The sequence below is a fragment of the Bradyrhizobium diazoefficiens genome, assembly GCF_016612535.1.
Lineage (GTDB): Bacteria > Pseudomonadota > Alphaproteobacteria > Rhizobiales > Xanthobacteraceae > Bradyrhizobium > Bradyrhizobium diazoefficiens_C.
In genome coordinates this window covers 223248-279461 of the sequence record NZ_JAENXS010000002.1, presented here as the reverse complement: position 1 = coordinate 279461, position 56214 = coordinate 223248, and the positions used below count along the sequence as shown (strand labels likewise).

The 56214-nt window shown below is 63.6% G+C and carries 55 protein-coding genes (2 of these 55 running past the window's edge); 11 read left to right on the top strand and 44 right to left on the bottom strand.

Translation table 11 applies throughout. The features are described 5' to 3' along the window. The 10 genes from JJE66_RS18025 to JJE66_RS17980 form a co-directional block, all read right to left on the bottom strand. Positions 1-553: the 5' portion of a phosphatidate cytidylyltransferase gene (locus JJE66_RS18025; protein ID WP_200515651.1), read on the bottom strand. Its footprint begins 290 nt before the window's first position; the window shows 553 of its 843 coding nt (coding positions 1-553); it begins with the start codon at positions 551-553; its stop codon lies off the left edge, out of view. After that, complete coding sequence (locus JJE66_RS18020; RefSeq protein ID WP_200515650.1) at positions 550-1308, bottom strand: isoprenyl transferase; 759 nt, start codon at positions 1306-1308, stop codon at positions 550-552. The genes JJE66_RS18025 and JJE66_RS18020 overlap by 4 nt, the downstream gene beginning before the upstream one ends. 10 nt (positions 1309-1318) lie before the next feature. After that, positions 1319-1882 carry a ribosome recycling factor gene (gene frr, locus JJE66_RS18015; protein ID WP_200515649.1) on the bottom strand — a complete coding sequence of 188 codons (564 nt, stop codon included), beginning with the start codon at positions 1880-1882 and terminating at the stop codon, positions 1319-1321. 66 nt (positions 1883-1948) lie between these two features. After that, a complete protein-coding gene (pyrH, locus tag JJE66_RS18010; RefSeq protein WP_200515648.1) occupies positions 1949-2665 on the bottom strand; it encodes a UMP kinase in 717 nt (238 codons plus the stop codon). Positions 2666-2726: 61 nt separating this feature from the next. Further along, positions 2727-3650: a translation elongation factor Ts gene (gene tsf, locus JJE66_RS18005; protein WP_200515647.1), complete on the bottom strand. Its 924-nt coding sequence runs from the start codon at positions 3648-3650 to the stop codon at positions 2727-2729. Positions 3651-3786: 136 nt separating this feature from the next. Next, entirely contained in the window at positions 3787-4782 is a 996-nt protein-coding gene (locus JJE66_RS18000; RefSeq protein ID WP_200515646.1) for a 30S ribosomal protein S2, read from the bottom strand. A gap of 209 nt (positions 4783-4991) precedes the next feature. Beyond that, positions 4992-7361, bottom strand: coding sequence for a caspase domain-containing protein (locus JJE66_RS17995; protein ID WP_200515645.1), 2370 nt, complete (start codon positions 7359-7361; stop codon positions 4992-4994). 184 nt (positions 7362-7545) lie between these two features. Beyond that, positions 7546-8286: a carbonic anhydrase gene (locus JJE66_RS17990; RefSeq protein ID WP_200515644.1), complete on the bottom strand. Its 741-nt coding sequence runs from the start codon at positions 8284-8286 to the stop codon at positions 7546-7548. 135 nt (positions 8287-8421) lie between these two features. Further along, the gene (gene dnaE, locus JJE66_RS17985) at positions 8422-11919 is read right to left on the bottom strand and encodes a DNA polymerase III subunit alpha (RefSeq protein ID WP_200515643.1); all 3498 of its coding nucleotides are present in this window, start codon (positions 11917-11919) and stop codon (positions 8422-8424) included. A gap of 466 nt (positions 11920-12385) precedes the next feature. Then, positions 12386-13105, bottom strand: a complete 720-nt coding sequence (locus tag JJE66_RS17980) for an outer membrane protein (RefSeq protein ID WP_200515642.1) — start codon at positions 13103-13105, stop codon at positions 12386-12388. A 319-nt stretch (positions 13106-13424) separates the two neighbouring features. Between JJE66_RS17980 and JJE66_RS17975 the strand changes: the two genes are divergently transcribed. Both JJE66_RS17975 and JJE66_RS17970 read left to right on the top strand, forming a co-directional pair. After that, positions 13425-13682: a DUF3551 domain-containing protein gene (locus JJE66_RS17975; protein ID WP_200518558.1), complete on the top strand. Its 258-nt coding sequence runs from the start codon at positions 13425-13427 to the stop codon at positions 13680-13682. Between the two features lie 129 nt (positions 13683-13811). Further along, the gene (locus JJE66_RS17970) at positions 13812-15065 is read left to right on the top strand and encodes a hypothetical protein (protein WP_200515641.1); all 1254 of its coding nucleotides are present in this window, start codon (positions 13812-13814) and stop codon (positions 15063-15065) included. 166 nt (positions 15066-15231) lie between these two features. On the opposite strand, the gene JJE66_RS17965 is transcribed toward JJE66_RS17970, so the two are convergent. Then, a complete protein-coding gene (locus JJE66_RS17965) occupies positions 15232-16221 on the bottom strand; it encodes an ABC transporter substrate-binding protein (protein WP_200515640.1) in 990 nt (329 codons plus the stop codon). Positions 16222-16379: 158 nt separating this feature from the next. On the opposite strand from JJE66_RS17965, the gene JJE66_RS17960 reads away from it, so the two are divergent. Next, positions 16380-16667 carry a hypothetical protein gene (locus JJE66_RS17960; protein WP_200515639.1) on the top strand — a complete coding sequence of 96 codons (288 nt, stop codon included), beginning with the start codon at positions 16380-16382 and terminating at the stop codon, positions 16665-16667. Between the two features lie 289 nt (positions 16668-16956). After that, positions 16957-17835: a DUF1259 domain-containing protein gene (locus JJE66_RS17955; RefSeq protein WP_409362848.1), complete on the top strand. Its 879-nt coding sequence runs from the start codon at positions 16957-16959 to the stop codon at positions 17833-17835. 101 nt (positions 17836-17936) lie between these two features. Here the strand turns inward: JJE66_RS17955 and JJE66_RS17950 are convergent, their stop codons facing one another. The 4 genes from JJE66_RS17950 to JJE66_RS17935 all read right to left on the bottom strand — a co-directional run bounded on the left by JJE66_RS17950 (position 17937) and on the right by JJE66_RS17935 (position 20583). Next, positions 17937-19034 carry a Cj0069 family protein gene (locus JJE66_RS17950; protein ID WP_200515637.1) on the bottom strand — a complete coding sequence of 366 codons (1098 nt, stop codon included), beginning with the start codon at positions 19032-19034 and terminating at the stop codon, positions 17937-17939. A 32-nt stretch (positions 19035-19066) separates the two neighbouring features. Then, positions 19067-19240: a hypothetical protein gene (locus JJE66_RS17945; RefSeq protein WP_200515636.1), complete on the bottom strand. Its 174-nt coding sequence runs from the start codon at positions 19238-19240 to the stop codon at positions 19067-19069. Positions 19241-19374: 134 nt separating this feature from the next. Then, positions 19375-19626 carry a DUF1127 domain-containing protein gene (locus JJE66_RS17940; protein WP_200515635.1) on the bottom strand — a complete coding sequence of 84 codons (252 nt, stop codon included), beginning with the start codon at positions 19624-19626 and terminating at the stop codon, positions 19375-19377. A gap of 183 nt (positions 19627-19809) precedes the next feature. Continuing rightward, on the bottom strand, positions 19810-20583 hold the full coding sequence (locus JJE66_RS17935) for a helix-turn-helix transcriptional regulator (protein ID WP_200515634.1): 774 nt from the start codon (positions 20581-20583) through the stop codon (positions 19810-19812). 108 nt (positions 20584-20691) lie between these two features. Here JJE66_RS17935 and JJE66_RS17930 point away from each other — a divergent pair, with 108 nt between their 5' ends. Then, complete coding sequence (locus JJE66_RS17930; protein ID WP_200515633.1) at positions 20692-21771, top strand: zinc-binding alcohol dehydrogenase family protein; 1080 nt, start codon at positions 20692-20694, stop codon at positions 21769-21771. A 128-nt stretch (positions 21772-21899) separates the two neighbouring features. On the opposite strand, the gene JJE66_RS17925 is transcribed toward JJE66_RS17930, so the two are convergent. The 8 genes from JJE66_RS17925 to JJE66_RS17890 all read right to left on the bottom strand — a co-directional run bounded on the left by JJE66_RS17925 (position 21900) and on the right by JJE66_RS17890 (position 31019). Next, on the bottom strand, positions 21900-22604 hold the full coding sequence (locus JJE66_RS17925) for an ABC transporter ATP-binding protein (protein WP_200515632.1): 705 nt from the start codon (positions 22602-22604) through the stop codon (positions 21900-21902). 7 nt (positions 22605-22611) lie between these two features. Next, entirely contained in the window at positions 22612-23892 is a 1281-nt protein-coding gene (locus tag JJE66_RS17920) for a lipoprotein-releasing ABC transporter permease subunit (protein WP_200515631.1), read from the bottom strand. A gap of 72 nt (positions 23893-23964) precedes the next feature. Further along, complete coding sequence (proS, locus tag JJE66_RS17915) at positions 23965-25284, bottom strand: proline--tRNA ligase (RefSeq protein ID WP_200515630.1); 1320 nt, start codon at positions 25282-25284, stop codon at positions 23965-23967. 146 nt (positions 25285-25430) lie between these two features. Continuing rightward, positions 25431-26993, bottom strand: coding sequence for a CopD family protein (locus JJE66_RS17910; RefSeq protein ID WP_200515629.1), 1563 nt, complete (start codon positions 26991-26993; stop codon positions 25431-25433). Then, positions 26993-27511, bottom strand: coding sequence for a YcnI family protein (locus JJE66_RS17905; RefSeq protein WP_200515628.1), 519 nt, complete (start codon positions 27509-27511; stop codon positions 26993-26995). Before JJE66_RS17905 ends, JJE66_RS17910 begins: the two co-directional genes overlap by 1 nt. Before the next feature lie 31 nt (positions 27512-27542). Continuing rightward, positions 27543-28067 carry a copper chaperone PCu(A)C gene (locus tag JJE66_RS17900; RefSeq protein ID WP_200515627.1) on the bottom strand — a complete coding sequence of 175 codons (525 nt, stop codon included), beginning with the start codon at positions 28065-28067 and terminating at the stop codon, positions 27543-27545. Positions 28068-28103: 36 nt separating this feature from the next. Further along, entirely contained in the window at positions 28104-30560 is a 2457-nt protein-coding gene (locus JJE66_RS17895; protein WP_246756450.1) for a TonB-dependent receptor, read from the bottom strand. A gap of 84 nt (positions 30561-30644) precedes the next feature. Continuing rightward, the gene (locus tag JJE66_RS17890; protein ID WP_200515625.1) at positions 30645-31019 is read right to left on the bottom strand and encodes a DUF2946 family protein; all 375 of its coding nucleotides are present in this window, start codon (positions 31017-31019) and stop codon (positions 30645-30647) included. Positions 31020-31499: 480 nt separating this feature from the next. Between JJE66_RS17890 and JJE66_RS17885 the strand changes: the two genes are divergently transcribed. The 4 genes from JJE66_RS17885 to JJE66_RS17870 all read left to right on the top strand — a co-directional run bounded on the left by JJE66_RS17885 (position 31500) and on the right by JJE66_RS17870 (position 35602). Continuing rightward, a complete protein-coding gene (locus JJE66_RS17885; RefSeq protein WP_200515624.1) occupies positions 31500-31904 on the top strand; it encodes a globin in 405 nt (134 codons plus the stop codon). A gap of 125 nt (positions 31905-32029) precedes the next feature. Next, positions 32030-33052, top strand: coding sequence for a sugar ABC transporter substrate-binding protein (locus tag JJE66_RS17880; RefSeq protein ID WP_200515623.1), 1023 nt, complete (start codon positions 32030-32032; stop codon positions 33050-33052). 6 nt (positions 33053-33058) lie between these two features. After that, on the top strand, positions 33059-34561 hold the full coding sequence (locus JJE66_RS17875) for a sugar ABC transporter ATP-binding protein (protein WP_200515622.1): 1503 nt from the start codon (positions 33059-33061) through the stop codon (positions 34559-34561). A 12-nt stretch (positions 34562-34573) separates the two neighbouring features. Then, positions 34574-35602 (top strand): ABC transporter permease, encoded by a 1029-nt coding sequence (locus tag JJE66_RS17870; RefSeq protein WP_200515621.1) that lies wholly within the window; start codon positions 34574-34576, stop codon positions 35600-35602. A gap of 132 nt (positions 35603-35734) precedes the next feature. Here the strand turns inward: JJE66_RS17870 and JJE66_RS17865 are convergent, their stop codons facing one another. From JJE66_RS17865 to JJE66_RS17845, 5 genes are all read right to left on the bottom strand, one after another. Continuing rightward, positions 35735-36268 carry a cupin domain-containing protein gene (locus JJE66_RS17865; RefSeq protein ID WP_246756449.1) on the bottom strand — a complete coding sequence of 178 codons (534 nt, stop codon included), beginning with the start codon at positions 36266-36268 and terminating at the stop codon, positions 35735-35737. A gap of 36 nt (positions 36269-36304) precedes the next feature. Beyond that, entirely contained in the window at positions 36305-36790 is a 486-nt protein-coding gene (locus JJE66_RS17860) for an ester cyclase (RefSeq protein ID WP_200515620.1), read from the bottom strand. A gap of 68 nt (positions 36791-36858) precedes the next feature. Further along, entirely contained in the window at positions 36859-37668 is an 810-nt protein-coding gene (locus tag JJE66_RS17855; protein ID WP_200515619.1) for a helix-turn-helix domain-containing protein, read from the bottom strand. Positions 37669-37982: 314 nt separating this feature from the next. Then, positions 37983-38711 carry a hemerythrin domain-containing protein gene (locus tag JJE66_RS17850; RefSeq protein ID WP_200515618.1) on the bottom strand — a complete coding sequence of 243 codons (729 nt, stop codon included), beginning with the start codon at positions 38709-38711 and terminating at the stop codon, positions 37983-37985. A 99-nt stretch (positions 38712-38810) separates the two neighbouring features. Beyond that, on the bottom strand, positions 38811-39020 hold the full coding sequence (locus JJE66_RS17845; protein WP_200515617.1) for a hypothetical protein: 210 nt from the start codon (positions 39018-39020) through the stop codon (positions 38811-38813). A gap of 114 nt (positions 39021-39134) precedes the next feature. On the opposite strand from JJE66_RS17845, the gene JJE66_RS17840 reads away from it, so the two are divergent. Together JJE66_RS17840 and chrA are read left to right on the top strand one after the other, a co-directional pair. Further along, positions 39135-39437, top strand: a complete 303-nt coding sequence (locus tag JJE66_RS17840; protein WP_200515616.1) for a PadR family transcriptional regulator — start codon at positions 39135-39137, stop codon at positions 39435-39437. 70 nt (positions 39438-39507) lie between these two features. Further along, entirely contained in the window at positions 39508-40740 is a 1233-nt protein-coding gene (gene chrA, locus JJE66_RS17835; protein WP_311979930.1) for a chromate efflux transporter, read from the top strand. Between the two features lie 86 nt (positions 40741-40826). Here chrA and mtnK read toward each other — a convergent pair whose 3' ends face one another. The 16 genes from mtnK to nuoF form a co-directional block, all read right to left on the bottom strand. Beyond that, complete coding sequence (gene mtnK, locus JJE66_RS17830) at positions 40827-42116, bottom strand: S-methyl-5-thioribose kinase (protein ID WP_200515615.1); 1290 nt, start codon at positions 42114-42116, stop codon at positions 40827-40829. A 31-nt stretch (positions 42117-42147) separates the two neighbouring features. Next, positions 42148-42495, bottom strand: a complete 348-nt coding sequence (locus JJE66_RS17825; protein ID WP_200515614.1) for a hypothetical protein — start codon at positions 42493-42495, stop codon at positions 42148-42150. Positions 42496-42678: 183 nt separating this feature from the next. Then, entirely contained in the window at positions 42679-42954 is a 276-nt protein-coding gene (locus JJE66_RS17820; protein ID WP_200515613.1) for a DUF1467 family protein, read from the bottom strand. Between the two features lie 8 nt (positions 42955-42962). After that, positions 42963-43367 carry a methylmalonyl-CoA epimerase gene (gene mce / locus JJE66_RS17815; RefSeq protein ID WP_200515612.1) on the bottom strand — a complete coding sequence of 135 codons (405 nt, stop codon included), beginning with the start codon at positions 43365-43367 and terminating at the stop codon, positions 42963-42965. A gap of 11 nt (positions 43368-43378) precedes the next feature. Beyond that, the gene (locus JJE66_RS17810; protein ID WP_200515611.1) at positions 43379-45049 is read right to left on the bottom strand and encodes a ribonuclease J; all 1671 of its coding nucleotides are present in this window, start codon (positions 45047-45049) and stop codon (positions 43379-43381) included. Further along, positions 45049-45855, bottom strand: coding sequence for a biotin--[acetyl-CoA-carboxylase] ligase (locus JJE66_RS17805; protein ID WP_200515610.1), 807 nt, complete (start codon positions 45853-45855; stop codon positions 45049-45051). The genes JJE66_RS17810 and JJE66_RS17805 overlap by 1 nt, the downstream gene beginning before the upstream one ends. A 1-nt stretch (position 45856) precedes the next feature. Further along, positions 45857-47293, bottom strand: a complete 1437-nt coding sequence (gene nuoN / locus JJE66_RS17800) for an NADH-quinone oxidoreductase subunit NuoN (protein ID WP_200515609.1) — start codon at positions 47291-47293, stop codon at positions 45857-45859. 22 nt (positions 47294-47315) lie between these two features. Beyond that, a complete protein-coding gene (locus JJE66_RS17795) occupies positions 47316-48824 on the bottom strand; it encodes an NADH-quinone oxidoreductase subunit M (RefSeq protein WP_200515608.1) in 1509 nt (502 codons plus the stop codon). Next, positions 48825-50933 carry an NADH-quinone oxidoreductase subunit L gene (nuoL, locus tag JJE66_RS17790; RefSeq protein ID WP_200515607.1) on the bottom strand — a complete coding sequence of 703 codons (2109 nt, stop codon included), beginning with the start codon at positions 50931-50933 and terminating at the stop codon, positions 48825-48827. Positions 50934-50994: 61 nt separating this feature from the next. Beyond that, positions 50995-51303, bottom strand: coding sequence for an NADH-quinone oxidoreductase subunit NuoK (gene nuoK / locus JJE66_RS17785; protein WP_008547737.1), 309 nt, complete (start codon positions 51301-51303; stop codon positions 50995-50997). Then, complete coding sequence (locus JJE66_RS17780) at positions 51300-51938, bottom strand: NADH-quinone oxidoreductase subunit J (protein ID WP_200515606.1); 639 nt, start codon at positions 51936-51938, stop codon at positions 51300-51302. Before JJE66_RS17780 ends, nuoK begins: the two co-directional genes overlap by 4 nt. A gap of 9 nt (positions 51939-51947) precedes the next feature. After that, positions 51948-52436: an NADH-quinone oxidoreductase subunit NuoI gene (gene nuoI / locus JJE66_RS17775; RefSeq protein ID WP_200518552.1), complete on the bottom strand. Its 489-nt coding sequence runs from the start codon at positions 52434-52436 to the stop codon at positions 51948-51950. Positions 52437-52450: 14 nt separating this feature from the next. Then, the gene (gene nuoH, locus JJE66_RS17770; RefSeq protein ID WP_200515605.1) at positions 52451-53518 is read right to left on the bottom strand and encodes an NADH-quinone oxidoreductase subunit NuoH; all 1068 of its coding nucleotides are present in this window, start codon (positions 53516-53518) and stop codon (positions 52451-52453) included. Positions 53519-53522: 4 nt separating this feature from the next. Next, the gene (nuoG, locus tag JJE66_RS17765) at positions 53523-55598 is read right to left on the bottom strand and encodes an NADH-quinone oxidoreductase subunit NuoG (protein ID WP_200515604.1); all 2076 of its coding nucleotides are present in this window, start codon (positions 55596-55598) and stop codon (positions 53523-53525) included. A gap of 13 nt (positions 55599-55611) precedes the next feature. Next, positions 55612-55821 carry a hypothetical protein gene (locus tag JJE66_RS17760; protein ID WP_200515603.1) on the bottom strand — a complete coding sequence of 70 codons (210 nt, stop codon included), beginning with the start codon at positions 55819-55821 and terminating at the stop codon, positions 55612-55614. A 4-nt stretch (positions 55822-55825) separates the two neighbouring features. Beyond that, a protein-coding gene (nuoF, locus tag JJE66_RS17755; RefSeq protein ID WP_200515602.1) for an NADH-quinone oxidoreductase subunit NuoF crosses the window boundary here: on the bottom strand, positions 55826-56214 show its 3' end. Its footprint extends 937 nt past the window's final position; the window shows 389 of its 1326 coding nt (coding positions 938-1326); the start codon falls outside the window, past its right edge — the gene reads right to left on this strand; it ends in the stop codon at positions 55826-55828.

The window sequence follows — 56214 nt, the reverse complement described above, 5'->3', positions numbered from 1 at the left end:
CGCTGCCGAGTGCCCCGGCCCAAGTCTTCTTTGGGCTCACGCGCGGCCACAGCTTTGGTCCGCCGATGCTACGGCCGGCGAAATAGCCGCCGATATCGGTCGCCCACACCACGAGCAGCACGAACATCAGTGCGGCGAAGCCGTTGACGAGATCCTGCCGCATCAGGATCGAGGCCAGCAGCGCTGCGGACGCATAGGCGAACCCGGTCGCGGCCCAAACGAACTTGCCTCGCGCGATCAGCGTCACGATCGCGCCGCCGATGATGCCGGTGATAACAGCGGTCTTGAGCGCGCCGAAGGCGACGCAAGCTCCCATCATGGCGATGACGATCGTCCCTGCCCCGGTCAGCGCAGCGGATCCCGCTTCCACCACCATCAGCCATTCCGCAAACAGCCCGATCGATACCAGGGTGACGAGAAGCGCCCACAGCCAGCCACCGGCATAGGCGAGCGCGATCGTAACCGGCGCAAGCACCAGCGCTGCGAGAACCCGCATCACGAGATTGCTGGAGGCAGGCGCCGAGCCGGCCTGTGCGGCGTCAGGTTCGCTCACGAGGCGGTTTTCGCGACTAGGCCGCCGAAACGGCGCTCGCGCCTGGCGAATTCGGCGATCGCGCTTTCGAGCGCCGCCTTGTCGAAATCGGGCCAATGGATCGGCACGAACACCAGCTCGCTATAGGCGGCCTGCCACATCAGGAAATTGGACAGGCGCTGCTCGCCGCTGGTGCGGATGATGAGGTCGGGATCGGGAATGTCGGGTGCATCGAGATGGGCGCCGAGGCTGTCGGCGTCGATCGTGGCGGGATCGCGACTGCCGTCTGCGACTTCGCGTGCGAGCTTCTGCGCCGCTTTCGCGATCTCCTGCCGCGAGCCGTAGTTGAAGGCGACGACGAGCGTGAGGCGCGTGTTGTCGCGCGTCAATTCTTCGGCCTCGTTCAGGAGCGCGCAGATGTCGCCCTCGAGCCCGTCGCGCTCGCCGATAATGCGGACCTTGACGCCGTCGCGGTGCAGGCTTGCGAGATCGTTGCGGATGAAGCGCCGCAACAAACCGAAGAGATCGCCGATCTCGCTCGCCGGACGCGACCAGTTTTCCGAGCTGAAAGAGAAGATGGTGAGATAGCGGATGCCGAGCTCGTGCGAGGCACGCACCACGCGGCGCAACGCCTCGACGCCACGGCGATGTCCCTCCGCTCGCGGCAGACCGCGCGCGGCCGCCCAGCGCCCGTTGCCATCCATGATGATGGCGACGTGCGCAGGCGCGTCGGACCGGTCAGGTCCTTCCGTTGCGGGCGCGGCGGCGTTGGACATGACGGCGGCCTTAAACGGTCAGGATTTCTTTTTCCTTGGTGGCCAGCAGCTGGTCGATCTCGGTGATGGTGCCATCGGTCACCTTCTGCACCTCGTCGGCGTGACGCTTCTGATCGTCCTCCGACATCTCGTGATTCTTCTCGAGCTTCTTCAGGACGTCCAGGCCGTCGCGGCGGACGTGGCGCGCGGCGACCTTGGCGGCTTCGGCGTATTTGTGCGCAACCTTGACGAGCTCCTTGCGACGCTCCTCGTTGAGCTCGGGGATGCGCAGGCGCAGCACCTGGCCTTCGGTCGCGGGCGACAGGCCGAGATTGGAATCGACGATCGCCTTCTCGACCGGCTTGACCATCGACTTGTCCCAGACCTGCACCGAGATCATTCGCGGCTCCGGCACGCTGACGGTGGCGAGCTGGTTCAGCGGCATGTGGCTGCCGTAAGCCTCGACCTGCACCGGATCGAGCATCGAGGCCGACGCGCGGCCCGTACGCAGCCCGCCAAGCTCGTGCTTGAGGGACTGGATGGCGCCCTGCATGCGGCGCTTCACTTCGTTGAGGTCGAAATTACCCGTGGCCATCACGTTTCTCCTTCAAAATCCCGGCGACTTCTCCGCGCCCCTCCCCAGGACGCGAGCGATGAGCCGTCAACCGGCGACGATGGTTCCGTGGCCACCGCCACGCAGAATCGCGCCGATCGAACCCGGCTCCGCGATCGAGAACACGATGATAGGCAGCGACGTCTCGCGGGCAAGCGCGAAGGCGGTCGCATCCATCACCTTGTAGCCGCCCTCGATGGCCTGTGAATGCGTCAGCCGGTCGAACCGCGTAGCGGTCGGATCCTTTTTCGGATCGGCCGAGTAGACACCGTCGACATTGGTCGCCTTCAGGACGGCCTGGGCGCCGATCTCGGCGGCGCGCAGCACGGCGGTCGTATCGGTGGTAAAAAACGGATTGCCGGTTCCGCCACCGAGCAGCACGATCCGGCCCTCGGCGAGGTATTCATGTGCCGCAGTGCGGGTGAACAGCTCGGAAATTTCGGGCATGACGAAGGCCGACAGCGTGCGCGCCGGCGTGCCCTTGCGCTCGATCGTGGCCTCGAGCGCGAGACAGTTCATCATGGTCGCGAGCATGCCCATGGTGTCGCCGGTCGGACGCGACACGCCGCGCGAGGACACCTCGACGCCACGAAAGATGTTGCCGCCGCCGATCACGACCGCAACTTCGGTTCCGAGCTGGCGGGCGGCGATCAGATCGTCCGCAACACGGTCGATGGTCGGCTGATCTATGCCAAACCCCTGCTGTCCCGCGAGATATTCGCCGGACAGCTTGATCACGACGCGACGATAGACCGGGTCAGTCATGAGCACTTTTCCTTGTCCGGGCGCCGCTTCCGGCGGCACGCCGGAAGGAACATTCCGGCGCTTACTTCTTGCCGCTGGCGGCGGCGACTTCGGCCGCAAAGTCGCTTTCCTGCTTCTCGATTCCCTCGCCGAGAGCATAGTTCACAAAGCCCGCGATTTTGATCGGGCCGCCGATCTTACCCTCGGCTTCCTTCACCGCCTGGGCAACTGACTTGCCGCTATCGTGGATGAAGGCTTGATCCAGCAGACAGACTTCCTTGTAGTAGGTCTTCAGGCCCGACTCGACGATCTTCTCGATGACGTTCTCGGGCTTGCCCTGCTGGCGATATTTGTCGGCCAGCACGTCCTTCTCGCGCTTGACGACCGCCGGATCCAGACCGGTCGGATCCAGCGCCAACGGCTTGGCGGCGGCGACATGCATTGCGAGCTGGCGGCCGAGCACAGCTAGTTCGTCGGCCTTGCCGGGCGATTCCAGTGCCACTATCACGCCAATCTTGCCCGCGCCTTCGACCACTGCGTTGTGGACGTAGCTAGACACCACGCCCTGGCTCACTTCGAGCGCAGCGGCCCGGCGCAGCGTCATGTTCTCGCCGATGGTGGCGATCGCGTCATTGATCGCAGTTTCGACCGTGACGTCGCCGATCTTGGCGGCCTTGATCTTCTCGACATCGGCACCGACGTCGAAAGCGACTTGGGCGATCATCTTGACCAGACCCTGGAACTGGCCGTTGCGCGCGACGAAGTCGGTCTCGGAATTGACCTCGACCACGACGCCCTTGGTGCCCTTGGTGAGCGCGCCGATCAGGCCCTCGGCCGCGACGCGGCCCGACTTCTTGGCGGCCTTCGACAGGCCCTTCTTGCGGAGCCAGTCTTGCGCCGCTTCCATGTTGCCGTCGTTTTCGGTCAGCGCGGCCTTGCAGTCCATCATGCCTGCGCCGGTGGACTCGCGCAGATCCTTGACCATCGCAGCAGTGATCGTTGCCATCGTTGAAAATCCTTCTTGCCTGCCGGTTCGCCGCGGCGCGGCTCCAATTGCCCCGCCGCGGTCCATCTCAGGAATTCGCGTCAACTGAATGAAATGGTGGCCGGACCCTGTCCGGCCAATCGATCGCTCTTTTTGACTATTCCGCTTCCGCGGTCAGCGCCTTGGCCTTGGCAACCCAGGCATCCGCGCGGCTCGGCAGACCGACATTTTCGCCGATCGTATGCGCGGTGTCGTGGTCGAGCTCGGCGAGCTGCCAATAATGGAAGATGCCGAGGTCGTTGAACTTCTTCTCGATCGCACCCGACACGCCCGGGAGCTTCTTGAGGTCGTCGGCGGTGCCGCGCGGACCGGCAAGGCCCTGGAAGCCGCTCGACGGGGCGGCCGGCAGCTCTTCGGCGAGCGGACGGGTCGAGGCGCCGACATCGATGCCCGAATCGCCCTGGGCGCGCGAGATGCCGTCGATCGCCGCACGCGCGATCAGGTCGCAATAGAGCGAGATGGCGCGGCCGGCGTCGTCATTGCCCGGCACCACATAGGTGATGCCCTTCGGGTCGGAATTGGTGTCGACGATCGCGGCGACCGGGATGTTGAGCCGCTGGGCTTCCTGGATCGCGATGTCTTCCTTGTTGGTGTCGATCACGAAGATCAGGTCGGGCAGACCGCCCATGTCCTTGATGCCGCCGAGCGAGCGATCGAGCTTGTCGCGCTCGCGCTGAAGCGTCAGGCGCTCCTTCTTGGTGTAGGAGGAGGCTTCGCCACCGGCCAGCACGTCGTCGAGATGACGCAGGCGCTTGATCGAAGCCGAGATCGTCTTCCAATTGGTCAGCGTGCCGCCGAGCCAGCGCGAATTGACGAAATACTGCGCGCAGCGCTTGGCCGCGTCCGCGACGCCGTCCTGCGCCTGGCGCTTGGTGCCGACGAACAGGATGCGACCGCCCTTGGCAACCGTGTCGCTGACAGCCTGCAAGGCCGTGTGCAGCAGCGGCACGGTCTGGGCGAGGTCGACGATGTGAATGTTGTTGCGAGCGCCGAAAATGAACGGAGCCATTTTCGGATTCCAGCGGTGAGACTGGTGACCAAAGTGTACGCCAGCTTCGAGGAGCTGACGCATAGTGAAATCGGGTAGTGCCATCGTTCTAATTCTCCGGTTGGTTCCTCCGGAAGCGTGTGAGCAAAACGGAGCGTTGTCGCCCCGGCTGCCACCGGACGGCCTTGTGAGCCATGCTTCCGTGTGAGATGGCCGGCTGTATAGCGCGATTTCGGCCAGACGCAAGGAAATAAGGGCCTTTCGGGGCTTTTGCCGCCACCGAAAGACCCAATCCGGCAATTCCGCCCTGCCCGCTAGCACTTTGGCTGGTTGGGTGGGCATTTCTTCGGGGCCGCAGGGCGCGGCGGCGGCGCGGCCGGTCGCGGTGGGGCCGCAGCCACCCGGGGCGGCGGTGGCGGCGCTGGACGGGCCGCCGGCGGCGGCGCGGGCCGTGCGGCAGCGACAGGCGGCCGCGGTGGCGGCGCAGCTATCCGCGGCGGAGGCTGAGGCGTCGGCCTTGCGACCGCCTGCGGACGCGGCGGGGCCGGCGCCGGTTTTGCCGCCTGCGCGGGTCGCGGGGCGGCTCGCAGATTCTGTGGCTTGATCGGCTCGCGCGCAGCGACCGGCGGCGGCGTCGTCGGCTTCACTGAGGTCACCGCTGGCTTGCCCGCCGGGGGCGTGGTCGGTGGGGTCACCGCTGGCTCATGCGCCAATGATTTCGCCCGCGGCTCCCGCCCGCCGACTGCCGGCGTTTGCGCTACGGGCGGCTTGGCGGTCGGTGCGGTGGCAGCATTGGCCGGAGCGGTCGCGTTGGCTGGCGCCGTCGCTGCATTGGGATGAGCCTGATTGGGATGAACCTCCGGCAGGCCGTTGGCGGGCGCCCTTGCCGTCGGCGCCAGGCGGTTCGGCGGCAGTCCGGCTGCGGCGGGCGGTGCCGGCGGCGTGTTCTGGCTGCCCGGAACCGGAAGCGCGTGGCCGACCGCCGGCGCCGTCTGTGGCGCGATTGCAGTCGGCGTGGCGTTGACCGGCTTTACGAGCATCGTCGCCGGCTTTGCCGTGGGGTTGCTGACGAATGCGGCCTGGCTCGGCTTGAGCTGCTGCTTCGGGTTGGTCTGGATCGCCAACGCCTGTTGCCTGACAGCGCCGGGCACCGGCGTCAACGCGCCCGCTCGGCCGGCCCCATTCGCTGCCACGGTCGCTGCGGCCGCGATATTCCCGGCCGGCGGCGGTGCCGGCGCATGGTTGATCACGGTGTTGATGACCGTGGTGTTGTGGATGTTCTGGTAGATGATGTTGTTCGGCGGCGGCGCGACATAGACCGGCGGCCTGACGAACACCGGGATCGGCACGAAGACCGGCTGCGGCAGCACGAACAGCCCAACGACGGCGAGCGGCGGCGCCAGCACGACGAAGTCCGGCGGCGGCGGCGGCAGATAATAAACCGGCGGCGGCGGCGGTGGCGCGAAGCCGAAATCGGGATCGCTGAAATACAGCACGGGACGGTCGACATAGACGATCTCCTCGGGCGGCGGCGGAGGCACGTCATAGTCCATCATCGCGAAGGTCGGCGGCGGCTCGATCGGCGCGGTCAGGATCGCAAGCCTGCGCCGTGCATCGCCCGCATGCGGCCCGCGCGGATAGCGGCGCAGATATGACCAATAGGCGTCGGGCGTGTCGGTGCGATAGCTCCGTCGCCAGGTGATCGCCTCGCGGCGCGCCGCGACGATCGCCATCACGCGCTTGGCGAGGGGATCGCCGGGATAGGCGGCGAGAAAGTCCTCATAGGCCGGCAGCGTGTCGCGCTCGAGCGCGGCCGCATAGGCGTCCTGCACGCCGAGATCGCGGATTGGCTTGTTCCGAATCGCGGCGACCTGGTCGGGTGCGGCCTGCGGCGGCGGCGCGTCGGGGGCGCGCTCGAAGAAGGCAAATTGCGCGGCGACCTTCTGGTCGTCCCACGGCACCTGCGCGCCCTTCGAGGCCTCGTTGACGCGCAGGCGAACGCGGTCGAACACCTCCGGCAGCGATAGGCCGCCGGTGCGGATCATCTCGGCGAGCGATTGCGCATAGATGCCGTAGGGCCCCGGCTCCTCCGGCGCCACCGTGCCGGGCGCGGCGTTAAAGGCGATCAGCATGTTCGGATCGGGCTCGACCAGCGCCAGCCCGCTCGCGATCGGCTGCTGGCCGCCCTCGACGAAGGGCTGCGCGCGCGCGGCGTCGAGCACGACGATGTTGGCCTTGAGCGGGATCGAGGCAAGCTGGCGGGCATAGTCGCCGATGCGCAGCGCCTCGGTCGGAATGTCGGTGTCACGCGTGATGCTGGAATCGACCGGGATGAAATAGTTCTCGCCGGCAAGCTGCACGCCATAGCCCGCCAGATAGATCATCGCGACGGTGCCGGGGCCCGAGGCCTGCGCCTTCTGGATGAAATCGCGAAAGCTCTTGCGCAGCGTGTCGCCGTCGAGATCGCGCGCGCCGACCACGTCGAAGCCCGCCGCCTGCAGCGTCTGCGCGATCAGGCCGGCATCGTTGGCGGTGGTTGCCAGCGGCGATTTGGCATAGGCGCCGTTGCCGACCACGAGCGCGATGCGCTTCTCCTGCTGCTGCGCGCGAACTGGTGTGAGCGCGCCCGCAACCAACAGGATCGGCAGAAGGAAGCAGATGAAGACCTTGTGTGTCCCGCGCATAGCTTGCTCGCCCGTTATTGTTGTTAAGGTGCCACCACGCATGAGATGCTCAGCCGGCTGAACGGCACTTGAACGAAAGGCTCGGATTGAGGCGACGGCATGGCACCCCGCCCGCCTCGGCGTCCAGCGTCAGCTCCGCGTAAGCCTCGGCCCTTTGCTCAAGCTTCAGCCTTTTACGTAAGCTTCAGCCCTGCGCGATCAGCTCCACCTTCCCGGTCGTGAGCCGGTAGATGCCACCGACGATCTTCAGTCTGCCCTGCTCCACGGCCGCATTAAGGATCGGCGCGGCGGATTTCAGCTTCGCGACATTGTCGATCACGTTCTGCCGGATCGCCTTGTCGAGGAGGTCCCCGCCCTGCTGCATCGCAGCTTTTGCGGCGGGCGCAATCGCATCGACTAGCGAGGGAATGTGGCCCGGCGGCGGCTTGCCGTCCTTGATCGCCTTCAGCGTCGCATCGACCGCGCCGCAAGCATCGTGACCGAGCACCAGGATCATCGGCGTGTTGAGCACGGCGACCGCATATTCCATGCTGGCGATGGTCTCAGTGCCGGCAAAATTGCCGGCAACGCGGCAGACGAAGAGATCGCCGCGGCCGGTGTCGAAAGCATATTCCGGCGCGATGCGTGAATCGGCGCAGCTCAGGACGGCCGCGAATGGATTTTGGCCGCCGGCCAGCGCCTCGCGCTCGTGCTTGAAATCGTGGCGCCGCGACACGCCGTCGGCGTAGCGGGCATTGCCTTCCATCAACCGCTTCAGCGCTGCGTCGGGCGACAGCACATTCTGGGGTTTAGGTGGCGCCTTGGTTTCCTTGGCGAAGGCTCTACCGGTGAAGGCAACGCCCAGCGCCGACGCAGCGAGCAGCATCGCAGACCGCCGCGACGGGGCGATCAGATCGGACGCGCCTTCAGAACATCGCTCGCACATGATTCTCTCCCTGCATTCTCTGCCGACCCCTTGCCTCCCGCAAGGTGCGCGCAAGCAGCGCAAGGCGCAACCATGAATAGTGTCCGCTTGCGAAGATCACGCACCAACGCGGGGTTCAGCTGGCAGGCGCGAATTCTACAATTGCTGCACGTCCACCACACCCGCGACGGCCTTGATGGCGCCTGCGATCTGCGGCGAGACCTTGAAACGGCCGGGCAGCTTCATCTCGACCTCGGTCTCGAGGTCGAGCATCATCACCAGCGAGACCTCGCCGTCGCCGTTGGAGCGCGGCGCGATGCCGGGACTGCCGAGCTTTGATGTAGCGCCGTTCGCGCCTTCAGGTCCGGCCAGACGCTTGGCGATCGAGTCCAGCGGCTTGGTGTCGCGCACGAAGATGCGCAGGCCCTTCTGCGTCTTGGCGGCGGCGTCATCCAGCGGCTCGGCATGCAGCACGCGAGCGCGGACGTCCTCGCCCTGGAGCTCGGCACCGAGCTGGAGCAGCACCGCGGCGCCCGGCTCCAGCACGTCGCGATATTGCGCGAGGCCCTCGGAAAACAGCACCGCCTCGAAATGACCCGTGGGATCGGAGAGCCCCATGATGCCCATCTTGTTGCCGGTCTTGGTGCGCCGCTCCATCCGCGACACCACGGTGGCCGCGACCTTGCCGGCGGTGGCGCCGGTCTTCACCGCACGCGAGAACTCCGCCCAGCTCTGCACCCGCAGCCGCTTCAGCACCGTGGCATAATCATCGAGCGGATGCCCCGACAGGAAGAAGCCGATCGCGTCGTATTCGCGGCGCAGCCGCTCGGCCGGCAGCCACGGCTCGATCTGCGGCAGCATGATGCTCGGTGCGTCGGCCGACATGCCGAACATGTCGTTCTGGCCGATGGACTCGGCCTGATGCGCACGCTGGCAGGCGGCGAGGATCGAATCCGCACCGGCGAAGACGCGGGCGCGGTTCGGCTCCAGCGTGTCGAAGGCGCCGGCGGCGGCGAGACTTTCAATGATGCGCTTGTTGATCGCGCGCGGATTGACGCGCGCGGCGAAGTCGGCGAGCGAGGTGAACAATCCCCGCTTGGTCCGCTCCTCGATGATCTGGTCGATGGCCTGGATGCCGACGCCCTTCAGCGCGGCGAGCGCGTAGTAGATCGTCTTGTCGCCGACCTCGAAGGTGGCGCCGGACCGGTTGATGTTCGGCGGCTCGACCTTGATGCCGAGCCGCTGCGCCTCGGAGCGGAATTCGGAGAGCTTGTCGGTATTGTTGAGATCGAGCGTCATCGACGCCGCGATGAACTCCACCGGATAATGCGCCTTCATATAGGCGGTGTGATAGGACACCAGCGCATAGGCTGCTGCGTGGCTCTTGTTGAAGCCGTAATCGGCGAATTTCGCCAGCAGCTCGAAGATGGTCTCGGCCTGGGCCTTCGGCACGTTATTCTTGACCGCGCCCGCGACGAAGATGTCGCGCTGCTTGTCCATCTCGGCCCGGATCTTCTTGCCCATGGCGCGGCGCAACAGGTCGGCGTCGCCGAGCGAATAGCCCGACATTACCTGCGCGATCTGCATCACCTGTTCCTGGTAGATGATGACGCCGAAGGTCTCCTTCAGGATCGGCTCGAGCACGGGATGGAGATATTCCGGCTCCTCGTCGCCGTGCTTGCGCGCGCAATAGGTCGGGATGTTCGCCATCGGGCCGGGGCGATACAGTGCGACCAGCGCGATGATGTCCTCGAAACGGTCGGGGCGCATGTCGACCAGCGCGCGTCGCATCCCCTGGCTTTCAACCTGGAACACGCCGACCACTTCGCCGCGCGCCAGCATCTGGTAGCTCTCGGCATCGTCGATCGGCAGTGTCGCGAGATCGACATGGATGTCGCGCGGCTTGAGCAATTTGCACGCGACGTCGAGCACGGTCAGCGTCTTCAGGCCGAGGAAGTCGAACTTGACGAGGCCGGCCGGCTCGACCCATTTCATGTTGAACTGGGTCACCGGCATGTCCGACTTGGGATCGCGGTACATCGGCACGAGTTCGCTCAAGGGGCGATCGCCGATCACGATGCCGGCCGCGTGCGTCGAGGCGTGGCGGGTCAGGCCCTCGAGGCGCTGCGCGATGTCGAAGGCGCGCGCCACCACGGGATCCTCGTCGCGGAACGCCTGAAGTTTCGGCTCGCTCTCGATCGCAGCCGCGAGCGTCACCGGCGCGGCCGGATTCTGCGGCACGAGTTTCGTCAGCTTGTCGACCTGGCCATAGGGCATTTGCAGCACGCGGCCGACGTCGCGCAGCACGCCGCGCGCCTGCAGCGTACCGAAGGTGATGATCTGCGCGACCTGGTCACGGCCGTAGCGCTGCTGGACGTATTGGATCACCTCGCCGCGGCGGTCCTGGCAGAAGTCGATGTCGAAGTCCGGCATCGAGACACGCTCGGGATTGAGGAAGCGCTCGAACAGCAGGCCGAACTTGATCGGGTCGAGGTCGGTGATGGTCAGCGCCCAGGCGACCAGCGAGCCTGCGCCGGAGCCGCGGCCCGGCCCGACAGGAATGCCCTGGCCCTTCGCCCATTTGATGAAGTCGGACACGATCAGGAAGTAGCCCGCGTACTTCATGCGCATGATGACGTCGAGCTCGAACGCCAGGCGGCTGCTGTAGTCCTCGTCCGTCGTGCCCTGCGACAGGCCGTGGACGCTAAGGCGATTGGCGAGCCCCTCCTCGGCCTGCCGCTTCAGCTCGGCCGCCTCGACCGCGGCGGCGTCGGAGCTTGCCGCGGCGCCGACGGTGAAGAACGGTAGGATCGGCTTGCGCGTCATCGGGCGGAACGAGCAGCGCTCGGCGATCTCGACCGTCGAGGCGAGCGCCTCGGGAATGTCGGCGAACAGCACCGCCATCTCGGCGCGGGTCTTGAAGCGGTGATCCGGCGTCAGCTGCTCGCGCTCGGTTTCGGCGATCAGCCGGCCGCCGGCGATGCAGAGCAGTGCGTCATGTGCCTCGTAATCGTCGGTCGACGCGAAATACGGCTCGTTGGTCGCAACCAGCGGCAGGCCTTTGGAATAGGCGATGTCGACCAGGGCGCTCTCGACGCGCCGTTCCTTGTCGAGGTTGTGGCGCTGCAATTCGATGTAGAAGCGATCGCCGAACAGGCCGGCGAGACGTTCGCAGCGCGCCGCCGCTATTTCAGCCTGACCCGAGGCAAGCGCGAGCGAGATCGGCCCATCGGGCCCACCCGTCAGCGCGATCAGGCCTTCGGTCTCGCCGTCGAACCAATCGAACCTGATGAACGGCGCGTGGCTGTCCGGCGATTCGAGGAACGCGCGCGAATTCAACCGCATCAGGCTGCGATAGCCGCGCTCTTGCGCGGCCAGCAGCACCACGCGCGCAGGCGGAAGCGCGTTGCGCGCATTGGGATCCTGGTCGCCGAAATCGATTGCGAGCTCGCAGCCGACGATAGGCTGGATGCCGGAGCCCGCCATCTTGTCGGAGAACTCCAGCGCACCGAACAGATTGTCGGTGTCGGTCAGCGCCAGAGCCGGCTGGTGATCCTTCTTCGCAAGCTCGGCGAGCTTGGCGATCTTGATCGAGCCCTTGAGCAAGGAATAGGCCGAGTGAACGTGAAGGTGGACAAATCCGGCGCTCGGCATGGTCGCGTGACGGCCTCTTGCGATGGGTGGAGCGGTCGCCGGCCCCTCGAGGCATCATGCACGGGCCCGGCCGACTCGCCTCACAATGGTGCGGGCTCGCCGCGCCAGAGTCCACGCCGCAGCCGCCGACCGGCCGCCTCATCCCGGTTTTCCCCAAGGGCCAATAAGGGGCCCGGGTGGCAAAAGCGGCGGGATCAGAGCTGCGGGATGACTTGGGCCCAGATCGCGATCATCCCGACGAACAGCGTGATCGACGTCAGTGCAGCGGCTTCTTCCACGAAAATCCTGAACATGGCTTGCTCCATCACTAGAACGTATGAAGAACATTGTTCTCATTTCGTTCTCAGGAGTCAAGCTATATGGAGTAACTCAAAACAGAATGGTTAACTCGCTGAATGAGCACAACAAAAAGCCCCGGCGCAAGGCCGGGGCTTTCCACGATCGCTTCCTGCGAAGCGACTGTCTCTTAGTACCTGCCGATCATCGGGCCGCCGAACTTGTAGTTCAGGCGGACGAGACCCATGTCGACGTCCTGCTTGGTGTTGACGGCGAAAACACCGAGGCCGCCGGTCAGGGTCTGATCCTTGCCACCCAGGAAGATGTGGTTGTACTCGGCGCCGACCGACCAGTTCGGAGCGAAGCCGAATTCGATGCCAGCACCAATGGTGCCGCCCCAACGGGTGTCGCTGGCCGAAGCCGTCGCGCCGCCGAACGAGGCGTCGTACTTGGTGCCAACCACAGCCGCACCGCCCTTCGCGTAGAGCAGGACGTTGTTCCAGGCGTAGCCGACCTGGCCCGTGATCAGACCGAACGAATCGATCTTGGTGTGGTTGGTGAAACCGGAGATCGCGCCAATGTGGCTGCCGGAGAAGTCGGCCCAGTTGCCCTGGCCTTCCACGCCGAACACGAACTGGCCGGACTGCATGCGATAGCCGACCTGACCACCGACCGTGCCGCCGGTCGCATCGTGCGAACCGTCGCGACCGAATCCGACCAGATCCCAGGTCGCGTGCGATGAACCGCCGCCGCCGTTGATACCGATGTAGAAGCCGCTCCAGTCATAGACGGTCGCGATCATCGCCGGCGCCTTGGTGTAAGGCCGCGCAGCGAGGTCAGCAGCCAGCGCCGGCGCAGTCGCGCTGAGCGCGACAAGGCTCACAGCGGCAAGCAACAAATTCTTGTTCATTTGAATCCCGTTCCAGTTTCGTCGTTAGGCCCCCGGGCCGTAGCGACGTCATACCAGCGCTCGACGGAATTGCTGTAACCTCGACGCAACAGTTCGCGCCAAAGGCCCGCGTGTCATTAATGAGGATTTAGCAGCGCGTTCGGGACACCCTTTGAAACAAGACTATTCAGCAGTTCCAATGCCTTCTGCGCGACGTACACTGCGAACGCGCGTAACATCGTCGCGCGCACAATCCTGTGATTGGAACATCGAAATGCGCGCGCTGTTTGCTCTCCCCATTGTCGCCACATTTTCGCTCGCCTTCGCCACATTCGCGTTGATGTCGGGCGCGAGCGAGCCAGCGCGCGTCGCGATCGGCGCGCTCTTTGCGAGCGGGTCTGTACACGCACAGACCTATGATCCGAACTATCCGGTCTGCATGCAGATCTACGGCCCCGTCGGCTATCTCGACTGCCGCTACGGCTCGCTCGACCAGTGCAAATATCTCGCCGTCGGCCGCTCCGCGAGCTGCGTCGTGAACCCGTATTTTGCGCAGAAGAAGCCGGTGCCCCCTCGCCGGTCGCGGCGGATCGATTGAGGAGCGCGCCCGGCTTGCGGGGGCACCATCAGCTCCCGGCATCCCGAAATGCCACCAAAAGTTGTGATCACATCATTCATCGTATAGCATCGACGCGCTGTTCTTCATCGCGCCTGGTCCCCGCATTTCATGCTCGCTCGTAGTCTGCTCCTCGTGGCCTCGCTGTCGATCCCCGGCGCATTGCGTGCAGAACAGACGCCGGCCGAGAAAGCCGGATTTGCCCCCAGGCTGACGATCTATCTTGCCAAGGGGGCCCCTGACGCATGTGGCTCGGGCTGCGATCGCTGGATCGCCATCGAGGGCCAGGTCGATAATGGTGCTGCGTCCCGCGTTCGCCGCTTCCTCGCCGGCATCAAGGACCCGCAGCTTCCAATCTACCTTCATTCCCCCGGCGGCAATGTCGAGCAGTCCTACGTCATCGGACGGCTGCTGCACACCCGCAGGGCGGTCGCACGGGTCGGCCAGACGATTGCGACGGCGTGTGCCGCAGGCTCGCAGCTGGACGCCGCGTGCCTGAAGATCAAGAACGCAGGCGGCGAGGTCGAAGGCGATCTCACCACCTACCATGCGATGTGCAACTCGGCCTGCGGCTACCTCTTTCTCGGCGCGACATCACGCGAGGTGGCCCCCGACGCGGCGCTGGCAGTCCATAATTCCAAGCTGGTCTTCGCCATTCACGGCCATCCGCCTCCGCAATTGCTCGCGGAGTTCAGGCGGCGTCAAACGGCAAGCAGCGACCGCGACCGCGCCGCGTATATTGCGACGATGGGGATCAGCCGCGAGCTTGATGATCTGATCCGGACCGTGAAGTTCGAAAATCTGCACGTGCTGACGCGCGCCGAGCTCTACAAGTTCGGAATCGACACGCGGCCACTTGCCGAGACGGTGTGGAAGCTCGAGAAGGGAAATTGGCCCTACGTCAGCAAGTTCGCCGTGCTGAAGAGGGAGAACGGATCTTCATTCCGAACGATGGAATGGCGCTTGTTCTGCGAGAACAGGAATCGCGTGCCGCTGATGTTCGCGGCCGAAATCGACGAGAAGACCGCCGGCAAAAGCACGATCATGATGACGGCGGGCAGCGACGCGACCAGGGAGATTGGAGGATCTCCGGTGCAGACCGGCAAATACGAGATGTGGAGCGGTGCCGTCCAACCCGAAATGGTCAAGGCGATGCTGACGTCCCACGCTCTCCAGGTCCGCGAAAGCAGGCCGATGCCGGATGGAAAGACGGACATGGCGAAGTTCGACCTCGACATGACCGGCTTGGCATCGGCATGGACGCAGCTTGGGGCATCGTGCTCACCGGCGACGACGAGTCAGAAGAGCCCTTGGCCGGCCGGTCCGCGGCCGAACGTCAGCGCGGCGCCTTCGGCCGCACCTTGATCCTGCGGGTGACGGTCACAGTGCACTTTACTGACTTGACGCGCCTTTCCCGGTAGCCCCGCTGAGCCGCCGATGCTTCTGGAAATGGTTCATGTAGACTGTTGGCGAACCTGGTTGAGAGTTTTGTGCACTGTAACGCGGCCCAACAGCTGACAAGCAGCTCGGATTATTCAATCACCTCATCCGCGCTGAGAAGCAACGCCTGCGGTACTGTCAAACCTAGTGCCTTCGCTGTTTTGACATTGACGGCCAGCTCAAATTTAGTGGGCTGCTGAACCGGAAGATCCGCTGGACTTGCGCCTTTCAAAATGCGGTCCGCATAGTCCGCAGCGCGCCGAAACAGGTCCACGCGATCAATGCCGTACGCAAGCAATGCACCGTTGGTCGCGCCAATCACAATTGGAAATATGAGAGGAAGGCGAAGCCGCTCAACCAACGAAATCAGGGGCGAACGTTGGCCAAACATGAAACTGTCAGGAAGTACGATGACAGCGCCGCCTGCCCTTGACGCAGTTTCGGTCACCGCCCGTTCGATCTCAGCCAGGCTCCGGACGAGGTGAGGTACGAGCGTGACTTTCATCCGCGGCGCGGCCGCTTGCATTGCGGGCAGAAACATCGGCGCATAAGGAGCCGTGTCCGGGTTGTACAGCAGCGCAATAGTCGCGGTATTAGGGGCCACCTCCTTCAGATAATCGAGCCACTTTCCGCCTATACTGGCTTCCTCAGCGCTGAATCCGGTGATGTTTCCACCCGGGTGGGACAAGTTCGGCACGAAACCCTGGCCGACGGGATCGGCAACCGAGACGAATATCATCGGAATTGTCACCGTCGACTGACGCAACGCGATGAGCGATGGCGTGGCGTTTGCTATCAAGACGTCGGGCCTCAGCTCAATCAATTCGCGTGCAAGAGCCAATGCCCGTTCTGGATCGCCAACGGTCCAACGCGTTTCAATCAAGACCGATTGACCGATCTTCCAATCGAGATCGCGCAGGCCCTGACCGAACGCCGCGATCTGTCTTTGGGCCTCCGGGTCGTCTTCAAGTCGCGCCATCAGGATACCGATGCGACGACGGGGAGAAGCTTGTTTGGCCATAGCCACGGGCAACCAGGCCACCGCGCTACCAATCAGGCCAAGGAATGCTCGCCGGTTCATGCGCCCCTCCCGGTTATGGGGTTAACATTGAAGGGAGCTAATTTAAAGGGACTGGTGTTGGCTCGGATGTCCGAATGGATCACTTTCGGACATCGCACGAGCGATGATCCGCTTCGTGTCCAGACCGGCCTCGCTCTGGCGCCGTGACGATATTCCTGATGAGCGCGTTGTGGATCGGCGCGACAGGAGCCGTCACGCGGGACTCCGTCAAACTGTTTCTGATCGGACTGCCTGCGCCGTTTGCCGGCACCTGGCTTGGCCTCAAACTGTTCGGCCGCATCAACGAAGCCACGTTCCGCAAGGTCGTGCTGTTGCTGCGGTTGGATTCGGGCGCCGTCCGGATCTTCCAGCTAGCGCAGGCGGGTTTGCAGTTCGGTCCCCGAACAACAATTCTTGAACCTGGAAAGCAACTTTCTGCCGGCGTTTTCAGCCCTCACGAATTTTGAAATGCCAGGTTCCGATTGACAAGCGACGTGCGCCTTGGCGTAGTCCTGTTCATGGGGAAAGCGATCTCCCCACGAGGCGACATGCCCAAGAATCGCGTCCGGTCATCCACCGAGGACGCATCATGTCTGCCGTCTACTCTATAACCCCCGATAAACTTGACCGCCCCATCGGCACGCGTGCGTGCCCGATGCTTATTGACGTCCGTATCGACGAGGATTTCGAGGGGGTCCCAATCGACGCGGCCACAAATCCGGCTGGGAGCAAAACAGGAAGGAGTGAGCGATGCGAATGTTCGAGCTACTGATCGTCGCCGGCGTAACGATTTCCGGCGCAGCACGCGGAGAAGACATCCTCTGGTCGAAGGTCGACAAGGCCATGGGTAGGCCGGCAGCGGTCAATCAGGATGTCCACCGATACGGATTTCCGCGGACAGACCTGAACGTGACCCTCGACGGCGTCACCATCAAGCCCTCGCTGGCACTGGGAGGCTGGGTCGCCTTCAAGCCGATGGGCAGCCAGGCCATGGTCATGGGCGATCTCGTTCTGCTCGAAACCGAGATCGAACCCGTCATGGCCAAGCTCATTGAAGGCGGGCTCGACATCACCGCCATCCACAACCATCTTCTGCGCGCCAGTCCGGCGACGTTCTACATGCATGTCGGTGGTCACGGGGACCCGGTGAAGATGGCCGCGGTCATCCACGACGCGCTCGCGGTCAGCAAGACCCCGATGACGGCGCCGGCTGCGCCCGCTACGCCGCCGGCCGTCGACCTCGACAGCGCGCAGATCGAACAGATCATCGGAGTAAAGGGCCAAGCCAACGGCGGCGTGCTTCAATTCAACGTGCCACGTCGCGACGCCGTCACGATGGAAGGCATGCAGATGGTTCCCGTTGGGCCCATGGGCGTCGCCGAGGCCATCAACTTCCAACCGACCGGAAACGGCAAGGCGGCGATCACAGGCGACTTCGTCCTGACCGACATCGAGGTGAACCCGGTCCTGAAGACGCTGCGGTCCAACGGCATCGACGTCACCGCGCTTCACAGCCACATGCTGATGGAGAATCCGCGGCTGTTCTTCATGCACTTCTGGGCGAATGACGATGCCATCAAGCTCGCGAAAGGCCTGCGGGCGGCACTCGACAAGGCAGCCGTGGCAAAGAATTGAAGTCGATGCACAAGCACCCATGCTGATCTGTCACACGGCAGATTAGCATGGGCATTTCGGAAGACATCGGCACGGCGGTGTGGGCTTCCGCCCGCCATGCCTCAGTTGACGGCCGGCGGCAGCGAAGCGGAAGCCACTCGTTGCCGTCGAAGGATGCGATCCCTGACCGTCTGCGCTATCGCCGCCGGCGCGTCGTCAGGTATCGCAAAGCATGAACTGGCGTTGATTTCGCAGAGGACGTACGTATCGGCGCCGGTGGCATCCCGCGGGCCGTAGAGGAAATCCGCGTCCCAGATGACCGGCAGCGATTCTTCGTCGATGCCCAGTGTTTCCATCAACTGCGGCGTCCAAATGTCCTCCATTGACCTTCGCAGCGACTGGAACGGCGGCGCGTCCGGCCCGTGCATGATCCGCGGACCGGGTTGCGCCTCCGGCGAGTCCGGGCCATCCGGCGGTGGCGGGATCAACGCTTTGATCAACTGGTGGCCGAAGCCTGCGACTTTCGATCCGCTCATGTAACAGCGGATCATCCCTTCGGGCAGGCGAGGCTGGAACGACTGATCGATGATGCAGCCGCCCCAGCCGAAATACGCTTCGCAACGGGTGATGAAAGCCTCGAGCGGAAGCTCTTCGGGTTGGCTGCCGCGTTGCGCGTGCAGTACCCGCACCACCGCATCGGTGTTCGGCAGGGCTTCCACCTTCCAGACACCCTGGCCCCCATTCCCGCGGTTCTGTTTGAGCACGCGTGGGCCGCCCGCACGAAGACGCGGTGGGAATTCCGCGCGAAAAGCAGCAGCACTATCGTATCGATGCGTATCGCCGCCCCAGCCGAGGTGGCGCGTCCGGAAGAGCACTTCCTTGACGCCCATCTTTAGAATGACGTCGGGATGCGCACTCACCCACGGGCCTCGCGCAGCGGCTTCGCGCAGCAATGGATCCAGCGCCGCACGCGTCTTGCCCTGATGGATCGGATCGACCCAGACCAGCACGCCATCCGCCGCCAGCAGTTGATCCCGGACTGCATCGGCGAAGGTTTCGTCATAGATGACGGGATAGGCCCCGATGCCAATGGAAGCGAGTGCTTCGAAGACGCGGACGAAACGGCTGTTCTGCGGAGTTGCGTCGCGGCGCGCCGCTGCGTCACCGCGAGACAGGATGGCAATGGTGAGACGACGAGATGTCTGTTGTTCGGTGTCCATGTGCAAGCTCCACGGTGATCTTGGAGGGGCCGTCAATTGCCGGCAGCCGGCAGCGGCGTGATCGAAATCCGGTCGAAACGGGTCACGCTGTCAGCCTTGGTCCACAGACCGACGCCTCCTGCTTCGGTGAACGTCGCATCGACCACCAACTTTCCGTCGTAGGAGATCGCGAAGCGCTCACCGCACGCGCCGACAGCCGTCGACACGATCGATTGTTCCGGATGGAATGCTCTTGGGCCTTTGCCGTGAGCTTGGTGCGATGTCTCGTCCGTGGAGACAAGCAGACACACTGCGCGCCGATGGCTGCTTACTCGGCTGTACCAATGCGGATAATGGACACTCATCGGCTGTCGCGCCAAGCGTCCAGGTACAAGGAAGACCTTCGTACTTCTTCGACCGTCGCCCTCGATACGCCAATGTCGGCGAGCAGCCGGTCGTCTAATTCGAGAAGCTCACCGTATTGGCGACGTCGCTCCAGCCACAGTACTGTTCCGGCCAACCACGCGAGCGGGAATTTCCAGAACCATCCAAGATCTGGAAAAGCTGGATGGGATGTATCAGTTGAGCTGTGGGTGCTGCTGCTGCAAGACATGTTTCACCTCCGTAGGGAGCGAAACAACGCTTGGCTCGAGAGCTTATCGGGCGGTTGTGGATGACCCGAGAGCTATCGGTATCATGCCTGCGTTTGCCGCACAAGCGATAGTGGTTCTGCGTTGATCGGTAGAGCGGCATCGGGCCGGCCCTTACCATTTCGGACCTTACGAGTGCACGTCCCCTACACCGGCGTATAGATCACCAGCTTCAGCGCCGGATCGTCATTGGCCTGAAAACTCGCGTGCTCGAAATGCAGCACGCCCTTGGTGGGATGCGTCATGGTCTTGCGGCCCGACAAGGTGCGGTGAACCTCGTGCGCCCCCCACCATTTGACGAATTCGGGACTGCCTTCACGCAGCCGCGTCAGCAATTCCGCAAAGGCGGGATCGCCGGCCCAGACGTCGTGGCTGGCGCGAAACATCGCGACCATGCGCTTGGCGACGTCCGTCCAGCCAGCGCCGTAGGATTTGCGCGTGCTCTTGTTGGTCATCATCAGCAGCAGCGTGTTGCGATCCTCCTCCGGCAACCGCCCGAACGCGAAGATCTCTTCGGCGGCTTCGTTCCAGGCCAGCACGTCCCAGCGTCGCCCGGTGATGTAGGCCGGGTGCGGCAGGCTCTCGACCAGCCGCAGGATCGCCGGCGGCACCACCTCGCGCGTGAACGCCCCCCTCGTGCCGTCGCGCGCGAGGTCCTTGAGATGCGCATGCTCGGTCTTGCTGAGGCGCAGCGCACGCGCCAGCGCGTCGACGGTCGTGACCGACGGGCTGACGGTGCGGCCCTGCTCGAGGCGGATGTACCAGTCCACGCCAATGCCGGCGAGCTGGGCGACCTCCTCGCGACGCAGCCCCGCAGTGCGGCGCCGCTGCCCTGCGGGAAGGCCGACGGTCTTCGGCGACAGCTTTTCGCGGCGGGAGCGCAGAAAATCACCGAATTCGACGCGGCGTGGATCGGCCATGGCATGCTCCCGCGATGGAGGGCCTTTAGGATACTAGGATAATACCAGGCCTTCCTGCCCATTCAAGGCCGGTCCATATGACGTACACCCGAATATGAGGTGAACATCATGAAAGCCGCCGTACTCAAATCGTTTGGATCGCCGCTCGTCATCGAGGACGTTCCGGAACCTGTCATCGGCACCGGCGAGGTGGTCATCGATGTCGTCGCCACGCGCGTGTTGTCCTATGCCAACGAAGTGTTCAGCGGCGAGCGCAAATATTTACTGGATCTGCCGGTCATCCCCTGCGGCGGCGGCATCGGCCGCGTGCGGGCGATCGGACCGGATGCGACCAAGCTCACGATCGGCGATTGGGTGTTGTGCGATCCAACCGTTCGTTCGCGTGACGATACCGTCTCGCCCGACATCACGTTGCAAGGCATCAGCGCCCGCGGCGAGGGCGGCATGCGGCTGCAAAAATATTTCCGTGACGGCTCGTTTGCCGAGCAGATGCGCCTGCCGACCGAGAACGTGAAGCGTCTCGGCGAAATTACCTCCGCCGAAGCCACGCAATGGTGCGCGCTGGGGACGCTGCTGGTGCCCTATGGCGGCTTTCTCGCGGCCAATCTGCAACCGGGCGAAACTGTGCTGGTCAGCGGCGCCACCGGCAATTTCGGCAGCGCGGCCGTCTCGGTCGCGCTGGCGATGGGCGCGGCCTGCGTCATCGCGCCGGGCCGTAATGAGAAAATCCTGGCCGACCTCGTCCGCCGTTTTGGCCCACGGGTGAGGCCGGTCAAGCTCACCGGCAACGAGGACGACGACCGCGAGGCGATGAAGCGCGCAAGCCCCGGTCCGATCGATTGCGTGTTCGACATCATGCCGCCCTCGGTCAGCACCACGGTGGTGCGCGCGGCGATCATGACGGTGCGTCCGTATGGCCGCGTCGTGCTGATGGGCGGCGTCAACATGCTCGGCGGCGCGGGCCTCGACCTGCCGTACAACTGGATCATGCGTGACTGCATCACCATCCACGGCGTCTGGATGTACCCGCCGGACGCGGCGACCCGCCTGATCGCGCTGGTGCGCGCCGGGCTGTTACGGCTGGACGAGTACGAGGCGAAAGCCTTCGACCTCGACCACGCCAACGAGGCGGTGGCGCATGCCGCGGCCAATGGCGGCCCGTTCAAATTGACCGTGATCAGGCCGTAACCGCCCTGCCCGCTGCGGTGATGCGCCGCCGCGGCGGGTTTGCCTGTGTTGTCAGATGGCTGGGAGACGTCACCGCGACCGTCGCCGGCAACGGCCGTCTACTGTGCATGGGGTTGTTTTCGCGGTTTCTATTCGAGCTCGACGACCTGGCCGTTGGACAGCGACACGCGCCGGTCCATGCGGCCGGCGAGCTCCATGTTGTGGGTCGCGATCAGCATCGACACCCGCGTGGCCTTGACCAGCTGCATCAGCGCCTGGAACACGTGGTCGGCCGTGTGCGGATCGAGATTGCCGGTCGGCTCGTCCGCAAACAGCACGCGCGGCGCGTTCGCCACCGCACGCGCAATCGCGACACGCTGCTGCTCGCCGCCCGACAGCTCGGCGGGACGATGGGTGATGCGGTCGCCGAGGCCGAGATAGCCAAGGATCTCCTTGGCGCGCTTGACGCTCTCGGACTTCTTCAGGCCGCGGATCATCTGCGGCAGCATGACGTTTTCGAGCGCCGAGAATTCCGGCAGCAGCCGGTGCGACTGGTAGACAAAGCCGATATCGGTGCGGCGCAACTGGGTGCGCTCGATGTCGGGCAGTTGCGAGGTCGGCGCGCCGTTGACGTAGACTTCGCCGGAATCGGGTGCTTCGAGCAGGCCCGCAATGTGCAGTAGCGTCGACTTGCCCGAGCCCGACGGCGCGACCAGCGCCACCGACTGTCCCGCCCACAGCGCGAGCTTGGCGTTGTCCAAAATCGTCAGCGCCGCCTCGCCCTGCAAGTATTGCCGTTTTATCTCGTGGAGATAGATGACCGGTACATCTTCCGCCCCCTGCTGCTGCTCCATCAGCCCCTCACTCGTACCGCAGCGCTTCGACGGGATCGAGGCGCGCGGCACGCCACGACGGGTACAGCGTCGCCAGGAACGACAGCGTCAGCGCCATGATGACGACCGCCGTGGTCTCGCCGACGTCGATCTCGGCGGGCAGCTTCGACAGGAAGTAGAGTTCCGGCGAGAACAATTCGGTGCTGGTCAGCCAGGACAGGAATTGCCGGATGGATTCGATGTTGAGGCAGATCACGAGGCCAACGAAGAAGCCGACCAGCGTGCCCACCACGCCGATGGAGGCGCCCGTGATCAGGAAGATCCGCATGATCGAGCCCTGCGAGGCGCCCATCGTGCGCAGGATCGCGATGTCGCTGCCCTTGTCCTTCACCAGCATGATCAGGCCGGAGACGATGTTGAGCGCGGCCACCAGCACGATCATGGTCAGGATCAGGAACATCACGTTGCGCTCGACCTGCAGCGCGTTGAAGAAGGTCGAGTTCCGTTGCCGCCAGTCGACCAGGAACACCGGCCGACCCGCGGCCTCCGTCACCGCCTTGCGGAAGGAATCGACCTTGTCGGGATTGGTGGTGAACACCTCGATCGAGGTGACGTCGTTGCTGCGATTGAAATAAGCCTGCGCTTCGGCGAGCGGCATGAACACGAAGCCGAGATCATATTCGGACATGCCGATTTCGAACACGGCCACGATCTTGTAGGGCTTGATGCGCGGCGTCGTGCCCATCGGCGTCACCGCGCCTTTCGGCGCCACCAAGGTGACGCTGTCGCCGGCATGCAGCGACAGCTGGTCGGCGAGCCGCCGGCCGATCGCGACGCCCTGCCCGTCGTCAAAGCCCTCGAGCGAGCCCTGCTTGATGTTCTTGGCGATCGAAGTGAGGTTGTTGAGGTCGTCGGAGCGGATGCCGCGCACCAGCACCCCCGAGGCGTTCCAGGGCGAGGACGCCAGCGCCTGGCCATCGACCACGGGGGCAGCCAACCGGATGCCCTGGACCTGGCTGATGCGGTCGGCGACGTCCTTCCAGTCGGTCAGCGGCGATTCCAGCGGCTGGACCAGGATATGGCCGTTCAGCCCCAAAATCTTGTCGAGCAGCTCCTTGCGGAAGCCGTTCATCACGGCCATCACGATGATCAGCGTGGCGACGCCGAGCATGATGCCGAGGAAGGAGAACCCGGCGATGACCGAGATGAATCCCTCCTTGCGACGCGCGCGCAAGTAGCGCGCCGACAGCATCCACTCGAAGGGGGCAAAAGGCGCGGTCTGAACGGTTTCGGTCATGGTCTCATCCATCGCTTGATAATCCCATGATTCGGGGTCAATTGTGGCCGGATTGCCGGCCCATTATCGCGCGATGAACACTATTCAGCCGACCAGGCGCGCAACCGCGTCCGCAGGCGACATGGTCTCGCGTGAACCGTCGCTGCGCTTCTTGATCTCGACCTTGCCGTCCGCCAGCCCCTTCGGCCCGATCATGATCTGCCAGGGGATACCGATCAGGTCGGCGGCGGCGAATTTGGCGCCGGCGCGCTGGTCGGTGTCGTCGTAGAGCACGTCGACGCCCTTGACCTGGAGCTCGGCATAAAGCTTCTCGCAGGCGGCATCGACCGCGGCATCTCCCTGCTTGAGATTGAGGATCGAGACGCGGAATGGCGCCACCGCCTCCGGCCATTTGATGCCGGCATCGTCATGGCAGGCCTCGATGATGGCGCCGAGCAGGCGCGAGACGCCGACACCATAGGAGCCGCCATGGATCGGCACGTCGACGCCGTCGGGGCCCGCCACGAGGGCCTTCATCGCATCGGAATACTTGGTGCCGAAATAGAAGATCTGCCCGACTTCGATGCCGCGGGTATTCACTCGCTTGTCCGCCGGCACTTCCTGCTCGAAGCGCGCGGCGTCGTGAACGTCCTCGGTAGCAGCATAGACCGAGGTCCATTGCTTGATGATCGGCGTCAGATCGCCCTCATAATCGACGTCCTCGCCTGGCACCGGCAGGTCCAGCACGTCGCGATTGATGAAAACGCCGGATTCGCCGGTTTCGGCCAGAACGATGAACTCGTGGCTGAGATCGCCGCCGATCGGGCCTGTCTCGGCACGCATCGGGATCGCCTTCAGTCCCATCCGCGCGAAGGTGCGCAGATAGGCGACGAACATCTTGTTGTAGGCGACGCGCGCGGCCGCCTCGTTGAGATCGAAGGAATAGGCATCCTTCATCAGGAATTCGCGGCCGCGCATCACGCCGAAGCGCGGACGCTGCTCATCGCGAAATTTCCATTGAATATGATAGAGATTGAGCGGCAGGTTCTTGTAGGACTTGACGTAGGCGCGGAAGATCTCGGTGATCATTTCCTCGTTGGTCGGCCCGTACAGCAGCTCGCGCTTGTGGCGGTCGGCGATGCGCAGCATCTCCGGGCCATAAGCATCGTAACGGCCGCTCTCGCGCCAGAGATCGGCGAGTTGCAGCGTCGGCATCAACAGTTCCAGTGCGCCGGAGCGGTCCTGCTCCTCGCGCACGATCTGCTCGATCTTCTTCAGCACGCGGAAGCCGAGCGGCAGCCAGGCATAGATGCCGGCCGCTTCCTGCCGGATCATCCCTGCGCGCAGCATCAGCCGATGCGAGACGATCTCCGCCTCTTTCGGATTTTCCTTCAGGATGGGCAGAAAGAACCGCGACAACCGCATGGCAATACTCGAAGAATCAGCAAGGGGCTGCAGTGAAACCGGATTGAGAGCGAAAACACAAGACCAGGAATGAGGAAAAGCCGCTAAGGCGGCGGAATTCCTGTCATTTTTCCGTCGACTTCAGGTTCGACTTGAACATGCCGGAACTAGGGCGGCGCGAGCTCGAGCTCGTCCTCGAGCGTGATCTTCTCGAAATCGGTCACCAGCGCATCGATCCGCACATGCCAGCGGCCGGCGAAGGGCAACTCAACCTTGCGCACATGCCAATAGCCGTCAGGTCCGAGTTCGGCGTCACGCTCCATCGGCTCGATGCCGCGCTCCGGCAGGCTGAGCGTAATTGTCGCCTCCTTGGCCTTCAGCGGCGTTGCCTCGCCGGTCATGAGCTGGAGCACGAAATCGTCGAGACCGGCTTTGCCCGGGGACACCAGCACCTGGAACATCGCCTTGTCGGTGTGGATGTGGATCGCCAGCGGCGTCTCCGGCACGATCGTCCGCGGTGGCGGTGTGAAGCGCCAGCCGGCAACGACAGCAAAGATGCCGAGCGCAGCGCCGCACTCGAGCAGGATTGAGCGCTTGAGCGCGGATGCGGCGCCCAGATCTTTTGCCAGCGCCGGTGTCAGCCTGTAACGATTGAGCGCGGCGAGCCCCAGCACGAACAGCACCAGCGCCAGCTTGACCGAAAGAATGAGGCCGTAGCTGGTCTCGACCAGCGCCGACGGCTTTTCAAGCTGGATGATCGCAAGCATGAGGCCGGTCAACGCCAGCGCCGCGACCACCGGCATGGCGATGCGCGAGAAGCGGTTCAGAAGCGGCAGCACGGCCGGAGTCGGCTTCGACACCTGTGCTGTCAGCGGAGCCAACGCGCCGATCCAGAATGCGACGGCGAGGCCATGGATGAAGACCGCGGGCCGCATCAGCACCTCGGGTGACGCTGTCGCGGCGTGCCCGGTCGACGCGAGCGAGAGGCCGACGCCGGCGAAGGCGATGGCGGCCAGGGCCCGCGTGTACCGCGCGCGGCCGAGCGCCGTCAGCGCGAGCAGCATTGCCACGATGGCGATGAGCATGGCCGGGCCGGCGCTGGTCGCGAATGCGACGGTCCAGGGCGCCGTCGTCGCAAGCGCGGCCGGCGGCAGGCCGAGGAGATCGAGACCCAGCACGCCAAGAGAGACAACGGCACTTGGAGGACCAATAATGAGTGCTGCGCGGGGTACGCTCATGCCCGTCATCGACCACGCGATCCAGCGGCCAAAGAACACGCCGCCGACACCGACAAACAGCCCGAGATAGAGACCGATCCGCGACAGCCAGATCAGCGCGTTCAACCGGCCGTCCGCATTGGCCAGAGCTTGCGTGGCCGTCGGCGCGCCGATCGAAAAGATCACCGATCCAGCGACGGGATGGCCGTCCTGCGAGATCACCCGATAGCTCACCACCGCTGTGCCCTGCGGCAGGTCGGGCGGCATCGCAACCGAAATGCTCTCGCCCGATGTCGTGACGCGCGCGTCGTCGCGCGCCCTCCCCGCGCCGTCGATCAACTGGATCGCGCCCGGGGTTACCGCCTCGTTGAAGCGCAATTCCACCGCCTTCGGCGCGCTCGCAAGGATGCTGCCGCTCGCCGGCTCGACCGAGATCAGCGCTGCATGCGCCGACGCTCCGGTCGAATAGCCGAACACAATCAGAAGCGTCGAGACCGCGGCGAGGAGACGCATTACGGCTTGGGCAGCAGCTTCACGCCGGGCGCTGGCGACTTGTCCTCGTGCGAATGCGCCGCCCCCTCAGCCGGGATTTCGATCCAGCGACTGACACCCCTCTCACATTCCTGCACGACGGGAAAATAAAGCGTCGTGTTCGGTTTCAGGACGTCGGTGAGAAAGGAGCTCACGACGAACTCGTCGTAATTGTAGTCCGGCAGCTTGCCGCCGGACCAGACCACTTCCTTCACGCCCGAGGACAGCTTATTGCCGTGATAATCGTACGCGCTGGCATACTGGCCCTCGACGACATCGACGTTCCAGCCGGCCTTCGGCATCGGCTTCACCGCGATGACGCCTTCGGGGATCTGCACGCGGATCTTGACCGTCGGCGAGCCGGAACAGCCATGCGGCACGGCGAAGACGGCCTTGTAGGACGCACCGACCGTGGCCTGCTTGCCCTCCAGATAGACGTGCGCCGCCACGGGCGATGCGGCGAGCGCAGCCATCAGGATCAACCAGTGTGTCTTCGACATGCTCGATCTCCCGGGAGTTAGATCACATCAGTCACATCTTCATTCCCGAATGGTCGGGCATTTTCTTCATCATCATGCTTCCGCCGCCACCGGGCGCCTGCGCGCCGACGCCCTGGACGTCGAGCGACACCGTGACCTTGCCGGCTTTCTCGAACTCCAGCGTCACCGGCACCTTGTCGCCTTGCTTGAACGGGCCCTTCAACTCCTGGAGCATCAGGTGATAGCCGCCGGGGGCAAGCTTCACCGTCTTGCCAGGATCGATGACGAGGCCCTTGTCGAGCGGGCGCATCTTCATGACGCCATTGTCCATCGCCATCTCATGGACGTCCGCCTTCCCCGCGATATCGGCCGAAACGCTGACCAGCTTGTCCGGCGCGGTGCCCATGTTCTCGATGGTGAGATAGCCGCCGGCGACCTTGGCGCCGCCCGGCGTCGCGCGGCTCCACGCCTGCGAAATGACCAGATCGCCGGCCTTGATGTCTTCAGCGCGCGCCGGTGCTGCGAACATAACGGCCGAGAGCGCTGCGAGCGAGAGGATGCGTAAGAACTTGTTCATGTGACTTTCCTTCCTGTGCTGTTGAGAACAGCCTCCTCAGAACGTGTACTTGCCGGCCAGGACGAACGTCCTGCCCGGGAATGGGTGGAACAGGAAATACTGTTCGTTGAAGATGTTATCGATCCCGAAATCGAACCCGAGATTCTTCGTCGCGTTGTAATGTATTTTCATGTCGACGACGAAGAAGGGATCGAAGGCTTGATACACGTGTTGAACGACGTCGGTATTGTCGAGAGTTGCGTACTGCTTGCCGGTGTAGCGCGCGGCAATCGTATAAACCCAATTCTCATTCGGACGATAGCTTGCGCCAACTTTGGCGCGCCAGTCCGGCACGTTTGGCACGCGTTTGCCGACGACGGTCGTGGCCCCCTTCCAATTCGGGTCCGATATGATTCTCGAGTCGACGTAAGTTAGGCTGCCGAATACTTCCAAGCCGCTCACGAGCGTGTTGTCCTTGTCGGCCGACAATTCAAGCCCCTGCATGCGAATGGCCGCAACATTGCTGACCGCCGTCTGCAGCGACTGAGTCCCGCCAGCATCGGTCAGCGTAGTCGTTTGCGATATCAGCGCATTGTTCGTCCGTTCCCCAAAAACCGTGAGCCGCACGCGACCGTCGGTCCAGCGACGCTCGACATTGATCTCGCCGGTGAAGTCCTGTTCGGGGGCCAGTAGCGGATTGGCCAGATAAGTAATGCCGCCAACACTGATGTTCTGGTAGAGTTCGGTGACCGTCGGATAGCGATACGCTTCGCCGAAATTCCCCGTGATGTTCCAGTCCTTGTTGAGATCATACGAAAGCGAGACTTTCGGCGAGAAATTGGTCGAGCCCAGCACCGGCTGTTGGGTTGGCGTCACCGACGTGATCACGCCGCCACCTGTCGTCGTCGTATTGAGGTTGAAGCCCTCGACTGCTTGCCAGTTCTCCAAACGTCCGCCGAGCGTCAGCTTGACGCTGGGCGTGATCTTCCAGGCGTCCTGTAGCCACAGCGCCTCGGTTCGCGTTTCGCCGACCCCTGTCGAATAGAGTTGACCATTTCCTGTCGACGGTGCCGAAAACCATACCGTTGAGGCGTAGACCGGGTTTTCGAGCCTATAGCGGTCGCCATGGAAGCCGAAGCTGATCTCGTGTGGACCATCGATTCCAAACGGGCGCCAGATGCCCTTGGCATCGGCATTCTGCCAATTAGTACCGTCCATGCGCGTCACCTTGCCATTCAGTGAATAGCTGAGGCCAGGCGCCGCTACGACCGTAAAGGGGTTGACGAGATTATCCTGAAGGTAGTTGTAGCTCGATGCCGAGAGATCGAAGTCGAATACATCTTTGGTATCGCTCCGAAGCGAGACAGCGTTGCTCACATTGAGCTGATCCCAAGTGTACTTGCCGCTGGCAAAGCCGATGACGCCTCCGAATGTCGGCAGACCCGTTATTGTCGATTTCAAATAGGTCTGCGGATCGGACGTCTGGTGATTGTTCCAGATGCCGAAGGAGTATGTCGCCTGAACCAATGGGGTGACATCGTAGGCGAGGCGAATGTTGCCGGAGGTCTGCTGGGAGCGTGCCAAGACGCCGGTGCCGACTACGTCTGCAACCCCTCCCGTTCGATTCTGCGCGATAAAGGTTCCTGTCGTGGCGGCCGGCACTGACCCGCTCGTCACGTAGGTCAGCGGCTGCTGATAGCTGTCGAGATGATTTGCGGTGACCAGCCAGGACAGCTTGCCGTCCCGATTGCCCGCCGCCGCGCTGGTCTGGCTGGTGACATAGGTGTCCCTGGTGCCGTATTGATTCCACGGCATCACCGAGACCGTTTCCTTCGCAACAGCAAACGGCTTGTCCGGCATCTTCGAAGTAATCAGAAGCACGCCGCCGATCGAGTTGCCGGGATAGGCCGCCGCGAATGGGCCGTTGAGGAAATCGATCCGCCCGATCGCCTCCGGCGAGATCAGGTTCCATTTCGGCGAGGCGCCGGAGTTGTTGTTGCCGATCAGCGCCGAGATCAGCAGGTCGTCGTAATAAATCAGCGTGCGCGCACTGGAGTTCAGGCCCCAGCTCCGCGTCGCCAGCACCGCCTGATTGTCGCCATCGTTGCGCTTTCGCACGAACAGGCTCGGCATGTATTTGACGGCGTCTTCGGGGTCCTTGAGGTTGATGGTCTCGTCAGCCTCTTTCGCCGTGATGCTGAAGGAACGCTGCGGCAGCTGATAGCGCGCCACGGCCGCTGGCTGATCGAGCGACGCCCGGGCGCTGCCCGCGCCCTGCTCATTGGTTGCGGCGACCGAAGCCGGCCGCTCAACCGGCGGCTTTACCGAATTTCTCTTGGCGCCTGCGGTTTGCACCGCCGGCTTGCGCAGTTTGGGTTTCACCGTCGCAGGTGCATCGACGGTCACCGCAGGCAGCTCTCTTGGGCTGCCCTGGGCGAAAACGCCGCTTGAGGCAAGCAGCGCGGCCTGAACGGCGACGAAACTCACGCCGCGGCGAGCATGACGACGTAACATGAGGCATTCCTGAGGCCGACTTTGTCTCCGGCCAATCGACAACATCAACCGCCAGCGGATGGGCCGCGGCGACACTTGGGGTCGTCAGGAAAAATTGGGCGGTCCCCGCGCCTGCGCGCTCGAGCCTTTAAGGGCAGCGACGGAGGGAGCATCCGCATCGTGCCAGACCACGCGTTCGGCGTGACGGAAGGGAATGGAGAGCGCTGCATGCGGCGGCGAATCGAACGACGCGTTGGCCTGCGCCAGACAACATAGCGCGCACGTGCCGGCATGTGCGGTCGGCGCGCCGTTTTGGTTGTTCGGAGTACCCTGCTCGCTGACGCTATGGCAGATGACGCCGGCGGCAAGCGGATCGGCAACGGCCTCGCCCGCCGCCCAGCAGGCGGCAATCGGCGCCAGCACCTGCATCACCAATGCGAGCAGGACGATGGGTAGGAATTTTTGCAGCCGTGCGCGCATCCACCAAACCATTCGTTCGTCTGCTAACTAAACACCGCCCCCGCCCCGAGTCGAGGACGCATCGCCAGCCTTGTTGGCATGGCGCAAATTTCTCGAAAACTGTGCTCGGAGGGTCCCGTCCGGAGGGCACGTCCGGCATTGAGGCAGTCCAGCCTGCTCCATCCTTCCACAGATTTCTTATATTTGTCATATGCTTATAGGGTTAAAATCCCGATCATTTCGTCAATTGCTCGAATTTTGAACAATCGTTGCCGAAAATGATGACAAGTGAGAAAAGTTGATCTAGCATCCGTCTTGCTCAGGCTAGCCGCGAGGTCAAAGTCTGGTGGTCCAAGTCTCGGGAGGAGCCCCTGGCGCGCAAAACGCAGCGTCGCCCCGCCAATCAAGATCAAATCTTAGAATCGGGGATAATAGGGTCGACACAATTTTTGAGCGGGGCTAGGGCCCCGCTCTTTTTTTGCCTGCGTGGCTGACGCGCCGATGAATGCTTCTCCCAATCCGATCGAATTGAGCTTTGAGCGCGCGGCCTCGCGCTGTGCGGATCTCACGCCGCTGGTCTATCAACGGTTATTCAACGAGCATCCCGAAACGAGAGCGATGTTCCGCACACAAGGCAGCGAGCTCGTGCGGGGATCGATGCTCGCGCTGACGATCGAGGCGATCCTCGACTTCGCCGGCGAGCGTAGCGGCCATTTCCGGCTGATCGCCTGCGAAATCGCCTCGCACGACGCCTATGGCACGCCGCGCGAGCTGTTCATCGCCTTCTTCACCACGATCAGGGATACGCTGCGCGTTCTGCTCGGCGATGAATGGTCGCCGAACATTGCGCGCAGATGGGACCAACTGCTCGTCGAGATCGGCGCCTTCGCTGGCATTGCTGCCTAACGCTTTGCGCTGCACCAAGGCCCTCGTTACAGATTGGGTAGCGTGAACTCTTCGATTGTGAGACACTTTCCGCCTCGGTCGCGCAATCAATGACGCGCCGATGATAAAATATATGGGAGCGAGCGATGTCCGGGACGAAAGATTTCTCGACGACGAGGCGCGATCTTCTTCAGGCGGCAGCGACCGCCGGCGCCGCGACTGCCATCCTCGGCAGCATGGGCATAAACCCAGCATTGGCAGCCGAAATGGGCCGATCCGAGAAGCCGCTGAAGGCGGCGTTCTCCAACGCAGGCCTTCAGGCGACCTGGTGCGCGCAGGGCAAACAGGCCGCGGAATTCTGGGGCAAGCTGTTCAACGTGGAAGTCACCTGGTTCGACGGTCAGCTCGACGCCGTGAAGCAGCGCGCGGCGATCGACAACATGGCCTCGCAGAAATGGGATTTCGTCGCGATCCAGGCCTTCGGTATCGGCACCCTCACTCAGCCCGTGCAGAAGATGATCGACGCCGGCACGCCTGTCATCGACATGGACACGCTCATTGCGCCTCTCGACCAGATCAACGTCCACTCCTTCCTCGCCCCCGACAACGAGTTCATGGGCGCATCGGTGACGCAAGCGCTCTGCAACGCCATGGGCGGCAAGGGCAAGATCATCATGACGCAAGGCGCGCTCGGCCACACCGGCGCGCAAGGCCGCGCCAAGGGCTTCAACAACGTCGTCAAGCAATTCCCTGCGATCGAGGTGCTGGATACTCAACCCGCCGACTGGGATGTCTCCAAGACCGCGCGGCTCTGGGAAACGTATCTCACCAAGTACCCGCAGATCGACGCGGCGTTTTTCCACAATGACGACATGGCGCTCGCCGCCGCCAACATCATGAAGGCGCACAACCGCACCAACATCCTGATCGGCGGCGTCGACGCCATGCCGCCGGCGATCCAGGCGGTGAGCGAAGGGCGGATGTTTGCGACCGTGCGCAATCCGTCCTGCCGCATCCATGGCGGCGCGATCATCGCGGGCGTTGCGGCCGTGGTCGGTGGCGAGAAGAGCGGCCAGGGCATTCCGAAGAACGTCGTCACCGACGGCCCGGTCGTGACCAAGGCGAACGCACCCGGCATGCAGTGGATGGAAGATCACTTCCTGATCTGATCTTCCATGCCTGCGGGACTTCAGCCCATCCTCGAACTCCAGGGCATCACGAAGAGCTTCGGCGGCGTCGAAGCGCTTCGTGGTGTCAACTTCGCGCTTCTTCCCGGCGAGATCCACGGTCTTGTCGGCGAGAACGGCGCTGGAAAAAGCACGCTGATGAAGATCATCGCCGGCGTGCATACCGAGTTCTCCGGTCGCTTCCTGATCGACGGGGCGGAGACCCACTTCCGCTCGGCGCGCGATGCGCATGCGGCCGGCATCGCCATGGTGCATCAGGAGCTCTCCGTCGCGCCCGATCTCACGGTCGCGGAAAACGTCTTTCTCGGCAACCAGCCGACCAATCGGCTTGGCCTCGTGCAATGGCGGCGCATGGCGCGCGAGGCCGGCGAGCAGCTGGCACGTTTCGGCATCGACGTCGATCCGATGTCGCGGCTCGGCGATCTCCCGATCGGGCTGCAGCAACTGATCGAGATCGCCCGCGTGCTGTTCTCCGGCGCGCGCATCGTCATCCTGGACGAGCCGACCTCCGCCCTCTCTCCGCCCGAGGTCGAGCGTCTGTTCGCGACGCTCCAGCGGCTGCGCGAGCAAGGCACGGCCATCGTCTTCATCTCGCATTTCATCGAGGACATTTTGCGTGTCTCCGATACGGTCACCGTGTTCCGCAACGGACGCAAGGTCGCGGAGACAGCGAGCGACGCGACCAGCAAGGGCGCGCTGATCGAGGCCATGATCGGCCGCGGCGGCGAAGCGCTCGAACACAGTTATAGCGACGATCTGATGCTGCCGCAGCCGACCGACAGTTCGGTGGTCTTGAAGGTCGACCAGCTCTCGTTGGCGCGCAGCCTCAACGACGTCTCATTCGAAGCGCGCGCCGGCGAGGTGCTCGGCATCTACGGTTTCATGGGCTGCGGCCAGCAGGAATTGTCCCGCATCCTCTTTGGCAAGCTGAAGCCGGATGGCGGCACACTGGCCGTCGACGGCAAGCCAAAAACATTCACCAGCACGGCGGCGGCGCGACGCGCGGGCGTGGCGCTGGTGCCGGAGAGCCGGCGCGCGATGCTGTTCCACCAGGAGCCCGTCTACAAGAACATCTCGATCAGCATCCTCGATCGTATCTCCGCGCTGCTGCTCAAGCCGGCGCAGGAGCGCGACATCGCCAAGCGCCAGGTCGAGCAGTTGCAGATCAGGCCGCCGGTGGTCGGCCTTGATCTCGGCATGCTCTCTGGCGGCAACCAGCAGAAGGTCGCGCTGGCAAAATGGCTAACCTATCCACCCAAGCTGCTGGTGCTGTGCGAACCGACCCGCGGCATGGATGTCGGCGCCAAGAACGACGTCATCAACATCGTCCGCGACCTCCGCGCCAAGGGGCTCGCCATCATCGTGCTGTCGACCGAGCCGGAAACGGTGCTGTCGCTGTCCGACCGCATCCTCGTGCTCAAGCGCGGCGCAGTGGTGCGGGAATTCAAGAACGAGCCGGTCAGCAAGGACCGCCTGCTGGAAGCGGCGTGACGGAGAAGCATTATGGCGAGCAGTGAGACGGCTCCAGCGGCGGGACAACGGGCGCGAGGCCTTGCGCCCTTCCTGCGCTCGCAGATGCGTAACATCGCGCCGTTCCTGACGCTGATCTTCCTGTCTGCTTTCTTCGCACTTGCCAGCCCCTCCTTCGCGACCATCGACAATCTCGGCAACATCCTGACGCAGGTATCCGTGACAGGCATCATCGCCGTCGGGCTCACTTTCGTGATCCTGTGCGCCGAGATCGACCTCTCGATCGCGGGCATCGCCAACGTCACGGGCATCGCCGTCGCCTATTTCACGCTGCAGGAATCCTACGTCAACATTCCCAACATTCCGCTCGCGGGCGCCGCCGCGATCCTGCTGGCCATATTGCTCTGCGCAGCACTCGGCCTCGTCAACGCGCTGGGGCTGACCGTGATCGGCATCCCCTCGTTCATCATGACGCTCGCCATGATGCAGATCGCGGCCGGCATCTCGGCGCTCTTGGTGCGCGGCCAGATCGCCTACAAGGTGCCGAGCCTGATCACGACGCTCGGATCCGGGTCGATCGGCGGCATCCCCTGGATCGTCATCGTCGCGGCGATCATGCTGCTCGGCGGCCATCTGGTGCTGACCTACACGCGCTTCGGCCGCTACGTCTACATGGTCGGCGGCAACCGCGAGGCGGCCGAATATTCCGGCCTCAACGTCAAGCTCATCCTCGGCGCCGTCATGGTGATCTCGGCGGTGTGCTCGGGCATTGGCGGCATGCTGGGCGTCGCCCATTTCGGCAGCGCGCAGCAGAACGAGTTCGACACCTACCTGCTCGACTCCATCGCCGCCGTCGTGGTCGGCGGCACCAGCCTGTTCGGCGGCCGCGGCGGCATCGGCAACACCATCGTCGGGCTCTTCGTTCTCGGCGTGCTCAACAACGGCCTCGACCACGTCAACATCGACAGCTTCCTGAAGATCCTGATCCGCGGCCTGATCCTGCTCGCGGCGCTGATCATCAACGTCTATGCGCAGCGGCTGAGAGAAAAAGCGGCGGATTAATCAGTCTGCAAAACGAAACTGCGAAAACAACCCCATGCACAGTACAAATCATTGCGGAATTCGGAGGTGCGTGACCTGCGCCATTTCCGAAATTTGGTTTGACACGTCGAGCAAAACAGGAGCACGATGTCATCATGGCGGCGCGCCCTCGGAATGCAGCCCCGACGACGGTGCCCCTGGAAAGCGAACCCCGAAGCGCTGAACGAGGCCGGGTACGCTGCTCATATCCATGTCGAGCGCATAGCGGGACCACAGAGTGGCGAGTCGCTGCGGATCGGGGGTGCCGCCGGCCAATTCTGCCCCCAGTTCGCGGAAATAGTTCTCGAACCCAGCCGGCGTTATGATTTCCAGGATCCGAGCGGGACTATCCCCGGCATTCCAAAACGTGTGCCATTGTTCGCGTGGCTTGAAGATCAGATCTCCCGGATGACCGATCACGATGGCGTCTCCGAGCAACACCCCGACGCTGCCCTCGAGGACAAAGCTGTACTCGTCTTCGCGATGGTGCCGATGCATGGGTGCAGCCAGCGCTCGCGGTTGCATCGGATGTTCTACAAGGGCGACACGCCTGCCAGCATCATCCCCTTCGATCATGAGCCGGGCGCTTGTGCCCCCAAGAACCGCATGATGACCATCATGCGGGCCGAGTATCCTGGGTGCTGCCATAGTGTCCTTCTTTCAGCCGCGGCCGACTGCCCGGCGTCACGTTTGTTGAGGCGGAGGCGGCAGCGCGCCGATCTGATGAAGAAGCGCAAATCGGTCCGGCACGCCCCAATGTTCGACGAGCTTTCCGTCGGCAAATCGACAGATATCGATGACGTCGATCGTGACCGGCTTTCCCGAGCGCGGATCGACGCCTGTCGCCTTGCTGCGCGCCCACACGGTTTCGCCGGCTTCCACGATCGCTTCGATCGTCAGCTTCAGGTCCTTGATGCTGCGCCTCGCGTCCTCGATTTGCGCCTTCAGGATTTGCGGACCGGGAATATCGGTCCTCGACAGATACTCGTGCTCGATCAGCGTTTCAGCGCAAACCTCGTCCGCGACGATCAGGTCACCTTCCGAAAATCCGCGCTCGATGATCGCCCTGAATCGTTCCAGATTGCTCGACATGCCCGTCGCTCCGGTGCTCGGCCCGTCCACGACAACCGCGATGCCGGCCGCGGTACGATCGACTTTTCGCCGCACCATGCTCATCGCCGCCGTGGTCTCCGATCGGGCGGACCTTGCAGAAGTGTCAGCGAACCCGCTTGTACATTTTAGTCATCGGACGGAAAAAAAATGTTGTCCCAGTCACCGATGAGGCTGCTCGGCGGCAAGCCGGCGAAGGCACGGCATTCGCGGATGAAATGGGCCTGATCGAAATAGCCGAGCTCGTGAATGATCTCGGTCCAAGGCTTCCCCGGGGCGTCGCGGCGAGCGGCCAGCGTCCTGTCGAAGCGGATCGTTCGTGCAAACAGTTTGGGGGCCATCCCGACCTCGGTCGCAAAACGACGCTGGAACTGGCTGGTGCTGAGGCCAGATGCTGCTACGAGATCGTCGATCCGCGCACCGCCGCTGAGCGCGATCATCCGGCGAGACGCGATGCCGATCGGGCCGTCCGGGCCGCGCCTCTCCAGCATTGTCTCGATCCAACGCTCGACGACGGCGACGCGCTGATCGAAGTTCGGTGCCATGCGCACGGCGTCACCAAGGCGCACGGCAGATTTGCCAAAGACGTCCGAGGCCGCCGGATCTTGATTGACCAGGGACGTCATGTTGATTCCAACCAACCGGTTCAAACCGCAGGGTTGAAACAGAACGTTGAAAACGTGAACCGAGCCTGACAGATAAACCTGGGCGCGACGATAGGTTTGTGGCCCGACCAGACTCACATCCGGCATCGTACTTGTCTTGCCGCCGTCGACGCGAACCCGATATGGCTCCGCAAGGTGGACATCCAGGATTTGATGCGGTCGTGCGGGGACAGGCCAGCTCAGTATGGCGCTCCCTAACTCCACCCGCCTCTCCTCGAACGAGCGCACGACGTCTCGAAGTTGGTGGTGGGGCAATGCGCGCTTGATATCCATTAAGGACGATCCTCAATGGCAGAAGCATAGTTCAGGCTGACAGCCGCGACAAGATTTCTGCTGTTGACCAATCACGACGAACCGGACCGTAGCGCAAGCGTACAGGGGGGCTTGCCTCCGACTGGCCGTTTGACACGTACGGCAAAACAGGCGCACGATGTCATCATGGCGCCTGCCGAGCGAATTTCCCGTGCAGCTTGAACGGACGTATTATCCGTCTGGTTTTATCCGTCTGATTTTCAGGCCACCCCGTTGCAATCGCAGGATCGAACACCACGCAAGAATTCCGTATCCGTGTGCCCACGTAAATTAAATTACTGCGGCGTGAACTGGTTGAGATCGTGAATGCCCATCTGCTGCTCCAGTTGAGCCACGCGAGCCGCCATCTTCTCGAATCCGTCCTCGCCGAATAGTTCGTGCTCCTTCTTCTCGAAATCCTCGGCCATCGCATCGTACTCGTTCGGAGAGACCACGTCTTTCAGCTTCGGAAAGAGGTCGGTATCCTCGCGAGCCGCGTGCGGCCGGTACATCGTGATGAAGGATTGCATCGCGCGGACGAGCTGCTTGCGGTCGTCGGCATTGTTTCGGCCCGACGGCGCGAGCCTCAGGATATTTTCAGTGACCTTCCGGCCTGCCTCATGCTGGCGGAGGAGGATGTCCACCAGATCAATCATCTTTCCGGCTTTCTTGAAGCGCGGAAAGACGTGCTCCTCCTCGGACTTCTCATGGTAGTTGTTGATGAAATCGCGGATGATCTCGGCTGACTGCGTGATCAGGCCTGGGTCGAAGTCCTCATTCGACGAGAACTTCCGGCTTCCGGCCTCGTAGAGCAGCAGCACGCGATCGAGCACGCCATGCTCCCGCATCAGGTCTTCGGGCGGGGTAACTTCCACGTCCTTCTTTTCCTCGCCCTTCTTCGGCTTCCCGCCAACGCCCTTGCGTTCGGCAAAGGCAGGCGTGGTGAGAACGGCCGGAGCCGCGAGCGCCGCCAGCGCTCCTCCGAGCAACAGGAAACGACGCTTGCCTGGCTTAACGACTTCCATGGCGGCACTCCTGTGGATGCGCGGGATCACACCTGTCGCAGCGCCGGGATCTGCTCAGCGCCAGGCCTTTCAGTGCCATGCTCTTCAGCGCCATGCCTTTCAGCGCCATGCCTTTTCGTTCTTCTGCTCGTAATCCCTGAAAGCCTTCTCGAGGCCGCCCAAAACCTCGGCTGACGTCTCGAACATCGCCTTCAACTGCGGCTCGTCGACCTTCTGGATGTCTTCGCGCAGATGGTTCCGGATATCCTGGAGCGCCTTCTGCATCTTCTGCGTATGATGTCGGGGATCGCGGTCTGCCGCACTTGCCATGTCCAGTCTCCTCGCTGTTAATATGGCTCTCCCGGATCGGGAGGCGTCCGGAGGACGGCGCATCAACGGATGACAGGAAACCTCGTTCCAATTACGAAATTCGATAAAGACGGCATGAAGTTCAAAGATCTACTTTCCGGGTTCATCAGGCTGCATATTCTGCACCACGCGGCGGAACAGGAAATATACGGCCAGTGGATGATCGAGGAACTGGCCCGGCACGGCTACAAGCTCAGCCCTGGAACGCTCTACCCGCTGCTCCACGGCTTGGAGCGCAAGGGCTATTTGCGGTCGCGCAAGGAACAGCCCGGCCGGACGGCGCGCACGCTCTACCGCGCGACGCCTTTGGGCAAGAAGGGGCTCGCCCTCGCGAAGTCCCGCATCCTCGAATTCACCGGCGAGGCCATGAAGGATTAGCACTGGCCGACCCTGTCGATATCGTTTATCGAAACCCGATAAACATATTCCGGAATCGGATCAAACATCCGTGAGCCATTTGGATCCGTCAACCGACATCTCGGCCGGTCAGAGGTCCCAGGCGGGTTCGCCGCTGGAGGTTCTGCGGATTTTCCTGAAGCTCGGTCTGACCTGCTTCGGCGGTCCGATCGCCCACATCGGGTACTTCCGCGACGAGTTCGTCGTACGGCGGAACTGGATCGACGAGCACGCCTACGCCGATCTGGTTGGTCTGTGCCAATTCCTGCCTGGCCCCGCCAGCAGTCAGGTCGGGTTCTCGATCGGTTTGATGCGGGCCGGCTATCTGGGCGCACTCGCCGCCTGGACCGGCTTCACTCTGCCCTCGGCCGCGATCCTCGTTCTCTTCGCTTACGGCGCCGGCGCCTTGGAGGGCCCGGTCGGTGTCGGCCTGCTGCACGGACTGAAGCTGACCGCAGTCGCCATCGTGGCGCAGGCAGTCTGGGGCATGGCGCGCAACCTCTGTCCCGATCGCGAGCGCGCGTCGATCGCAGTGGTCGCGGCGCTCATCATCCTCCTCAGCGCGGCGTCGATCGCCCAGATCGGAGCGATCGTGCTCGGCGGCCTCGCCGGTCTGTGGCTGTGTCGCCGCAACGCTGCGGCGCCGTCCGGTCACGTCGAGATTCCCGTGTCGCGAACCATGGGGCTGATCACCCTCGGGATATTCTTCGTCCTGCTGGCAGGCCTCCCCGTACTGCGTAGCCTGACCGGATCCACGGGCATTGCCCTGTTGGATGCCTTCTATCGCTCCGGCGCGCTCGTCTTCGGCGGTGGTCACGTCGTCCTGCCTCTCCTCCGTGAAGCCTTCGTGGTGCCGGGCTGGGTGAGTGACGACGTCTTTCTCGCCGGTTACGGCGCCGCGCAGGCGGTGCCGGGCCCGCTCTTCACCTTCGCGGCCTATCTCGGCACGGTGGCTTCGCCAGAGCCGCGTGGGGTCGCCGGGGCAGCGCTCGGCCTGATTGGCATCTTCCTGCCCGGCATCCTCGTCCTGCTTGGATTCCTGCCGTTCTGGGACTCGTTTCGAAAGCACCCCAGCGCCCAGGCCATGATGCGAGGCGTCAATGCTGCCGTGGTCGGCGTGCTTGGCGCGGCGTTGTACGATCCCGTCTGGACGACCACCGTGCATTCACCACGGGATTTTGCCATCGCGCTTGTCGGCTTCGTCCTGCTGGTCGCCTGGCGCGCACCTCCGCTGGTCGTCGTTGCTTTCAGCGCAGCCGCTGGAATCGCGGTGGCGCTGCTTTGATAGCCGCCGAACTGACCCTCGGCGATCGCAAGAAGATCCTGCGCGCAATCCGTGAGCTGCAAGGCTCCGACAACATCGCGACGTCTTCAGTTTGATAGCTCCGGCATCCAATCCCGCAATTTTCGCGCAGCGCCGGTGACGTCGGCGATCGTCCGATACGTCCCCGTCTCCACCATCATCGCCCGCGCGAGCCGCACGGCGCGGGCTTCGCTGATCGCGCGCTGCTTGGGATCCTCGATTAGCTCGAAATCGATATTGTGGGCGAGGCCGAAGATGCGGCGGATGGTCTTGGCGGCGGTGAAGCCGACCGTGTCAGTGAACAGCCGCTGCATATAGGCTTGCCGCTCGATCTCCAGCCGCGCGGCGCCCTGCTCTCCGGAAAAGAGCGAGACCGGATAGGCATCGCCGCCGGCTTTGGTCCGCCAGAGGTCGAGGAATTTGCGGGCGAATTCGTTCCAGACCTGCTCGACCGTCTCCAGAACCCAACCTTCGAATTCGCGCCGCTCGCCCGGCACGCGCTCGTGGCCGGATGATGCAAAATAGGCCATCAGCAGATTGGCCAGCACGGCGCCGAGGTCGAACCCCATCGGGCCGTAGAACGCGAATTCGGGATCGATCACCCGCGTCTCGCTCTCCGTGACCATGATCGAGCCCGTGTGGAGGTCGCCATGCAGCAGCGCTTCCGGGCTTGCCATGAATTTCAGCTTCAGCCGCGAGATCGCGACATGAAGCTCCATGTCGTCGCGCAAATCTGCGGCGAGCGCGTCGAGATACGGCGCGGTCCAGCGGTTCTGCTCGGCGATACGATAGGGATCGGTGAAGATCAGATCCTCGGTGATCTTGCACAGCGCATGGTTGCCGGCGAAGGCCGCGATGGCCTCCTTCTTCTCGGCCGTAGAGAGCGCAAGATCGGAGGTGAAGAACAGCGTTCGCGCCATGAAGGTGGTGATGTCGTCGACGAAGCGCGGATAGCGGGTGCCCGCGACCAAGCCCTTGCGCATGATGATATGGGGCTCGAGCAGCTCCATCACGGTCAGCGCCAAGCCGTCGTTGTGATGTAGTACCGCCGGCACAAGGCCGGGCGCGAGCTCGGCCTGCTTCGACAAGGCCAAAAATTCGTAATGGGCCCGGGACAGCGGCAACGGCCAGCTCTCCCCGACGAGGCGGACATAAGGCAGCGCCTGCTTCACGGCGATGCCGCCGCGGTCGCCCTTGACGATGAAGACCAGGTTGAGATTGCCGTCGCCGACCTCGGTGATCGACCAGGAGACCGGTTCGTTGCCGAGACGCGCTGCAATGTCGGGCAGGCCCGCGAGATAATCCCGCAAAGCCGCCTCATGCAGAATCCGATAGTCCCCCGCCTGCGCCTCGGTCATGACGATCCATCCCATCATATGGGCCGGACCGTTACTCCCGCTCCAGGAAGCTCGAGCCGATCTCGGCCTTTCTTTTGATCGGATCGTAATCGCAATAGACGTTGTCCGCCACCAGCGTGTAGCTGGCGCTGACGGTGTATTTGTCAGGCTTGACCGAGTTCAGGCCGATCACCGAGGTGCTTTTTCCCCCGTTCCATTTGAACGGCGTCGAGCTCTTGGCCTGCTCGCAGGCCGTCACGGCTTCGTTGAAGACATAGCCCTCGACGAACGCCTTCAGCGTTCGCATCTGCACGGCCGTCCGCCACTCGACATAGCCGATGCCGCCGAGGCCGGCGACGATCAGCACCAGCAGCGCGACGACGATCCTCTGAAAAGTCATTTATTCCCCCCAAACAAGCGTTTCCAAAAGTCTAAAGAGATGAGCTTTGGTTCGCATCGAAAGATGCGATCCGGGTGAGGGGTTACGGTCTCACCGCGTGCCGCGGCCCCTCACCCGGATTGCTGCGCAATCCGACCTCTCCCCGTCGGGGAGAGGTGAACCCGCACCTCATTTCATCATGTTCTAAAACGGCATTCCCATCAGTTTTGACAGGCGTTCCACCGAGAGATAGCCGGCGTGATAGGCCGCCATGCCGGCGGCAAAAATGACCGCCGAGATGATCGTGGTCCAGATCAGCTTGCGCCGCATGCCGGCCAGGATCGGGGCGCCGGGATCGGTGCCCGGCGCACCCGCGCCATCCTCATGCTGGCTGCGGATGCCGAAGGGCAGCGTCAGGAACAGCGCGAGCCACCAGATGACGAAGTAGATCGCAAGCCCGGTCGAGATTTGGTAGGCCATGGTCCGGCCTATGCCTGCTCGATTTCGACGAGCGCGCCGGAAAAATCCTTCGGATGCAGGAACAGCACCGGCTTGCCGTGGGCGCCGATCTTCGGCACGCCGTCACCGAGCACCCGCGCGCCCTCCTTCACCAGCGTGTCGCGCGAGACGATGATGTCGACGACCTCGTAGCAGATGTGGTGGATGCCGCCGTCGGCATTGCGTTCGAGGAACTTTGCGATCGGCGAGGCCTCACCGAGCGGCTCGATGAACTCGATCTTGGTGTTGGGGAGCGTCGCGAACACGGTGGTGACGCCATGCTCGGGCAGCGCGATGGCCTCCGATATCTGGGCGCCGAACGCTGCGCCGTAAATCCTGGCAGCCTTGATGGCGTCCTTTGTGGCGATCGCCACATGGTTGAGCCGGCCCAGCATATGCTTCTCCCTTAGACTGTCAGGACGTGTACCAGACAGGCGGGCTTTTTGCCCCAATGTTCGTTGATCACCGCCCGGACGGCGCGTCGCACCGATTCACCAAGCGCATCCGCATCCCTGCGGCGCGCCTTCGGCAGGCCCTCGATCGTGGACATCACGGCATCGAAGACGATGTCGTCGAGGGGCTCGCCCGCCCGGTTCTTTTCGGGGATGCCGACCAGATCGACCTCGGGCTCGTCGACGAGCTCGCCCTGCGCGGTCATGGCGATCGCGACGAAGGCGCAGCCGGAGAACGCCATGCGGCGGCGCTCGACCACCGCACGGGATTTTGAATCCTCCAGGATAGTGCCGTCCTTGTAGAGCCGGCCCGAAGGCACCTCGCCGACGATGCCGGGATCGCCTGGCCCGAGCTTGACGAGATCACCGTTGCGGACGACCAGCACGCGCGGCACGCCGGCGGCGCGCGCCAGTTTGGCGTGCTCGTTGAGGTGCAGGGCCTCGCCATGCACGGGGATCAGCAGCTGCGGCTTCACCCAGGAGATCATGTCGCGCAGCTCGTCGCGGCGCGGATGGCCGGAGACGTGGACCAGATGGTCGCGGTCGGTGAGGACCTCGACGCCCTGGAGCACCAGATTGTTGATGATCGCGCCGACCGCCTTTTCGTTGCCCGGGATGGTGCGCGAGGAGAAGATCACGCTGTCGCCGCGGTTGAGCGTGATCTCGGGATGATCGTCATTGGCGATACGGGCGAGCGCGGCGCGGGATTCGCCCTGGCTGCCGGTGCAGAGCGCCAGCACCTTGTCCTGCGGCAGATGGCCGTAGACCTCGGGCGAGCGGAAATTCTGCACGCCGTCGAGATAGCCGGTCTCGCGCGCGACCTGCACCACCCGCTCCATGGCGCGGCCGACCACGACGACCTCGCGGTCGGCGGCTTTCGCAGCGTCGGCGACGGCCTTGATGCGCGCGACATTGGAGGCGAAGGTCGTGACCGCGACGCGGCCCTTGGCGGCCTTCACCAGATCGATGATGGTTCGGGCGACTTCGGCTTCCGAGGGCGAACGGCCGTCGCGCACGGCGTTGGTGGAATCGCCGATCAAAGCCATCACGCCCTCCTCGCCGAGCTCGCGCAGCCGCTTCTCGTCGGTCGGACGCCCCAAGGTCGGGGTCGGGTCGATCTTCCAGTCGCCGGTGTGCAGCACGGTGCCGGCTTCGGTGTGGATCGCCAGCGCATGCGCTTCCGGAATCGAATGCGCGACCGGGATGAACTCGACGTTGAACGGGCCGACATCGACGCGGCCGCCGGACGGAACCACGGTCACCGGGATCTTCGGCGCATTGCGCTCGGCGGCGCATTTGGCCTCGAACAGCGCCGCGCTGAACTGGGTGGCGTAGATCGGGCATTTCAGCCTGGGCCAGAGGTCGATGATCGCGCCGAAATGGTCCTCATGGGCGTGGGTCAGCACCAGGCCCATCAGGTTCTTGCGTTCCTTCTCCAGGAAGCTGATGTCCGGCATGATCAAATCGATGCCGGGCAGATGCTCCTCGTCGCCGAAGGAGACGCCGAGATCGACCGCCAACCAGGAACGTTGCTGGCGGTTGCCGAGGCCGTAGATCGACAGGTTCATGCCGATCTCGCCGACGCCGCCAAGCGGCGCAAATACCAGTTCGTCAGGTCTCGCCATCACGCCGCTCCCACCGAGGCGGCCGAACCGAAGAACACCTCGCCGGCCGCCACCGGCAGGCGTCGGCCGTCAGTGGTGCGGACGATCAGGCAACCGGTGTCGTCGATCGTGTCGAAAATGCCTTCCAGCGTCATCGTCCCCGTGTTGATCGCGACGCGCTCGCCGAGGCCGGCGGCGCGCTCCAACCAGAGCTTGCGGATCTCGGCAAAGCCGCGGCCATTGTCCCAGATGCCGCGGAACTCGACCCAGGCGTCCGTCAGCGCCGAGAACAGCTCCTCGGCACTGATCTGGACGCCGAGCGTTGCCAGCGATACCGCCGGCGTCGGCGTGCCCTCCGGCGCCGCCACGATGTTGGTGCCGATGCCGGTGACGATGGCCAGGCGATCGCCGACGGCTTCGGCTTCGAGCCCGATGCCGACGAGCTTCTTGCCGTTGGCGAGGATGTCGTTCGGCCATTTCAGGGCGTATCGGGGCCGGTCAGGGCCGAGCCGCAGCGCGGCCTCGAGGCTGACCTTCTCCAGCGCCGCCCCTTCCGCCAGCCCGGCGGCAAAGCCGATGGTCGCGGCCACCGCTGGCGCGACGTCCACGACTTCAAGGACGCTGGCGGCGAGATTGCCCCGCGGCGAGATCCAGGCGCGCTGCCGCCGGCCGCGGCCTGCGCTCTGCTCCGCTGTCACGAACCAGATCGGGCCGCGCTCGCCGGCGCGCGCGCTTTCGATCGCATCGGTATTGGTCGAGCCGGTCCGCTCCGAAGCTGCGAGCTTGTAGCCCGCCGCGATTGCACGAGGACCGAGCGCGAAACCCATCCTAGAACAGCGACTTGGCTGCGGCGGAGGCGACGCTCACCACCGGGCCCGCGAACACCGCGAAGAGGATGTTGAACAGACCCGCGACCGCCAGCACCGTCTTCACCTCGACGCGCACCGGATCGACCTGCCCGGCCGGCTCGTCGAAATACATCGTCTTGACGATGGTGAGATAATAGTAGGCGCCCACCACGCTGGAGAGCACGCCGATCACGGCGAGCGTGAACAAATTCGCCTTGATGGCGGCGACGAAGACGTACCATTTGGCGAAGAAGCCGGCGAGCGGCGGAACGCCGGCGAGCGAGAACAGCAGCATTGCGAACATGAAGGCGAGCAGCGGATTGGTGCGCGACAGACCCGCGAAGTCGCTGATCTGCTCGACGGCCTGGCCGTTGCGCTTCATCGCGAGGATGATCGAGAACGAGCCGAGCGTCATCGCGACATAGATCACGATGTACATCAACACGCCCTGCGCGCCCTCGACGGTGCCGGAAGCCAAGCCGACCAGCGCGAAGCCCATATGGCCGATCGAGGAATAGGCCATCAGGCGTTTGATGTTGCTCTGGCCGATCGCGGCAAACGAACCCAGCACCATCGAGGCGATCGCCACGAACACCAGGATCTGCTGCCACTGCGAGACGATGCCGGGGAACGCGGTGAGCGTGACGCGGGTGAAAACGGCGAGCGCGGCGACCTTCGGCGCGGACGCAAAGAAGGCGGTGACCGGCGTCGGGGCGCCCTCGTAGACATCAGGCGTCCACATATGGAACGGCACGGCCGAAACCTTGAAGCAGAGGCCGGCGAGCAGGAAGACCAGGCCAAACACCAGGCCGACATTCGCGGCGGTTGCGGCGGTGGCGATCCCGGCGAAGCTGACGGTGCCGGTGAAGCCATAGATCAGCGAGGCACCGTACAGCAGCATGCCCGAGGACAGCGCACCGAGCACGAAATACTTCAGGCCGGCTTCGGTCGATTTGGCATTGTCGCGGTTCGAGGTCGCGACGACGTAGAGCGCGAGCGACATCAGCTCGAGGCCGAGATAGAGCGAGATCAGATCGCCGGCCGAGATCAGCACCATCATCCCGAGCGTCGAGAGCAGCACCAGGATCGCATACTCGAAAATACGCCGCGACGGATCGGACAGGAACTCGGTGGACAGCACCAGCGTCACCGCCGAGCCGATCAGGGCCAGGATCTTCATGAAGCGCGCAAAGTCGTCGACGATGAAGCTGCCGCCGAACGTCACCTGCTTGCCTGCCGGCAGCATGTATTCGAGCACGCCGACCACGATCAGGAGCAGCACCGCCAGCGTCGTGACCGTGCTGGTGGCCCCCTGCCCGCGATAGGCGCCGAGCATCAGAAGCGCCATGGCACCGATCGCGAGCACGAGCTCGGGCAGCACCGGCGCCAGTTGATAACCTGCAGTCGTAAAGCTCATGGCGATGTCCTGACCTGCCCGGTCACTGGAGCAGTGCGGCGGCCTTCACGGCCGTCACAGCGGTGTTGTAATTGTTGACGAGTTGCTGGACCGAGGCCGCCGACATGTCGAGCACCGGCTTCGGATAGACGCCGAACAGGATGGTCAGCGCGATCAGCGGGAACAGCGTCACGCACTCCCGGAAAGTGAGGTCTTTGATGCTCATCAGCGACGGCTTGACCAGCGCCCCGAACACGACCTTGCGGTAGAGCCACAGTGCGTAGCCGGCCGACAGGATCACGCCGAAGGTGGCGAAGAACGCGGTCGAGACCGAGACCTTGAAGGTGCCGAGCAGCGTCATGAACTCGCCGACGAAGCCGGAGGTGCCGGGCAGACCGACATTGGCCATGGTGAACACCATGAAGGTCAGCGCGTAGAGCGGCATCCGGTTGACGAGGCCGCCATAGGCCGCGATCTCGCGGGTGTGCATGCGGTCGTAGACGATACCGACGCAGAGGAACAGCGCGCCGGAGACGATGCCGTGCGAAATCATCTGGAACACGCCGCCGGCGACGCCCTGCATGGTGCCGGCGAAGATGCCCATGGTGACGAAGCCCATATGCGCGACCGAGGAGTACGCGATCAGCTTCTTCATGTCCTCCTGCATCAGCGCCACCAGCGAGGTGTAGATGATGGCGATCGCCGAGAGCGTGAAGATCAGCGGTGCGAAGTCGTGCGAGGCCAGCGGGAACATCGGCAGCGAGAAGCGCAGGAAGCCGTAGCCGCCCATCTTCAGCAGGATCGCGGCGAGAACCACCGAGCCCGCTGTCGGCGCCTCGACGTGCGCGTCGGGCAGCCAGGTGTGCACCGGCCACATCGGCATCTTCACCGCGAAGGAGGCGAAGAAGGCGAGCCACGCCCAGGTCTGCAGGGACCGCGGCACGGCGGTGTGCATCAGGGTCGGGATGTCGGTGGTGCCGCCGTTCCAGTACAGCGCCATGATGGCGAGCAGCATCAACACCGAGCCGAGCAGCGTGTAGAGGAAGAACTTGAAGGAGGCGTAGACCCGGCGCGGGCCGCCCCAGACGCCGATGATCAGGAACATCGGGATCAGGCCGCCCTCGAAGAACAGATAGAACAGCACGAGATCGAGCGCCGAGAAGGTGCCGATCATCAGCGTTTCCAGGATCAGGAACGCCATCATGTATTCGCGGACGCGGTTGGTGATCGCCTTCCAGCTCGCGATGATGCAGAACGGCATGATCGCGGTGGTCAGGATCACCAGCGGCAACGAGATGCCGTCGACGCCCATGTGATAGGTGATGCCGGTCGCGAGCCAGCTCGCCTTCTCGACGAACTGGAAGTCGGCATTCGACGGATCGAAGCGCATGACCAGCAGCACCGACACCGCGAAGGTGATCAGCGTGGTCCACAGCGCGATCCAGCGCGAGTTGCGCCGCGCCGCCTCGTCGTCGCCGCGGCTGAGATAGACGATCAGCGCACCGACCAGCGGCAGGAACGTCGTGACGGATAGGATGGGCCAGGTCGTCATTTACTGGCCTCCAAAGCCGAACATGAACCAGGTGATCAGGCCGGCGGCACCGATCAGCATGGCAAACGCGTAGTGATAGAGATAGCCGGTCTGGATCTTCACGACGTTGCGGGTGATATCCAGCACGCGTGCGGAGATGCCGTCGGGACCGAGGCCGTCGATGATGAAGCCATCGCCCTTCTTCCAGAACTGGTAGCCGATCCACTTCGCCGGACGGACGAAGATAAGGTCGTAGAGCTCGTCGAAGTACCATTTGTTGAGCAGGAACTTGTACAGCATCGGTTGGGTGTTCGCGAGCTCGACCGGAAGGTAGGGCTTCCGGATGTAGAAGGTGTAGGACACCAGGAAGCCGCCCACCATCATCACGAACGGCAGCCATCCCAGCAGCGGCGGCATGTGCTCCATATCCTCGAGGATGTGCGGATTCATCTTCACGGATTCGCGGAAGAACTCCTCCACGCCGTGAGGTCCGGTGAACAACTCCTTGAACGGGAAACCGGCAAGGACCGAGCCGACGGCAAGCACGCCGATCGGCACCAGCATCCAGATCGGGCTTTCATGCGCGGCCTCGTAGTGCTCCTGGTCGTGCGGCTCGCCGAAGAAGGTCTTGAACACCAGACGCCAGGAATAGAACGAGGTCAGGCCGGCGGCCGCGATCGTCATCAGATAGGCGTAGGTCGAGAACGGGTTGTGCGAGGCATAAGCGGCCTCGATGATCGCGTCCTTGGAGAAGTAGCCTGCGAACAACGGGAAGCCGGTCAGCGCCAGCGTGCCGACGGTCATCACCGCGAACGTATACGGGATCTTGCGCCAGAGGCCGCCCATGTTGCGGATGTCCTGCTCGTGGTGCATCGCGTAGATCACCGAGCCGGAGCCCAAGAACAAGAGCGCCTTGAAGAAGGCGTGCGTGAACAAGTGAAACATGCCGACCGAATAGGCCCCTGCCCCCATCGCCACGAACATGTAGCCGAGCTGCGAGCAGGTCGAGTAAGCGACGATGCGCTTGATGTCGTTCTGGACGAGGCCGATGGTCGCGGCGAAGAACGCCGTGGTCGCGCCGAAGAACATCACGACGGCCTGCGCGTCCGGCGCCAGCTCGAACAGCGGCGACAGGCGCGCCACCATGAACACGCCGGCGGTGACCATGGTCGCCGCGTGGATCAGCGCCGACACCGGCGTCGGGCCCTCCATCGCGTCCGGCAACCAGGTGTGCAGCAGGAACTGCGCCGACTTGCCCATCGCGCCCATGAACAGCAACAGGCAAGTGAGCGTCAGCGCGTCGGCGTGCCAGCCGAGGAAGTCGATGGTCTTGCCGGTGAGGCTCGGCGCCTGATGGAAGATCGTCTCGAAGTCCGTGGAACTGGTCAGGTAGAAAATCGCGAAGATGCCGAGCGCGAAGCCGAAATCGCCGACGCGGTTGACCACGAAGGCCTTGATGGCGGCCGCATTCGCCGACGGCTTTTGGTACCAGAAGCCGATCAGCAGATAGCTCGCCAGACCCACGCCTTCCCAGCCGAAGAACAGCTGCACGAGGTTGTCCGCGGTCACCAGCATCAGCATGGCGAAGGTGAACAGACTGAGATAGCCGAAGAAGCGCGGCCGGTACGGATCCTCGTCCATGTAGCCGATGGAATAGAGGTGCACGAGCGAGGACACGGTCGTGACCACCACCAGCATCACGGCGGTGAGCGTATCGACGCGCAGCGTCCAGTAAACTTGCAAGTCGCCGGAGAAGATCCAGGGCAAGAGCTGGAATCGGGCGTCATGGCCATTGAAGCCGACATCGACCAGCGTCATCCAGGACAGCGCCGCCGCCACGAACAGCAACGCCGTGGTGATCAGCTCGGCGCCGCGCGAGCCCGCCGCCGGCGGCTCGACCGGGCCGTGGCCGTGATCGTCGTGGCCGTCGCCGGGTTCGTGATGGGTCTCGTGAATGACGGAGGCATCCTCGTTGATCGTATCGGACGCATGGACATGCGCACCGTGACCGTGGTCACCGTGATGCTCCACCTCGTCGCCCGAGGGGTTGCGGGCATGCGCGCCGAACAGCGCGATCAGGCCAGCCAGAATGGCGCCCAGCAGCGGCAGGAAAACAATTGCCTGAACCATGACTTACTCTTTCCGCATGATCTGATCGGAAAACCGGTGTCCACTTTTCCGGATCATGCGCTCAGCCCTTCATCAGATTGACGTCCTCAACCGCGATCGAGCCGCGGTTGCGGAAATAGACCACCAGGATGGCGAGACCGATCGCGGCTTCGGCGGCCGCGACGGTCAAGACCAGCAGCGCGAAGACCTGGCCGACGATGTCGCCGAGGAAGGTCGAGAATGCCACCAGATTGATGTTGACCGAGAGCAGGATCAGCTCGATCGACATCAGGATGACGATGATGTTCTTGCGGTTCAGGAAGATGCCGAGGATCCCGAGCGTGAACAGGATCGCGCCGACCGCGAGGTAATGTCCGAGCCCGATCGTCATTTCACCCACTCCGCCGCGTCGCTGTCCTGAAGCCCCTGCCCCGTTGCCACCTTGCGCATTGCCATGGCCATCTCAGGCGTGCGTGCGTTCTGAACGTTGATGTCCTGCCGCTTCACGTTCGCCTTGTGCCGCAGCGTCAGCACGATGGCCCCGATCATGGCGACCAGCAGCACCATGCCCGAGAGCTGGAAGTAGTGGACGTACTTCGTATAGAGCACCAGGCCGAGCGCCTCGGTGTTGGACACGTTGGTCGGAATCGGCGCTGTGATGGTCTTGCTGATGCTGGGGTTGATGACCCAGACGCCGACGGTGAGCAGCAGCTCGAACAGGAAGATGCCGCCGATCACCAGGCCCACCGGCAGATACTGGATGAAGCCTTCACGCAGCTCGGTGAAGTCGACGTCGAGCATCATGATCACGAACAGGAACAGGACAGCGACCGCACCGACATAGACGACGATCAGGATCATCGCCAGGAATTCGGCGCCCATCAGCACGAACAGGCCGGAGGCGTTGACGAAGGCCAGGATCAGGTACAGCACGGAGTGCACGGGATTGCGCGAGACAATCACCATCACCGCCGAGGCGACGCAGACGCCGGCGAAGAGATAGAAGAACAGCGCGGGAAGGATCATGCTCTCATCTCACCGGTAAGGCGCGTCGAGCTCGATCGCTTTCGCGATCTCGCGTTCCCAGCGATCGCCGTTGGCGAGCAGCTTGGCCTTGTCATAGAACAGTTCCTCGCGGGTCTCGGTCGCGAACTCGAAGTTCGGACCTTCGACGATGGCGTCGACCGGGCAGGCCTCCTGGCAGAGGCCGCAATAGATGCACTTCACCATGTCGATGTCGTAGCGCACGGTGCGGCGGGTGCCGTCGTTGCGGCGCGGGCCGGCCTCGATGGTAATGGCCTGCGCCGGGCAGATGGCCTCACACAGCTTGCAGGCGATGCAGCGCTCTTCGCCGTTGGGATAGCGGCGCAGCGCGTGCTCGCCGCGGAAGCGCGGTGAGATCGGGCCCTTCTCGAACGGATAGTTCAGCGTCGGCTTGGGCTGGAAGAAATAGCGCATGGCCAGGAAGAGTGCCGAGACGAATTCCGACAGCAGGAGCGAGCGTGCAGTGGCGTTGATGTTGATACCCATGACGGCCCTCACTTCGGCGCGATGCCGGCGAACTGCAGCACGCCGGCCACCACGACCACCATCGCCAGCGACAACGGCAGGAACACCTTCCAGCCGAGGCGCATCAGTTGGTCGTAGCGGTAGCGCGGCACGATCGCCTTTGCCATCGCGAACAGGAAGAACATGAAGAATACTTTGAGCGCGAACCAGATGATCCCCGGCACCCAGTTGAAGGGCGGCAGGTCGACCGGCGGCAACCAGCCTCCGAGGAACAGGATGGTCGCCAGCGCGCACATCGTGGTGATCGCAACATACTCGCCCAGCATGAACAAGAGATACGGGGTCGAGCCGTATTCGACCATGAAGCCTGCGACCAGCTCGGATTCCGCTTCGACGAGGTCGAAGGGCGGACGGTTGGTTTCCGCCAGCGCCGAGACGTAGAACACCACGAACATCGGAAACAGCGGCCAGACGTACCAGTTCAGGATGGTGAGCTGCGGCAGCCCGATCAGGCCCGCAAGGCCGCGGGCATGCTGGGCTTCGACCACCGCCGACAAGTTCAGCGTGCCGGCGCAGAGCAGCACCGTAATGATGACGAAGCCGATCGAGACTTCATACGACACCATCTGGGCCGCCGAGCGCAGCGCAGCCAGGAACGGGTATTTCGAGTTCGACGACCAGCCGGCCATGATGATGCCGTAGATCGACAGCGACGAGATCGCGAAGATGAAGAGGACGCCGACATTGATGTCGGAGATCACCCAGCCGAGATTGGTCGGGATCACCGCCCAGGCGGCGAGCGCGAGCACGCACGAGACCAAGGGAGCAAGGAGAAACACGCCCTTGTTGGCCCCGGACGGAATGATCGGCTCCTTCAGCACGAACTTCAAGAGGTCGGCGAAGGACTGGAACAGGCCCCAGGGACCAACCACGTTCGGGCCGCGCCGGATCTGCACCGCCGCCCAGATCTTGCGGTCGGCGAGCAGGATGTAGGCGATCGCGACCAAAAGGACGACCAGCACCAGCACGCTCTCCAAGATCATGATGATCAGCGGCCAGAGGAAGCCGGTCCAGAATGCGCTTTCGAAGAATTCCATCGGCTCACTCCGCTGCGGTCAGCATCTGCCCGGAGGCAAGCCGCGAGCATTCGGCCATCACGGCGGACGCACGCGCGATTGGGTTGGTCAAATAGAAGTCTTCGACGATGGCCTTGAAAGGCGCCTTCTCGGGCGCACCGCCCTTCCCCGCCAGCTTCTTGATCTGCTCGGCGCTGCCTGCCTCGATCTGGTCGAGACGGATCAGATGCGGCACGGCCTTGAAGATCGCCTGGCGCAGCGCGGACAACGAATCGTAGCCGAGCTTCTTGCCGAGCGCTTCCGAGAGCGCACGGATGATCGCCCAGTCCTCGCGGGCTTCGCCCGGCGGAAACGCGGCACGGCCGGTCATCTGCACGCGGCCTTCGGTGTTGACGTAGATCGCGGACTTCTCGGTATAGGCGGCTGCCGGCAAGATGACGTCGGCGCGATGCGCGCCGCGGTCGCCATGGGTGCCGATATAGACCACGAAGGTGCCGTCCGGCGCCTTGATCTCGTCGGCGCCGAGCAAGAACAGCAAATCCAGCGTCCCGAACGTGGTCATCTGCGCCGCGTTGAGGCCGCCCTGACCGGCGACGAAGCCGATGTCGAGCGCGCCGACGCGCGAAGCGCTCTCGTGCAGCACGCCAAAGCCGTTCCAGCCATCCTTCACCGCGCCGACGTCCAGCGCAAGCCTGGCGGCGGCCGCGAGAATGGCGGCGCCGTCGTGGCGCGAAGCCGCGCCCGCGCCGACCAGGATGACCGGATTCTTGGCGTTCTTCAGCACATCCATGAAGGAGTGCTTGCCCGCCGCAAGCTCACCGAGCGTCTCGGTGCCCGCACCGAGATGATCATAATCGTAGGTCAGATCGGCCTTGGCGCCGATCACGCCGACCTTGAAGCCGCCGGCGCGCCAGCGCTTGCGGATGCGGGCGTTGAACACGGCCGCTTCCTTGCGCGGATTGGCGCCAACGATGAGCAGCGCATCCGCCTGCTCGACGCCCGCCAGCGTCGGGTTGAAGATGTAGGCGCCGCGGCCAAGCGCGGGATCGAAGGCGTCGCCGCCCTGCACCGCCAGATTGGCCGAGCCGAACTTGGCGAGCAGATCCTTCATCGCGAACATCTCTTCGACGCCGGCAAGATCGCCCGCGATCGCGCCGATACGCTTGCCGTCGGTGCGCGCCGCCTTGGCGGCGATCGCGGCAAACGCCTCCGGCCAGCTCGCCGCGCGCAGCTTGCCGGCTTCGCGGATATAGGGCCGGTCGAGGCGCTGGGTGCGCAGGCCGTCGACGACGTGGCGGGTCTTGTCCGATATCCACTCCTCGTTCACGGCCTCGTTGATCCGCGGCAAAATGCGCATCACTTCGCGGCCGCGGGTATCGACGCGGATCGCAGAACCGATGCCGTCCATGACGTCGATCGACTGGGTCTTGCCGAGCTCCCACGGACGGGCCGCGAAAGCATAGGGTTTTGAGGTCAGCGCGCCGACCGGGCAGATGTCGACGAGATTGCCTTGTAGTTCCGACGTCAGCGCGTGCTCGAGATACGTCGTGATCTCCATGTCCTCGCCGCGACCGGTGGCGCCCATCTCGGGTGCGCCGGCGACTTCCGCCGAGAAGCGGACGCAGCGCGTGCACTGGATGCAGCGGTTCATCGAGGTCTTGACCAGCGCGCCGAGATATTTGTCCTCGACTGCGCGCTTGTTCTCGGCGAAGCGGCTGGTGTCGACACCATAGCCCATCGCCTGGTCCTGCAGGTCGCACTCGCCGCCCTGGTCGCAGATCGGGCAGTCCAGCGGATGGTTGATCAGAAGGAATTCCATCACGCCTTCGCGCGCCTTCTTCACCATCGGCGAACGCGTGGAGATCTCCGGCGGCTCGCCCTTGGGACCCGGACGGCAGTCGCGCACGCCCCAGGCACAGCTCGCGACCGGCTTCGGGCCGCCCTTCACCTCGACGAGGCACATCCGGCAATTGCCGGCGATCGACAGCCGCTCGTGATAGCAGAAGCGCGGAATCTCGGCGCCCGCCGCCTCGCACGCCTGAAGCAGCGTGTATTCGGCGGGGACATCGATCTCTTTGCCGTCGATGATGAGCTTGGTCATACGTCAGTCTTTCTCAGTGCGGCTGCTCGACGAGGTCGAGCCGTCGTTCGATCCGTTCGACTCGCGCTTCCAGACGGTCGAGGCGGCGGTTGATACCCGCCATCCCTTCTTCGACTGAAGTCAGGCGAACTTTCACGTCACGCATTTCATCCACCACGCGATCAAGCTTCTCGTCAAAGCGTCGCAAGTACTGAAGCACGATGTTGTCAAGTTCGTTTGCCATCACCCTACTCCGCCGCGACCATGTTCACGGGATCGCGGACGCCGGCATCGTCGATGTCGGCCTGGTGGGAATACTGGTCGATGCGCGCTTCGATCTCATGACGGAAATGCGCGATCAGGCCCTGAATCGGCCACGCTGCGGCGTCGCCGAGCGCGCAGATGGTGTGGCCTTCGACCTGTTTTGTCACCTCGAGCAGCATGTCGATTTCGCGTTTATGTGCGCGACCTTCGGCCATGCGCGTCAAGACACGCCACATCCAGCCGGTGCCTTCGCGACATGGCGTGCACTGGCCACAGCTCTCGTGCTTGTAGAAATAGGAGATGCGGGCGATGGCGCGGATCAAGTCGGTCGACTTGTCCATCACGATCACGGCCGCGGTGCCGAGGCCCGAGC

Excerpts from the sequence above, each read along its gene's own strand:
- JJE66_RS18020 (WP_200515650.1), bottom strand. The coding sequence starts at position 1,308 with ATGTCCAACGCCGCCGCGCCCGCAACGGAAGGACCTGACCGGTCCGAC.
- frr (WP_200515649.1), bottom strand. The coding sequence starts at position 1,882 with ATGGCCACGGGTAATTTCGACCTCAACGAAGTGAAGCGCCGCATGCAG.
- pyrH (WP_200515648.1), bottom strand. The coding sequence starts at position 2,665 with ATGACTGACCCGGTCTATCGTCGCGTCGTGATCAAGCTGTCCGGCGAA.
- tsf (WP_200515647.1), bottom strand. The coding sequence starts at position 3,650 with ATGGCAACGATCACTGCTGCGATGGTCAAGGATCTGCGCGAGTCCACC.
- JJE66_RS18000 (WP_200515646.1), bottom strand. The coding sequence starts at position 4,782 with ATGGCACTACCCGATTTCACTATGCGTCAGCTCCTCGAAGCTGGCGTA.
- JJE66_RS17995 (WP_200515645.1), bottom strand. The coding sequence starts at position 7,361 with ATGCGCGGGACACACAAGGTCTTCATCTGCTTCCTTCTGCCGATCCTG.
- JJE66_RS17990 (WP_200515644.1), bottom strand. The coding sequence starts at position 8,286 with ATGTGCGAGCGATGTTCTGAAGGCGCGTCCGATCTGATCGCCCCGTCG.
- dnaE (WP_200515643.1), bottom strand. The coding sequence starts at position 11,919 with ATGCCGAGCGCCGGATTTGTCCACCTTCACGTTCACTCGGCCTATTCC.
- JJE66_RS17980 (WP_200515642.1), bottom strand. The coding sequence starts at position 13,105 with ATGAACAAGAATTTGTTGCTTGCCGCTGTGAGCCTTGTCGCGCTCAGC.
- JJE66_RS17975 (WP_200518558.1), top strand. The coding sequence starts at position 13,425 with ATGTCGGGCGCGAGCGAGCCAGCGCGCGTCGCGATCGGCGCGCTCTTT.
- JJE66_RS17970 (WP_200515641.1), top strand. The coding sequence starts at position 13,812 with ATGCTCGCTCGTAGTCTGCTCCTCGTGGCCTCGCTGTCGATCCCCGGC.
- JJE66_RS17965 (WP_200515640.1), bottom strand. The coding sequence starts at position 16,221 with ATGAACCGGCGAGCATTCCTTGGCCTGATTGGTAGCGCGGTGGCCTGG.
- JJE66_RS17960 (WP_200515639.1), top strand. The coding sequence starts at position 16,380 with ATGAGCGCGTTGTGGATCGGCGCGACAGGAGCCGTCACGCGGGACTCC.
- JJE66_RS17955 (WP_409362848.1), top strand. The coding sequence starts at position 16,957 with ATGTTCGAGCTACTGATCGTCGCCGGCGTAACGATTTCCGGCGCAGCA.
- JJE66_RS17950 (WP_200515637.1), bottom strand. The coding sequence starts at position 19,034 with ATGGACACCGAACAACAGACATCTCGTCGTCTCACCATTGCCATCCTG.
- JJE66_RS17940 (WP_200515635.1), bottom strand. The coding sequence starts at position 19,626 with ATGTCTTGCAGCAGCAGCACCCACAGCTCAACTGATACATCCCATCCA.
- JJE66_RS17935 (WP_200515634.1), bottom strand. The coding sequence starts at position 20,583 with ATGGCCGATCCACGCCGCGTCGAATTCGGTGATTTTCTGCGCTCCCGC.
- JJE66_RS17930 (WP_200515633.1), top strand. The coding sequence starts at position 20,692 with ATGAAAGCCGCCGTACTCAAATCGTTTGGATCGCCGCTCGTCATCGAG.
- JJE66_RS17925 (WP_200515632.1), bottom strand. The coding sequence starts at position 22,604 with ATGGAGCAGCAGCAGGGGGCGGAAGATGTACCGGTCATCTATCTCCAC.
- JJE66_RS17920 (WP_200515631.1), bottom strand. The coding sequence starts at position 23,892 with ATGGATGAGACCATGACCGAAACCGTTCAGACCGCGCCTTTTGCCCCC.
- proS (WP_200515630.1), bottom strand. The coding sequence starts at position 25,284 with ATGCGGTTGTCGCGGTTCTTTCTGCCCATCCTGAAGGAAAATCCGAAA.
- JJE66_RS17910 (WP_200515629.1), bottom strand. The coding sequence starts at position 26,993 with ATGCGTCTCCTCGCCGCGGTCTCGACGCTTCTGATTGTGTTCGGCTAT.
- JJE66_RS17905 (WP_200515628.1), bottom strand. The coding sequence starts at position 27,511 with ATGTCGAAGACACACTGGTTGATCCTGATGGCTGCGCTCGCCGCATCG.
- JJE66_RS17900 (WP_200515627.1), bottom strand. The coding sequence starts at position 28,067 with ATGAACAAGTTCTTACGCATCCTCTCGCTCGCAGCGCTCTCGGCCGTT.
- JJE66_RS17895 (WP_246756450.1), bottom strand. The coding sequence starts at position 30,560 with ATGTTACGTCGTCATGCTCGCCGCGGCGTGAGTTTCGTCGCCGTTCAG.
- JJE66_RS17890 (WP_200515625.1), bottom strand. The coding sequence starts at position 31,019 with ATGCGCGCACGGCTGCAAAAATTCCTACCCATCGTCCTGCTCGCATTG.
- JJE66_RS17885 (WP_200515624.1), top strand. The coding sequence starts at position 31,500 with ATGAATGCTTCTCCCAATCCGATCGAATTGAGCTTTGAGCGCGCGGCC.
- JJE66_RS17880 (WP_200515623.1), top strand. The coding sequence starts at position 32,030 with ATGTCCGGGACGAAAGATTTCTCGACGACGAGGCGCGATCTTCTTCAG.
- JJE66_RS17875 (WP_200515622.1), top strand. The coding sequence starts at position 33,059 with ATGCCTGCGGGACTTCAGCCCATCCTCGAACTCCAGGGCATCACGAAG.
- JJE66_RS17870 (WP_200515621.1), top strand. The coding sequence starts at position 34,574 with ATGGCGAGCAGTGAGACGGCTCCAGCGGCGGGACAACGGGCGCGAGGC.
- JJE66_RS17865 (WP_246756449.1), bottom strand. The coding sequence starts at position 36,268 with ATGGCAGCACCCAGGATACTCGGCCCGCATGATGGTCATCATGCGGTT.
- JJE66_RS17860 (WP_200515620.1), bottom strand. The coding sequence starts at position 36,790 with ATGGTGCGGCGAAAAGTCGATCGTACCGCGGCCGGCATCGCGGTTGTC.
- JJE66_RS17855 (WP_200515619.1), bottom strand. The coding sequence starts at position 37,668 with ATGGATATCAAGCGCGCATTGCCCCACCACCAACTTCGAGACGTCGTG.
- JJE66_RS17850 (WP_200515618.1), bottom strand. The coding sequence starts at position 38,711 with ATGGAAGTCGTTAAGCCAGGCAAGCGTCGTTTCCTGTTGCTCGGAGGA.
- JJE66_RS17845 (WP_200515617.1), bottom strand. The coding sequence starts at position 39,020 with ATGGCAAGTGCGGCAGACCGCGATCCCCGACATCATACGCAGAAGATG.
- JJE66_RS17840 (WP_200515616.1), top strand. The coding sequence starts at position 39,135 with ATGAAGTTCAAAGATCTACTTTCCGGGTTCATCAGGCTGCATATTCTG.
- mtnK (WP_200515615.1), bottom strand. The coding sequence starts at position 42,116 with ATGACCGAGGCGCAGGCGGGGGACTATCGGATTCTGCATGAGGCGGCT.
- JJE66_RS17825 (WP_200515614.1), bottom strand. The coding sequence starts at position 42,495 with ATGACTTTTCAGAGGATCGTCGTCGCGCTGCTGGTGCTGATCGTCGCC.
- JJE66_RS17820 (WP_200515613.1), bottom strand. The coding sequence starts at position 42,954 with ATGGCCTACCAAATCTCGACCGGGCTTGCGATCTACTTCGTCATCTGG.
- mce (WP_200515612.1), bottom strand. The coding sequence starts at position 43,367 with ATGCTGGGCCGGCTCAACCATGTGGCGATCGCCACAAAGGACGCCATC.
- JJE66_RS17810 (WP_200515611.1), bottom strand. The coding sequence starts at position 45,049 with ATGGCGAGACCTGACGAACTGGTATTTGCGCCGCTTGGCGGCGTCGGC.
- JJE66_RS17805 (WP_200515610.1), bottom strand. The coding sequence starts at position 45,855 with ATGGGTTTCGCGCTCGGTCCTCGTGCAATCGCGGCGGGCTACAAGCTC.
- nuoN (WP_200515609.1), bottom strand. The coding sequence starts at position 47,293 with ATGAGCTTTACGACTGCAGGTTATCAACTGGCGCCGGTGCTGCCCGAG.
- JJE66_RS17795 (WP_200515608.1), bottom strand. The coding sequence starts at position 48,824 with ATGACGACCTGGCCCATCCTATCCGTCACGACGTTCCTGCCGCTGGTC.
- nuoL (WP_200515607.1), bottom strand. The coding sequence starts at position 50,933 with ATGGTTCAGGCAATTGTTTTCCTGCCGCTGCTGGGCGCCATTCTGGCT.
- nuoK (WP_008547737.1), bottom strand. The coding sequence starts at position 51,303 with ATGACGATCGGGCTCGGACATTACCTCGCGGTCGGCGCGATCCTGTTC.
- JJE66_RS17780 (WP_200515606.1), bottom strand. The coding sequence starts at position 51,938 with ATGATCCTTCCCGCGCTGTTCTTCTATCTCTTCGCCGGCGTCTGCGTC.
- nuoH (WP_200515605.1), bottom strand. The coding sequence starts at position 53,518 with ATGGAATTCTTCGAAAGCGCATTCTGGACCGGCTTCCTCTGGCCGCTG.
- nuoG (WP_200515604.1), bottom strand. The coding sequence starts at position 55,598 with ATGACCAAGCTCATCATCGACGGCAAAGAGATCGATGTCCCCGCCGAA.
- JJE66_RS17760 (WP_200515603.1), bottom strand. The coding sequence starts at position 55,821 with ATGGCAAACGAACTTGACAACATCGTGCTTCAGTACTTGCGACGCTTT.